Source organism: Neisseria montereyensis (assembly GCF_024834045.1).
GTDB classification, from domain to species: domain Bacteria; phylum Pseudomonadota; class Gammaproteobacteria; order Burkholderiales; family Neisseriaceae; genus Neisseria; species Neisseria montereyensis.
In genome coordinates this window covers 1-57,671 of the sequence record NZ_JANUXW010000007.1, presented here as the reverse complement: position 1 = coordinate 57,671, position 57,671 = coordinate 1, and the positions used below count along the sequence as shown (strand labels likewise).

At 44.4% G+C, this 57,671-nt stretch carries 47 protein-coding genes and 1 pseudogene (1 of these 48 running past the window's edge); 40 read left to right on the top strand and 8 right to left on the bottom strand.

From position 1 onward, the window contains the following. The 17 genes and pseudogenes from NXS09_RS08015 to NXS09_RS07935 all read left to right on the top strand — a co-directional run. Positions 1 to 93, top strand: the final stretch of a protein-coding gene (locus NXS09_RS08015; protein ID WP_259292028.1) for a phage tail terminator protein. It extends 387 nt beyond the left edge of the window; 93 of the gene's 480 nt are visible here — the last part of the coding sequence; the start codon falls outside the window, past its left edge; the stop codon is at positions 91 to 93. Between the two features lies 1 nt (position 94). After that, positions 95 to 859, top strand: coding sequence for a phage tail tube protein (locus tag NXS09_RS08010; protein ID WP_259292027.1), 765 nt, complete (start codon positions 95 to 97; stop codon positions 857 to 859). Positions 860 to 1,091: 232 nt separating this feature from the next. After that, positions 1,092 to 5,339 carry a phage tail tape measure protein gene (locus tag NXS09_RS08005; protein ID WP_259292026.1) on the top strand — a complete coding sequence of 1,416 codons (4,248 nt, stop codon included), beginning with the start codon at positions 1,092 to 1,094 and terminating at the stop codon, positions 5,337 to 5,339. A gap of 94 nt (positions 5,340 to 5,433) precedes the next feature. Continuing rightward, positions 5,434 to 5,844, top strand: coding sequence for a hypothetical protein (locus tag NXS09_RS08000; RefSeq protein WP_259292025.1), 411 nt, complete (start codon positions 5,434 to 5,436; stop codon positions 5,842 to 5,844). Between the two features lie 14 nt (positions 5,845 to 5,858). After that, entirely contained in the window at positions 5,859 to 9,413 is a 3,555-nt protein-coding gene (locus NXS09_RS07995) for a hypothetical protein (RefSeq protein ID WP_259292024.1), read from the top strand. 201 nt (positions 9,414 to 9,614) lie between these two features. Beyond that, positions 9,615 to 10,565: a hypothetical protein gene (locus NXS09_RS07990; RefSeq protein ID WP_259292023.1), complete on the top strand. Its 951-nt coding sequence runs from the start codon at positions 9,615 to 9,617 to the stop codon at positions 10,563 to 10,565. 3 nt (positions 10,566 to 10,568) lie between these two features. Continuing rightward, positions 10,569 to 10,988, top strand: a complete 420-nt coding sequence (locus tag NXS09_RS07985) for a hypothetical protein (protein WP_259292022.1) — start codon at positions 10,569 to 10,571, stop codon at positions 10,986 to 10,988. An 18-nt stretch (positions 10,989 to 11,006) separates the two neighbouring features. Beyond that, a complete protein-coding gene (locus NXS09_RS07980) occupies positions 11,007 to 12,878 on the top strand; it encodes a hypothetical protein (RefSeq protein ID WP_259292021.1) in 1,872 nt (623 codons plus the stop codon). 11 nt (positions 12,879 to 12,889) lie between these two features. Then, positions 12,890 to 13,117 carry a hypothetical protein gene (locus NXS09_RS07975; protein ID WP_259292020.1) on the top strand — a complete coding sequence of 76 codons (228 nt, stop codon included), beginning with the start codon at positions 12,890 to 12,892 and terminating at the stop codon, positions 13,115 to 13,117. A gap of 49 nt (positions 13,118 to 13,166) precedes the next feature. Beyond that, positions 13,167 to 13,502: a hypothetical protein gene (locus NXS09_RS07970; RefSeq protein ID WP_259292019.1), complete on the top strand. Its 336-nt coding sequence runs from the start codon at positions 13,167 to 13,169 to the stop codon at positions 13,500 to 13,502. Then, complete coding sequence (locus NXS09_RS07965; RefSeq protein WP_259292018.1) at positions 13,492 to 13,695, top strand: hypothetical protein; 204 nt, start codon at positions 13,492 to 13,494, stop codon at positions 13,693 to 13,695. The genes NXS09_RS07970 and NXS09_RS07965 overlap by 11 nt, the downstream gene beginning before the upstream one ends. A gap of 12 nt (positions 13,696 to 13,707) precedes the next feature. Next, positions 13,708 to 14,223 carry a hypothetical protein gene (locus NXS09_RS07960; RefSeq protein WP_259292017.1) on the top strand — a complete coding sequence of 172 codons (516 nt, stop codon included), beginning with the start codon at positions 13,708 to 13,710 and terminating at the stop codon, positions 14,221 to 14,223. Beyond that, a complete protein-coding gene (locus NXS09_RS07955; protein WP_259292016.1) occupies positions 14,220 to 14,609 on the top strand; it encodes a hypothetical protein in 390 nt (129 codons plus the stop codon). The genes NXS09_RS07960 and NXS09_RS07955 overlap by 4 nt, the downstream gene beginning before the upstream one ends. A 138-nt stretch (positions 14,610 to 14,747) precedes the next feature. Beyond that, positions 14,748 to 14,861 carry a zinc finger domain-containing protein gene (locus NXS09_RS07950; protein ID WP_259292015.1) on the top strand — a complete coding sequence of 38 codons (114 nt, stop codon included), beginning with the start codon at positions 14,748 to 14,750 and terminating at the stop codon, positions 14,859 to 14,861. Between the two features lie 84 nt (positions 14,862 to 14,945). Continuing rightward, positions 14,946 to 15,782, top strand: coding sequence for a hypothetical protein (locus NXS09_RS07945; protein WP_259292014.1), 837 nt, complete (start codon positions 14,946 to 14,948; stop codon positions 15,780 to 15,782). A 163-nt stretch (positions 15,783 to 15,945) separates the two neighbouring features. Further along, positions 15,946 to 16,179 (top strand): annotated as a pseudogene (locus tag NXS09_RS07940) (DNA ligase); the annotation flags it as partial. 274 nt (positions 16,180 to 16,453) lie between these two features. Continuing rightward, entirely contained in the window at positions 16,454 to 17,686 is a 1,233-nt protein-coding gene (locus NXS09_RS07935) for a multidrug effflux MFS transporter (protein ID WP_259292013.1), read from the top strand. Between the two features lie 159 nt (positions 17,687 to 17,845). Here NXS09_RS07935 and aceK read toward each other — a convergent pair whose 3' ends face one another. The 3 genes from aceK to NXS09_RS07920 form a co-directional block, all read right to left on the bottom strand. Further along, complete coding sequence (gene aceK, locus NXS09_RS07930) at positions 17,846 to 19,621, bottom strand: bifunctional isocitrate dehydrogenase kinase/phosphatase (RefSeq protein ID WP_259292012.1); 1,776 nt, start codon at positions 19,619 to 19,621, stop codon at positions 17,846 to 17,848. Positions 19,622 to 19,997: 376 nt separating this feature from the next. Beyond that, the gene (coaD, locus tag NXS09_RS07925) at positions 19,998 to 20,510 is read right to left on the bottom strand and encodes a pantetheine-phosphate adenylyltransferase (RefSeq protein ID WP_259292011.1); all 513 of its coding nucleotides are present in this window, start codon (positions 20,508 to 20,510) and stop codon (positions 19,998 to 20,000) included. Positions 20,511 to 20,625: 115 nt separating this feature from the next. Beyond that, a complete protein-coding gene (locus tag NXS09_RS07920; RefSeq protein ID WP_259292010.1) occupies positions 20,626 to 21,321 on the bottom strand; it encodes a Bax inhibitor-1/YccA family protein in 696 nt (231 codons plus the stop codon). A gap of 354 nt (positions 21,322 to 21,675) precedes the next feature. On the opposite strand from NXS09_RS07920, the gene NXS09_RS07915 reads away from it, so the two are divergent. Next, positions 21,676 to 22,533, top strand: coding sequence for a factor H binding protein domain-containing protein (locus tag NXS09_RS07915; RefSeq protein ID WP_259292009.1), 858 nt, complete (start codon positions 21,676 to 21,678; stop codon positions 22,531 to 22,533). A 230-nt stretch (positions 22,534 to 22,763) separates the two neighbouring features. Here the strand turns inward: NXS09_RS07915 and NXS09_RS07910 are convergent, their stop codons facing one another. Next, complete coding sequence (locus tag NXS09_RS07910) at positions 22,764 to 23,741, bottom strand: L,D-transpeptidase (protein WP_259292008.1); 978 nt, start codon at positions 23,739 to 23,741, stop codon at positions 22,764 to 22,766. A gap of 929 nt (positions 23,742 to 24,670) precedes the next feature. Here NXS09_RS07910 and NXS09_RS07905 point away from each other — a divergent pair. The 5 genes from NXS09_RS07905 (at position 24,671) to NXS09_RS07885 (ending at position 28,907) form a co-directional block, all read left to right on the top strand. After that, positions 24,671 to 26,128 carry a 23S rRNA methyltransferase gene (locus NXS09_RS07905; RefSeq protein WP_259292007.1) on the top strand — a complete coding sequence of 486 codons (1,458 nt, stop codon included), beginning with the start codon at positions 24,671 to 24,673 and terminating at the stop codon, positions 26,126 to 26,128. A gap of 32 nt (positions 26,129 to 26,160) precedes the next feature. Next, positions 26,161 to 27,255: a response regulator gene (locus NXS09_RS07900; RefSeq protein ID WP_259292006.1), complete on the top strand. Its 1,095-nt coding sequence runs from the start codon at positions 26,161 to 26,163 to the stop codon at positions 27,253 to 27,255. A 23-nt stretch (positions 27,256 to 27,278) separates the two neighbouring features. Next, positions 27,279 to 27,815 carry a GTP-binding protein gene (locus tag NXS09_RS07895; RefSeq protein WP_151049912.1) on the top strand — a complete coding sequence of 179 codons (537 nt, stop codon included), beginning with the start codon at positions 27,279 to 27,281 and terminating at the stop codon, positions 27,813 to 27,815. Between the two features lies 1 nt (position 27,816). Then, complete coding sequence (locus NXS09_RS07890) at positions 27,817 to 28,458, top strand: peptidase M23 (RefSeq protein ID WP_259292005.1); 642 nt, start codon at positions 27,817 to 27,819, stop codon at positions 28,456 to 28,458. Between the two features lie 86 nt (positions 28,459 to 28,544). Continuing rightward, positions 28,545 to 28,907, top strand: coding sequence for a roadblock/LC7 domain-containing protein (locus NXS09_RS07885; RefSeq protein ID WP_151049916.1), 363 nt, complete (start codon positions 28,545 to 28,547; stop codon positions 28,905 to 28,907). An 804-nt stretch (positions 28,908 to 29,711) separates the two neighbouring features. Here NXS09_RS07885 and NXS09_RS07880 read toward each other — a convergent pair. Together NXS09_RS07880 and NXS09_RS07875 are read right to left on the bottom strand one after the other, a co-directional pair. Beyond that, on the bottom strand, positions 29,712 to 30,749 hold the full coding sequence (locus NXS09_RS07880; RefSeq protein WP_259292004.1) for an ABC transporter ATP-binding protein: 1,038 nt from the start codon (positions 30,747 to 30,749) through the stop codon (positions 29,712 to 29,714). Beyond that, positions 30,746 to 32,359 carry an ABC transporter permease gene (locus NXS09_RS07875; RefSeq protein ID WP_259292003.1) on the bottom strand — a complete coding sequence of 538 codons (1,614 nt, stop codon included), beginning with the start codon at positions 32,357 to 32,359 and terminating at the stop codon, positions 30,746 to 30,748. The genes NXS09_RS07880 and NXS09_RS07875 overlap by 4 nt, the downstream gene beginning before the upstream one ends. Before the next feature lie 227 nt (positions 32,360 to 32,586). On the opposite strand from NXS09_RS07875, the gene NXS09_RS07870 reads away from it, so the two are divergent. Then, a complete protein-coding gene (locus NXS09_RS07870; RefSeq protein ID WP_259292002.1) occupies positions 32,587 to 33,579 on the top strand; it encodes a Fe(3+) ABC transporter substrate-binding protein in 993 nt (330 codons plus the stop codon). Positions 33,580 to 33,773: 194 nt separating this feature from the next. On the opposite strand, the gene NXS09_RS07865 is transcribed toward NXS09_RS07870, so the two are convergent. Further along, positions 33,774 to 36,194 carry a penicillin-binding protein 1A gene (locus tag NXS09_RS07865; protein WP_434803016.1) on the bottom strand — a complete coding sequence of 807 codons (2,421 nt, stop codon included), beginning with the start codon at positions 36,192 to 36,194 and terminating at the stop codon, positions 33,774 to 33,776. Positions 36,195 to 36,343: 149 nt separating this feature from the next. Between NXS09_RS07865 and pilM the strand changes: the two genes are divergently transcribed. The 8 genes from pilM to NXS09_RS07825 all read left to right on the top strand — a co-directional run bounded on the left by pilM (position 36,344) and on the right by NXS09_RS07825 (position 44,218). Then, complete coding sequence (pilM, locus tag NXS09_RS07860; RefSeq protein WP_259292001.1) at positions 36,344 to 37,441, top strand: type IV pilus assembly protein PilM; 1,098 nt, start codon at positions 36,344 to 36,346, stop codon at positions 37,439 to 37,441. A gap of 2 nt (positions 37,442 to 37,443) precedes the next feature. Further along, entirely contained in the window at positions 37,444 to 38,061 is a 618-nt protein-coding gene (locus NXS09_RS07855; protein WP_259292000.1) for a PilN domain-containing protein, read from the top strand. Positions 38,062 to 38,064: 3 nt separating this feature from the next. Beyond that, a complete protein-coding gene (locus NXS09_RS07850) occupies positions 38,065 to 38,700 on the top strand; it encodes a type IV pilus inner membrane component PilO (protein ID WP_259291999.1) in 636 nt (211 codons plus the stop codon). A gap of 18 nt (positions 38,701 to 38,718) precedes the next feature. Then, entirely contained in the window at positions 38,719 to 39,252 is a 534-nt protein-coding gene (locus tag NXS09_RS07845; RefSeq protein WP_259291998.1) for a pilus assembly protein PilP, read from the top strand. 27 nt (positions 39,253 to 39,279) lie between these two features. Then, on the top strand, positions 39,280 to 41,436 hold the full coding sequence (locus NXS09_RS07840) for a type IV pilus secretin PilQ (protein WP_259291997.1): 2,157 nt from the start codon (positions 39,280 to 39,282) through the stop codon (positions 41,434 to 41,436). A 46-nt stretch (positions 41,437 to 41,482) separates the two neighbouring features. Next, positions 41,483 to 42,031, top strand: coding sequence for a shikimate kinase (locus tag NXS09_RS07835; protein ID WP_259291996.1), 549 nt, complete (start codon positions 41,483 to 41,485; stop codon positions 42,029 to 42,031). Positions 42,032 to 42,163: 132 nt separating this feature from the next. Further along, positions 42,164 to 43,246, top strand: a complete 1,083-nt coding sequence (gene aroB, locus NXS09_RS07830) for a 3-dehydroquinate synthase (RefSeq protein ID WP_259291995.1) — start codon at positions 42,164 to 42,166, stop codon at positions 43,244 to 43,246. Positions 43,247 to 43,351: 105 nt separating this feature from the next. Next, on the top strand, positions 43,352 to 44,218 hold the full coding sequence (locus NXS09_RS07825) for an ATP-binding protein (RefSeq protein ID WP_259291994.1): 867 nt from the start codon (positions 43,352 to 43,354) through the stop codon (positions 44,216 to 44,218). A 109-nt stretch (positions 44,219 to 44,327) separates the two neighbouring features. Here NXS09_RS07825 and NXS09_RS07820 read toward each other — a convergent pair whose 3' ends face one another. Further along, positions 44,328 to 46,121, bottom strand: coding sequence for a bifunctional chorismate-binding protein/class IV aminotransferase (locus NXS09_RS07820; RefSeq protein ID WP_259291993.1), 1,794 nt, complete (start codon positions 46,119 to 46,121; stop codon positions 44,328 to 44,330). Between the two features lie 161 nt (positions 46,122 to 46,282). On the opposite strand from NXS09_RS07820, the gene ppk2 reads away from it, so the two are divergent. The 8 genes from ppk2 to NXS09_RS07780 all read left to right on the top strand — a co-directional run. Beyond that, on the top strand, positions 46,283 to 47,224 hold the full coding sequence (ppk2, locus tag NXS09_RS07815) for a polyphosphate kinase 2 (protein ID WP_259291992.1): 942 nt from the start codon (positions 46,283 to 46,285) through the stop codon (positions 47,222 to 47,224). 252 nt (positions 47,225 to 47,476) lie between these two features. Then, positions 47,477 to 50,704: an exodeoxyribonuclease V subunit gamma gene (recC, locus tag NXS09_RS07810; protein ID WP_259291991.1), complete on the top strand. Its 3,228-nt coding sequence runs from the start codon at positions 47,477 to 47,479 to the stop codon at positions 50,702 to 50,704. Positions 50,705 to 51,083: 379 nt separating this feature from the next. After that, positions 51,084 to 52,469 carry a DEAD/DEAH box helicase gene (locus NXS09_RS07805; RefSeq protein ID WP_259291990.1) on the top strand — a complete coding sequence of 462 codons (1,386 nt, stop codon included), beginning with the start codon at positions 51,084 to 51,086 and terminating at the stop codon, positions 52,467 to 52,469. Between the two features lie 621 nt (positions 52,470 to 53,090). After that, positions 53,091 to 54,164 carry a trimeric porin PorB gene (gene porB, locus NXS09_RS07800; protein WP_259291989.1) on the top strand — a complete coding sequence of 358 codons (1,074 nt, stop codon included), beginning with the start codon at positions 53,091 to 53,093 and terminating at the stop codon, positions 54,162 to 54,164. Between the two features lie 214 nt (positions 54,165 to 54,378). After that, positions 54,379 to 54,750, top strand: a complete 372-nt coding sequence (rpsL, locus tag NXS09_RS07795; RefSeq protein ID WP_002242163.1) for a 30S ribosomal protein S12 — start codon at positions 54,379 to 54,381, stop codon at positions 54,748 to 54,750. Between the two features lie 119 nt (positions 54,751 to 54,869). Further along, complete coding sequence (gene rpsG / locus NXS09_RS07790) at positions 54,870 to 55,340, top strand: 30S ribosomal protein S7 (RefSeq protein WP_151049955.1); 471 nt, start codon at positions 54,870 to 54,872, stop codon at positions 55,338 to 55,340. An 18-nt stretch (positions 55,341 to 55,358) separates the two neighbouring features. Beyond that, a complete protein-coding gene (gene fusA / locus NXS09_RS07785) occupies positions 55,359 to 57,464 on the top strand; it encodes an elongation factor G (RefSeq protein ID WP_259291988.1) in 2,106 nt (701 codons plus the stop codon). A gap of 81 nt (positions 57,465 to 57,545) precedes the next feature. Then, positions 57,546 to 57,671, top strand: a 126-nt coding sequence (locus tag NXS09_RS07780; protein ID WP_259292089.1) for a GTP-binding protein, incomplete at its 3' end; no start/stop codon positions are given.

Below are 57,671 nucleotides of genomic sequence, written 5' to 3'. Positions count from 1 at the left end.
CGGGCAGCCTTGCCGATTGCCTACCATGAGGGCTTTGCTTTTTTTCCGATGCGGTTTGAAACCGCAGTAGCTATTAAATTAAGAGAGGACTGATATGTCTATTAACCGCACTGTCGACCACGGCCTGATTTTTGAAGGCGACGTGAAAGTACGCAACCGCAGTATCCCGGATGGCGGCATTTATGATGTGGGTAATACCACATCGCTAACTACCGCATCATCTACCGAAAGCACGGAGCGTTTGAGTAAACGCAAAGGCACATACGGCCAAGCATTGGACAGCTTGGTTACCCCTAATCCGACAGAGGTGGGTTTGACACTGGATACATTTGATAAAAATAACTTGGCAATGGCTTTGATGGGCGCGGCCGCTGTAATTTCCGCCAGTGCGGAAACGGTAACTGACACTGTTATCCATATCGGTAAAAAAGGCCAAGGCTATAAGCTGCCGCACGAAAATATTGACCCGGCCACAATTAAAGTTAAAAACAAGAGTGGCGCCGCCGTCGATGATGGCAAAGTTAAATTTAATTCAAACGTGGGTTTGATTGAGATTGACTCAACCGCAGAAAACGTCAACGACGACGAAGACATCAAGGTCAGCTATAAAACCCGTGCCGGCGGTGGTTTCAAGATTAATGCGGGCACATTGAGCCGCTTGGATTTGGAAATTTGGGTTGACGGCAAAAACCGTGTTACCGGCGAGGCAGGCGTGTTACACATCCCGCATGCTGTATTGGCTGCCGACGGCGATATTGACTGGTTCGGCGATGAGTTTGCCACAGCATCATTTACGGGTAAAGCTGTATTGGCTGAAGGTCAGAAATCAGCGTATTCTTTCTCAAGTTTTAGTAATTAGACATTCCTGTGCCTCTGCCGAAAGGTACGCGCGGGATTTTAAAAGTAAAGGCCGTCTGAAATTTCAGGCGGCCTTAATTTTTGCAGTGTTTTTGTCATGTGTTTAATAGGGTGTTTACAGCGGAAAAATATTTACGCATCCACCCCTTGTAATGAATGATTTCTAAATGACAAATTAGATTTATTACCAATAATTATGGATTGGCATAACGTAAATATAGAGGTTTATCAATATGGCATCGGCAGAGATTCAGGCGGGTATCCGTATTACGGCGGATGTAGACGGCGCGGAACAGATTAAAACGCTGGCAGGTGAAATACAGGCGGCGGGGCTGGATACGGCTAAGTTATCCACAGAGGCGGCGAAGCTGAATGAAACATTTGCCAAAACATCGCACCAACAGGCACTCATTGAGCAATATAAAGCTTTAGATAAAGAGCTTGAGGAGACGGGTTTATCCATTAAAGCCGCCGATACCCTGCTTAACGGCCTGTACGAAAATATGAAAAACGGCGGCACTACCGAACAAAAAGAAGCGGTGGCGAAGCTGCGCTTGGAAATGGATAAGCTTGCCAAGCAAGAAACCGAGCTTACCGAGAAAGTGCGTGATTCACGCAACGCCATGACTGCGGCCGGTGTGTCGGTTAAAAATCTGGCCGCAGACGAACAACGACTTGCGGCCAAAGCGTCGGCAGCAGCCGTTAAGATGGATAAACTTGCCACCGAAGCACATGAGCTTAAGGCTATTGCCGATGCCCGTATCCAACTGGGGCTTGATGCGGACGACAAAGCAAGACAGGAAATCGAAAAAACCAAGCAGGCCTATGAAACGCTTAAAAACAGCGGCACATTGAGCCATGCGGAACTGGCACGCGCTGCCGAACTGCAACGGGATAAAGTAAATAAAATTGAACGCAGTTTGAAAGATTTGCGCCCGACTTTGGCGGATGTTGCTAATGAGCTGCAAGGTGTTGTTACCAAGGCGGGCGGCTTGGCCTATGTTGCCCGCGAAGCAATAAAATTTGAAAGTGCAATGGCGGGTGTAAAAAAGGTGGTGGATGGTACGCCCGAAGAATACGGGGCGCTGGCCGATAGTCTGCGTGATATGGGGGCGGAATTAGGTATTTCCGCTTCGGCTATGGCTGATTTGGCTGCACAGGGTGGTCAGTTGGGTATTTCGTTGGACAATCTGCCGCAATTTACTGAGATCGCGTCAAAAATGGCGGTGGCGTTCGGCTTGACGGCGCAGGAAGCAGGCGAAGCAGCGGCAACCATTGCCAACGTGTTTCAGCTGCCGATAGCGGAAGTGGAAAAGCTCGGTGATGCCATCAATGTGTTGGGCAATAATACCGCTGCAAAAGAAAAAGATATCGTGGCTGCAATGGCTCGTATCGGCGGTAATGCCAATCAGTTTGGATTGGCCGCAGAGCAGGCGGCGGCGTTGGCTGATGCTTTTATCGCTTTGGGCAAACCGCCCGAGGTGGCGGCAACGGCCATTAATGCCCTGCTGCAAAAATTGCAGACGGCGCAGTCGCAGGGCAAGGATTTTCAGACGGCCTTAAACCAAATCGGTTTGTCGGCAGATGATATGGCGGCAAATATCGCAGCAAACCCACAAAACGCTTTAAGTGATTTTCTTGGCAAGCTCCAACAGCTGGACAAACAGAGCCGTGCCTTGGCGCTGGCTGATTTATTTGGTGCGGAGTACAGCGATGATATTGCTTTACTGGTTGGCTCTCTAGGCGAATATGAAAAGGCGTTGGGATTGGTGGCTGATAAGTCACAAACCTTGGGGGCGATGCAGGCCGAAGTGGGTAATGCACTCGGGACTACCCAAAAGCAGATAGACAAAGCGAAAGTAACTATTGAAAACGCTGCCTCATCCATTGGAGATGCCTTATTGCCTGTGATTGCAGGAGTGGCGAGTGGTGTATCCGGTGTGGTGGGTTCGATTTCCGACCTTGCAACAGAGTTTCCAGCGTTGACCCAAATGGCTGCGCTATTTGCAGCGGGCAAGGTGGCAATCAATGCCTACGAGACAGCAGTAAGGCTTACAGGTAGCAATGTTCAGGCTTCTTTTTTTAAACAGGAGCGTAGTGTTACCTCTCTCAAGGTTGCCATACAGCAGACTGCAGCTGCCGCCCGTGAGCTTGGCGTTAATATGAAGGCCGCCGCTATTTCGGGGACGGGGAATATGACAAAGGCTGCGGCGGCAGTTAAAACGCTGGCCGGTTCGCTGAAAACCGCCGCCATAGATGCGGCAGCGTTATTTTCGTCTTTTGAGCTTGGCAAAGGGGTTGGTGAGGCACTGTATAACAATGTGGAGATTGTTCGCAACCTAGGCGACGGCTTGGCTGCTGTAATTGCAATGGCTGATTCTTTGTGGGATACAGGTAGCCTTGACAAATACACCCAACACTTCCGTTACCAGTCGCAAATTGAGCGAGAGGATGCGGAAAGGAAAGCAAAGCAGGCCAAATTAGAGGCCGAACGTGCCGAAGCGAATGCGAAAGCCGCAGCGGAAGAATCCGCCCGTATTGCAGCTATGCAGCAGCAATACCGTTATTTAAAGGCCGAATATGATGCTGTTGCTGCATCTATGCGGACATTGCAATCTGAAGGCTTGGAAAATAGCGGTATTTACGCCCAACTTGCTTTGCAGGCGGATGGTTACCGGGCGGAAATGGAAAAGTTAAACACCGAATTAAACAAAGCGGGTGCAGACTTTAAATTTGATACCGGTGCCGTTTTTGAGGCCAAAAACGCGCTTAAAGATTTGGGGTTGACCGCCGAACAGGTATCCAGCGGCATTAGCGAGGAAGCCGCAAAAGGTTTGGCTGCTTTTGATAAGGCAGCGGTGCAGTTTGGGTATAACAGCGAGCAGATGGCGCGTATTTTTCAGGCGGCCTTGTCAAAAATGGATAGTCCGGAAGCAGTCGACGCCCTGCGAAAACGCTTGGAAGACGTGGGTAAACAGGCCGGATTAACTGCCGATGAGATTGCCCAAATCGGTGAGAAAGCCCCCGATGCGGCCGCAAAAGTTGCCGAAGCGTTTGCCAAAATCGGTGTGGATATGGATGAGGCTACCACCGGAATTAGCAGTAAGGCCAAAGAAGCGTTTGCTGATTGGGCGGAGGCATCGACAGCGGCCAAAGACGCCGGAATAGAAAATGCCCGGTTAATCCGTAATGGCTTTGAGCAAATGATGGGGAAACTGCAAAGCCGTGCCGAATTTGACGCGTTCCGCGCGCAGCTGCAAAAAAGCGGCGATGCGGCGGCGTTAACTAAGGAGCAAATCCAACGCCTTAATGATGCGGCCAAAGATGGGGCGGCCGGTGCTAAAACGGCTTACGATGCAATGGCGCAATCTATTAAGGCCGCCGCCGATACTGCCGACTTAAGCCGTATGGCAGCAGAGGCCAAAGCCGCGTTTGAAATTGGCACGATTACTGCCGCGCAATATGATCAGGTATTGGCGCAAGTTAAACAGCGCACGGCAGAGCTGGAGGCACAATCGGCTAAAACAGGCAACACGGCGGCAAATGCGCATAACAAAGCAGCGGCGGCAGCCAATAATCATGCACGAGCCGCCCAAAGTGCCGGGCAAACCAGCAAAGAGTTGGCCGACGGCATGGATAAGGTGGGCAGCGCGTCGGAATCGGCAGCCCGAAAAGTCAATGTTTTGCATCAAGGTATCAGCAGCACCCACGGTGTGGTCAAGCTGACCAATGAAGAGTTTGAGCGATATAGCACCCTGCTAAACGACCTAACCGAGCAAGGTTCATTTTTTCTGCGCAGCGGCTGGCGGGCATATTCCGACCAGTTTTTGGATGCCATCAAAGGTGCTAATAGCGCACAAGAGGAGCTTAACGCAGCTATTTCGAGCGGCACGGTCAATGTTAATCATCTTACCCGTGCGACTACGGCAGCAGCGGCAGCAACGGGCAAGCTGGATAGCACCAGCTTGGCCAACCTCAGAAACTCAATTGAGGCGGCCCGGCAAAAACTGGTACAGCTTAAAGACGACGCTAAAGATGCCCGTTTGTCGATTGAGGCCGAACTTGCGGCTATTAACGGCGATGAAGAGGCCGGCTATGCCCTGCAACAGCAGCGAAAATTGGCGGATTTGAGAGCCAAGCAACAGGCGGCGGCCAAAAACGGCCAAGGAGACGTTGCAAACGAGTGGGAACGGGCGTTACGGGCACAAGAGACCTTATATGCTCGTCAAAAAGAGCAGCGGCAACGCCAAAAAGCCGAAGATGAGCAACGGCAACGTGAACTGGCGGCAAATAACAGAAATGGTGGTGGCTTAAATCTTGGGGATTTGAGCAACCTGAAGCTGGAGGGGCTGAGTGTTGCGGCGGACGGTTTGGCTAGGCAGTTTCAGGCGGCCTTGAATGCCAGAGATGAAAAAGTCGTAGAAGCGGCAGGTAATGTTTTGATGCAAAATCTATCAGACGGCCTTAAGCGCATGACTTAAACCCAAAAATAATTTAAATCACCCCGACTAAGTGAAACACTTATCCCCCGCATTATGCGGGGTTTTTTTTATGATGGGGAAAAGGAGTATCAGCATGGACAACGATTATTGGCAGCTTAAGCGCAAAGATACGGGCAACATCGTACAGTTGCCGCAAGATATGCGCTGGCTTGACGAGTTTGATTGGTCGAGAGTGGCGCAAGCGGCACCGCAGCGTACTTTGTCGGGTGGCTTGGTTATCCAGCAAGGGGTAAAACTCAATGGCCGGCCGGTAACTTTGGGCGGTGATTGGGTGTGGATTAACCGCAGTGATCTACTTGCATTGAGAGACTGGAGCGACACCCCGGAGCTTGAGATGGAGCTAACCCACTATGACGGGCGCAAATTTGATGTGACATTCCGCTTGCATGATGCCGCCCTCGCCCGAATCGAACCCGTGCAATATGCCACCCCTGAAATAGGTAGCGACAAATACACCGTCACCATCAATTTAATGACGATTTAAACAGAGTTTAAAACATGACAAAAACCACGCGATTAACCCAGCAGGATTTACAGATTTATCCAAGCCAACGCCTGACGGATACACCTGACGGCGGTGGTTTGATGGTCGGTAAGCCGCTAACGGGTGAGGATAATGAAATTTTTCCGCCTATTTCCGATGTTGACCGGACAATGGGCAGTTTTGATGCACGCCTGCTGTATCCGGGCGTGTTGCGACCGGATGCGGAGCCGCTTTACGGGTCGCACTTTATTATTTCAGAGCCGCCCAAGGCAGATAATGTGTCATTTTTAGCATTTAAAGCCCGTAATTACGGCGAGAGCCGTGCCGAAATTATGCCGAGAATTGAAGCATATAGCGTGCCGACAGTGGAAAGCCGCATGACCCTACTCGGGCGGCACATGGCCGGTATCCGCATGATACAGGCTTATCAGCGCGTAGAAGCCCCTTTGCCAACGGTCGGCGAACGGTATTGTTTGGAAATGCGTGAAACATCGGGAAGTAAAAATATTATCCGCTATCAATATTTCCGGATTTCGGATTTAGAACACGAAATACGCACCTTTGAAATTCCGTTGCCGGGTGGTGGGATTAAAGAAATCCAGCGTCGGGTTTTAAAAATGGAAATTTACAATCCTTTGTCGGATGACTACAACGGCACCGCTTATCCTGTTGAGGGTTATGCAGGAAATGGTGTGGCTATTTTAGAGACGCAGGTGGCTGATTCGGCCACTTATTACGGTGTGCGGCCGCTCGCTCAAGCCCTGAATAAAGGGGCGCTGGAATTGAGAGTGGATACTATATATGAAAAGCTGGTACCAACATCCACCGTAGAGACTCCGTATGTCGACCAATACCCTGTATCTGCCGAGGCATGGGTTCCGGCCGGTTCCGAGCGCGTGATTTTTAAATCCGAAGGCTCGGTGTCGGGCAATATTTGGCTGGAACATCCCGTTATACCCGGTACGGTAAAAATACAGGGCTGGGAAGATGATGCGCAAGGCCGATTGATTAAAGACGGCGCTATTGTGAATATCGACTATAAGCGCGGCCTGATTGTAGATATGCCGCCGAGTTATGCTTTGACTGTTACTGCCGTACCGGGCGCAGCACAAAAGGCCATCCGAAACACGACTTATATCGAGATTAAAGATACCAATCAAGGTACACAATGGGCACCGCTGTTACAGCCTGCGCCTTTGCGTGGCAGTCTTGTCGTGTCGTTTATGAGTTTGGGGGTGTGGTACACCCTGCGCGATATGGGCGACGGCATTTTGCGTGACAATGAAAACAATCCTTGCGGCACGGTAGAGCCAACCGGCTCGGCAGTCGTATCGTTGCCAAGTTTGCCCGATGTAGGTACTAACCTTGTGTTTGCGTGGTCGCCTGTGTCGGACTATACGACTTTTCAGGCCGATAAAGCGGGCACGGATTCCGTGGCGCAGAGTGTATCCGGTTGGGCAACGTATCCAAGGCAACAGGCCGGGCGGATTAAGCCCGGCACGCTGACAATGAACTGGAATGATGGCGAAGCCAAAACTGCTACCGATAACGGTACCGGTAAGTTAACCGGGCATGCGGAAGGCGATGTGTTATACGATGCCGGGCGCGTAAAGGTGTCGTCTGGTATTAATGCGTCAACAGTGCGTATTAACTGGCAAGAGTACACTGATTCGCCCGTTACAACAGCGCTAGAGAGTAGTACCCAAGGCACTTTGCGCTTGTCTGCCGGCAAAACCGCCCCGGGGTCGCTGAACATGAAAACGGTGGTGCGGGTTTCGGTTTCCGGTGTGCGCCGCACCCGGATAAAAATCGGTGCAGGGCCAGTGTTTGGCGGATATGAATATGAGGATACAACCCGACAATCCGACAGCCAATCGTTTGTGGCCGAAATTGGCGATAACGGCCAAGGCGGTTTGGTGATGGGCGGTAAAGTGCTGGATGGGGCAAGCATTAATTATGCTGACGGTGCCATTGTGTTGCCTGCGTCCGCCTTTAAAATTGCCGCTTATGGTTATCAAGACGCGCTGGCTGAAATCGGTGCGGGTGCAAAAAAAATAAATATCCGTGGCCAAGAATATGAGTTAGATGATTTTACGGCGACGTTTGTATCGGCCACTGCTACTGTAATACCGTCTGAAACAGTGCGGGCGGTAGAAAAAACCGAAACCGTGCCGACTATGAGTTTTAATGTGTTGCGCGGCGGATATGCCGGAAGCCGGGTTGTGCCGGATACATGGGCGTTTAGCGCCGGTGATACAAAAATCATTGAGCGTGGCGGGCAGTTGTACAAAAACTGGGACTACCAAACCGGCACGGGCGACTTAATCGGCAATCTTAATACGGCCACCGGTGAGATTGTGATGTCGGATATATCCATTAATCTTGTTACGGTTAAAATCATTGCAGGTATTATCGGACAGCCGGAAACAAAAATCGGCAATTTTGTCGGACGTACACCTGCAGCACCAATCAAGCCCGAAAGCTTTACCGTGTATGCAACCGAAACAGGTTCAGACGGCCAAGTGCGCACGCTGACCGGGCGGTCGAATGCTTTGGGCGAAATTGACGGAGAGCTAAAAGGCAAAATCCACTATGAAACAGGGTTTTTCAGCGTTGAGGGTGGTGAGTTGTTTTACCCGGATACCTTGCGTTTTAACTGTGTGAGTCAAGACAATATCCCGTTAGATTCCAGCATTATCGGCATCGATTCTGTGCGCCTGCCGTCTGACGGGCGTGTCCCGGTATACCGCAAGGGCGATATGATTGTGATCGGCAACCGTATCAAGCAAGATTTAGGCAGCGTGTTTACTGGCGGCCAAACCGTACAGCTTGACCGTCAAAATAGTGACCGCATTGGTTTGGTGGATGCCAAGGGTAAGCATGTGCTGGCCGACAAATACAGCTATGATTTAACAGCCGGTACGATTACATTTGCCGACCCGTTGGACTTATCGGACTACACCTACCCACTGACCGCAGTGCAGGCGTGGGAAGAGGAAAACCGCGTTATGGGGGTAGATATTTCCGGCACGCTTAAATTGCAGTTCCCGGTTGGCCGTGATTATCCCAAGGAGTCTACCTATATATCCAGTGCCTTAATCGGTGGTGATTTGTTGGTGCGTGCAACAGAGCCGTTTTCGCAGCAGACTTGGGATAATGTTTGGGCGGATGATATACGCGGCAATCCTATTTTGTCGCGCTTGGATGTCAAAAACTACCCGATTAAGCTTACCAGCAATGGTGCGATTACCGAGCGTTGGCTGTTGCGATTCATCGGCACCGACCAGTATGAACTATACGGGGAGCGACTGGGTTTGATTGCCAAGGGCGATACTTTGGGCGATTTAGCGCCGACCAATCCGGCAACCGGCAAGCCGTATTTCACCATTAATCATTTGTCTTTCGGCGGTGGTTGGGCGAGTGGTAACTGTGTGCGCTTTAATACTTACGGCACGCCCACCCCTGTGTGGATTTTGCGTGCAGTCCAACCGACTACCGTTAAGCAGACGGAGCGCGATGGTTTTTCCGCCTGTTTGCGTGGCAATACGGTTATTGATGAGCAGCCATAGCATCATGTTATAATTATCCCAACAACTCCCCCTGTCTTGCCGGTGCGCGTACCGGAGTCGCAAGGCTGGGGGCTTTCTAAACAAGGCCGCCTGAAAATATTTCAGACGGCCTTTGTCATGAATGAAACGCCTCATCGGGGATATTCCGCCAATCGGCGCGAAAATCAGCTATCTAAATTTATTTTAAAGGCGGATTAAATCATGTTTAAAACCGAACGTGTCCCGGTTACTTTGTTTCAGTCGACCGATGAGGGGGCGCCGCAACTTACTGCTACTGCTGGCAGTTTGAAAACCATTTTGAAAGCCTGTTTGGTAACGGGATATGGCGATAAACAGGCGTTGGGTTGGGAGTCGGCCTATGAAGACGGCAGCTATATCGCATTTAGAAGCAAACATGAAAAAGCCAGTAAATGTTGGCTGTCCGTTGATAACCAGTATCCCCGTGCTGTAGATGTAGTTGGATATCATGAGATGTCGGCAAAAAATACGGGGCAAAAAAAATTCGGCGTCGGTTCTTCCTCATACTATTTTTCGGTTTTGCCGGATAACAGAAATAGCGCGCAGTGGCTATTGGTCGGGCATGGGCGTGGCTTTTGCTTGGTTGTGAGAAGTAGTTACTTCAACGTCAACGGCTCAGTCTTCTTGTATTTTGGTGATTTTCCCAGTGTTGCTCCGAGTGATAGCCGCAACTGTATTATTATCCAGTCTACGGGTACTAATAAATCTATATCAAGTAACGAAGTTGGCATTGGCGATATGATTCTTGGTCAATTATCGGGTAGTCAAATCAATACTGGACAAATGGCCTTGGCTGCTTCATACGATCAATTAGGGTTCAATGTACCATGTATCGGTGGCGGAGCAATGAACAAAGGGCGGGGCGAACCTTACCCCAATCCCATTTCGGGCGGTTTTACGGCATTTGAAATATTTGTTTTAGAATATTATTCGTTGGGCAGTGACAATAATTACAGTATGCGCGGCAAACTGCCGGGGTTGCTTGGTATCCGCGAAAGGCTGCCGTCAATAGAAGAATTGTCATTTTTTGATAATCTTGATGATAGCGGTGATCGATTTGTTAAATTCAATACCAACCACAGTCAAGTTGGTCGGGATTGTTTTTTACTTAATTGCACCGCGTGGGAAATTTAAACTATGCTGTTTAAGTCCCGTGTGGCTATTTTCAGCCGACCCCAACATGAACAGCCATTGCTTTTAGCGGTTAAAAGCCATGTTGGGGTATTCAGTCGACCCCGTCACCCGAAGCCGTTGTTTGGCACAGTCAAATCTCATACTGCCAATTACTATGGCCGTACTCATGGCAATGGTTTTATTGCCGGACGTGGTGACGGTATTTTAACGGTAGGTGGGCAGCCGGCAGAGCGGCGAATTATCCTCTTTGAGCGCGGTGCCTTTCAGGTGGTGCGCGATACTTGGAGTCGCCCCGACGGTACATATTTGCTCGACCGTCTCAATCCCGACCGCGAATATTTGGTATTGGCCGTAGACCACAAAAAGCAATACGAGCCGGTAGCCTATGATTTTGTGCGCCCTGCCGTCCCCGAAAGCGGCTAGGCCGTCTGAAAACACCTTATGAGCGATACCCCCACAACTTCCCCCGATTCTTTGCCGCTGCCGTTTGGCGTGCCGATTGCTGCCGACCGTGACAGCGCAATATTGCCTTTGCCGTTTAAGCGGCGGTTGGGTGATGTGCAAGACGGCGGTGAGGTTGTGCCTGATACCGACACCGATTATGGCTATAACCCTTGGCGCGACCCTGTACGTCCGATGGTTTCCGCCTCATTTGGGTTTGTTTTGCATGCCACAGCTACCCGTGCAGTCGTTCGGAGCGGATTTTCAAACAGCCGCCCCGTTGCATTGGATTATCGCGGTGTATATCTGGATGCGGTGGATATGGCGGCCTGTATGCAGGCGGCTGTGCAGGGTATGGTGAGTTTAAGGCGTGGTCAAAACAGCAGCTATTCCCCTGCCGTTTTATATGCCGGCGATGCGGTGGCCAATATCAGCGGTATGGCGGATTTGAGGCGTGAGACCCGGCCTAATATGTCGGGTAGTGCGTCTTTGGCAAGATGTGGCCACCAACAATCAGGCGTTGCGGTGGCCGTAAGAAAATGTGGATTACATCAATTCAGGCCGTCTGAAAGCAAGGCATACTCGTTAGAGGTTTATGTTGCTGCCAGGGCAGCAATCGGTGCCTGCTCAAAATCGGTAAGCCTGCCGGCATTGGCCGTGCCGTGCGAATGGTATGAAATCCCCGTCGAGCCTGATTTGCCGACGCAGCCCGACAACACTTATGTGTGCGGATTACGTCCGCCGTCGGATGCAATGCCGTTGCGTTTCCGCCGCCGTGTTGTCGGACACAGTGCCGACAGTATCCCAATCCCGTTTACGTGTTACCCAGAGTTAAAAACCCCGTTAACAAGGGCTTATATGATAGTTAATACTGTGTCGTCATCATTTGATAATAATACGCCGCTTGAGTTGTTATCGGCGTCGTTTACCACTGATATGGGCGGATATTGCTGGCAGGGCACGGTAACGGTACCGCCCGATGATTTTGCAAAACTGAATATGGATGGCCGGGCGAAAGGCAATGAGGCCGTGATCACGGTTAATATCAATGGCGGATTGTTTGTGATACTCGCCGAGGAGTACCGCGATAACCGTGCATTTGGCCAAAAAAGCTACACGGTATCAGGCCGTAGTGTTACTGCCCGTTTAGGTGAGAGCTACGCCGTACAGGTGGGCGGTGTGTTTGATGCGCCTATCTATGCGCGGCAAATTGCCGATACACAACTTAAAAACACGGGTGTCAGATTAACCGATTGGCAAGCTGCGGATTGGCTAATTCCTGCGGATGTGTATGCGTCAACCGACAAAACGCCGATGATGGTTTTGCAGGAATTGGCACAAGCGGCGGGGGCATTTGTTGAGAGCCGTCCGGGGACGCCGGAAATCAACATCAAGCCCCGATGGAAAAAATCGGCGTGGGAAGTTGCCGAAGCCTCGCCCGATGTTGCCGTGCCTGCGTCCGTTATCCTTAATATTAGCGGTAACCGTAATGTCAAGCCACTTGCAGGCGGTGTCTTTGTGTATGCCGACCATGCAAAAGGCAAAGGTGCCGATGTGTATCGCAGGACGGGCAACCGAGAGCCGAGAGCGGCCGCCGTTACCGGGCCGCTTTATACCGATATGCCGGTGCTTCAGGCGGCGGGGGTGGCCGCATTGAGCGATACAGGCACGCACAAAACCGAGACCGTAACCTTACCCGTATCCGATAAATACGCCTTGCCGTTGGCGCAATTGGGGCAGATTTGGCAGATACAGGAGCCGACAGGGGCATGGCAAGGCGTGGTAACGGGTGTAACGATGGCTGTCGATATTGAAAATGATGCCCCGCGTGTATTGCAAACAGTGGTGATTAACCGCTATTTAGATGATTAGGTGATTTGAAAATGAACCTTTTACAGCAGTTTAACGCGATTTTTAACCGCGAAGAACGTGGCATTGCCAAAATTACGGGCGACTTGGGCGGCGGCAGTTTTGCTGCCCGTGCTAACGGCGGCGGAAACATTGTTTTAAACGGGCAAGCCAGCAACGGACAGAGCGTATTTTATGATAAGCGCACTAATAAAATTCTTGGGCCGGCTCCCGATTTGGACGTTACGGATATTCCGGTGTAGTGAACCTCTTGTATGCCTGTTTCGGCATTTTAAAATCTAAAATCACGAAATGAACAAACCTTTAATCTTTAAGCGCGGCGAAACCGTAGAAATTACGCTGTTGTTCGATATTTTGGACGACTACGGCATTTCTGCCCTATCCGGAGTAGATGCTCTTGCCCGGATACGGCCAAAATTTGGCACCGACGTTGTGGCGGATTTTGCCGTAGACGTATACCCCGAACAAAACCGCCTGCTGCTTACGTTGTCGCCTGACCAGTCGGCAATGTTGAAAGAAGGTGCCTATATTGCCGACGTTGCTTTTACTCGCCTGTCAGATGGATTGGTGCAGATGAGTGGGGATATCGCGGTCGAGATAATCAAGGGGACAAGCCATGTTGGTTAATTTTCGTGTTTACCGTGGCAATATCGCTCATTCCGCTCGGCGGTTTGATGACGATTTGTATAAAGTTTGGTTGGAGCAACCCGAAAACCAAGGTAAATCTTTTACCGACTTTACAGCGTGGCTACAAAGTTTCAGGCCGTCTGAAGATGATGCGCCCGATTTTGTTGCCCGTCTAATTTTAGCCATGTCATAAGTGATAAAAAATATGAAATTAATCGAACGTATCAATCTATTTATTGATAAAACAGGTGTTGTCCTGAAAGGCATTAAGGGTGATATCGGACGTAAATCTGCGCTAGAAACCGACCATAAAGACAGCTTGGTCGGTGCGGTTAATGAGCTTAAAACCCGTATTGATGGCAGTGCAACAGGCGGTAATGCCGGAATTGACGATGAATCGGCTGCATCGGCATCTACCGTGTACTCCAGCCAAAAAACGAAGCAATTAATAGATGAGGCAAAAGCCGAGGTAACGCAAACGGTTAAAAGCGAAATCTTAGATGGAGCAGAAGAAGCCTATGACACCCTAAAAGAAGTTGGGGCTTATATCACCCAAGATAAAAGTGGTGCGGCTGCAATGGCAGAGCAAATCGGTAAGCGGTTGCGCATTGACGAATCCCAAGTGCTAACGCCCGAACAAAAAGCCGCCGTGGAAGCGACCTTGAATTTAGGCGATACCGATACCGATTTTGTAGCACGATTTGAAGAGGCGTTGAAATGACGCTTAAAGGCCAAATCGAAGCATTATGCGACAGGCTCGCGGCAGAAATAAAAAAACTTCGGAAAGAGTCGTCAAGCGGTTCTTCCGGCATGCAGGCAGGGCGAATTGTTTTTGATCTAGATTTTATTCTTTATAACAGAGTTGATGAGGATTGGATAGGGCTGGTAAATGGCAAGGTGAGTAATAGCTCAACTTATATATTGAGGTTCCCAGTGCCTTTTGATGCACCGCCAGTCATGAGTTTGACCTCGCAAAGAGATGGGTATCGTTTTTTAGTTGTTAGGGAGGTGACCAAAGAATATGCTGTTATAGGTTGTAATTACTGGGGTTCTGATTTAACCCTGCATTGGATGGCGGTACCGGATACGTCAGGAGCCGCTGGCTAAAAAAGATAAGGAGAGACGGCGACGTGCCGGTGCTGGAACACCGACACGCCAGCCAAGCAGCACAACCTGCATTGACTTCTAGGGCCGCCTTGCTTGTACAAGCGGCGGTGATTTTAACCTAAACGGAGTAAATGCAACATGGTTAATTACCGTGAGTTGCGTTGCCGTCATTGCCGTAGATTGTTGGCAATTGGTAGCGGTAGCGTGCAAATCAAATGTAACCGCTGCAAAACTATTAATCATTTCAATTGATTAATAAGTTTCGCGCCGAATGCCTAAGAGCATCATGTTTAACTATTTTCTAGAGCGCCAAAAGAGTGCCGGGAGCCAGTAAATATGATGCAAAAATACTACTCTAAGGCACCGTTGCCCTTTGTTGGCCAAAAGCGCAACTTCATTAAACATTTTGTTTCTGTTTTAGACAATATCCCCGGCGATGGTGAGGGCTGGACGATTGTTGATGTATTTGGTGGCAGCGGCTTATTAGCTCATGTTGCCAAGCGCGTTAAGCCAGCCGCCCGTGTGATCTATAACGATTATGATGATTACGCATCGCGCGTCCGGGCTATCCCCGACATTAATCGCTTGCGCCATATTATTCAGGGGCATCTTGCAGGGTACAGCAAAAATCAACGTATATCAGACAGCACCAAGCAGGCCATTATTGCCGATATTGAGCGGTTTGACGGATATAAATGCCATGTTGTGTTGTCGTCTTGGTTGTTATTCAGCGGCCGTCAAGTTGAGGACTGGCAAAAGTTATATAAGGCCGAGTGGTATGCCAAGCTGCCTATTAATGATTATCTGGTTGCAGATGATTATTTGGATGGTTTAGAGATTACTCGGCAGTCTTATACTGATTTAATCCCGCTGTTTGATTCCAACCCCAAGGCACTTCTGTTGCTTGACCCGCCCTATCTATCTACTGCGCAAGCTGCATACGCTCAAGTTAATAGATTCGGATTGGTTGATTTCCTTAAGTTGGTTAGTTTAACGCGGCCGCCGTATTTGTTTTTTAGTTCAACCCGGTCGGAGTTTGTCGATTATGTAGACACTATGTTATCAATGAGGCTGGATAACTGGCAGTCATTTGACAACACCAAGAGAGTATCAATCAGGGCTTACGTTAATAAGGATGCGTCATACGAGGATAACTTGATTTATAAGTTCTAAGCGTGTTGCTAATTTTCAACAATCATATTCCCACGCCAGCAAAAAAGCGACGATGTCGTCGCTTTTCTTTATTCTTACTATTTGCACTATTTTTGTCACTGCCTGAATTTACTGTTGTGTCAAAAAAAATGCAAAATTGTGACAAAACGCGCGCCGCCTTACATGTACGGTTACGCGGCATTATGAGGGTAAAGGTAAATATAAGGATAAATTAGGGGCGTTGGGCTGTCGCAACCGATATGGTGAATTTCGTATCGGTAGCGGGTTTAAAGACAAGGATAGGGCGGATCCGCCGCCTGTCGGCAGTATTATAACCTACCGTTATCAAGGGTTTACCCGAAAAGGGATACCGAGATTTGCAACTTTTTTAAGGGTTCGGCATAAAGTATCTGATTGAACGATATTTTCGTGATAAATTCTATTTTACCGTTTGAAATTTTTCAGACGGCCTCCATATTCGGAAAGTAAATTTTCAATAAAGTATCCCGTAAGGCGGTGGGTGGTATGGTTTATACTTTTCCGTGCGGGTGCTTTTTCCGTTAAAAACGTTATTTTGTTAACGTTTTTTTATCCGTATATCCTTTGCTCAATCCCTTCTCATACGAAAATGGTTATGGGTATGGTGATATGTTTGGATACGAAGCTAAAAAAATTAATGAAAGATTTTAATAATGTCCAGTACACAGACACAAACTAGAGTGCTCAGTGACAAACAAATAGCTACCTTACTGGCTTTAATGGTTGCCCTGATGCCGTTTTCTATTGATGCCTATTTACCCGCTATTCCGGCAATGGCCGAAAGCCTGTCGGCCGATATTCACCACATCGAGCAGAGTTTGAGTGGTTTTTTATTCGGCGTAGCCATGGGGCAGATAGTAGGCGGTTCATTATCGGATATTAAAGGCCGCCGTATTGTCGGTCTTATAGGTCTATTTATTTATATTGTCAGTGCGGCCGGTTTGATTTTTATTCAGACGGCTGATCAACTATTGTTATTGCGCGTCATACAGGCTTTTGGTGCCGGTATGACGGTGGTAACTGTCGGTGCAACGGTGCGTGATAATTATACGGGTCGTAAGGCTGCACAAATGTTTGCTTTAATCGCTATTATCATGATGGCTGCGCCTTTAATATCGCCATTGTTGGGTGCCGGTTTGCAGAGTTTGGGCGGCTGGCGTGCAATTTTTGTGTTTTTAACAATTTACTCAAGTGTTGTATGGTGCTTGTTATATTGGTTTTTACATTGCCATGAGTCGGTGCATGAGGTGAAGGGTAGTATTATCAGTGTGGTATTGGGTCGCTACCGGAGGGTGTTTGCAACTAAACCGGCTTTGGGTTATTTGTTTTTTCAGGCATTCAGCTTTGCGTCGATGTTTTCTTTTCTTACCGAATCTTCATTTGTTTATATGAAGCTATATGGTATTTCTTCCCATCAGTATGCTTGGGTGTTCGGTATGAATATTATTACGATGGCGACATTTAACCGTATAACGGCATGGCGCTTAAAGCGTGGTACACATGCTCAAGATATTCTCAAATGGGGCATTATCGTTCAGTTTTCAGCCAATTTGCTGATGGTTGCTTTGGTTTTGATGCTGGGAATGCCGCCTATGTGGATGTTGGTCGGTTGTGTGATGGTTTCGGTTGGCACGCAAGGTCTGATAACGGCGAATACGCAAGCCTGTTTTATGTCTTATTTTAAAGAAGAGGGCGGTAGTGCCAATGCGGCTTTAGGTGTATTTCAGACGATAATTGGCGCACTGGCCGGCATGCTGACTGCCTGGTTGCATAATGGTACACCTATGGTTATGTCGGGAATGATGTTGGCATCGACTTGCGTCGGTATTATATTGTTATGGCACCATTCTCATTCTACTTGGTATGAAATACCGGATATGGATTAATTTTCAGTTGGATTGACTATAACCTATTATTTTAGGGCTTAGAGCGCAAATTGATAATGTATTTGCGCTCTAAGCCCTAAGTTTATTTTGAATAATGAAACCGAACTGCTTTATGGGAGGTTATCAACGGTTTTTAGGTTGCCGATTAATGTATTTCGATTAAGCATCTGCATCATCTGCTACTCCCGCTGCTACTTTATCGGGATTGAAACGAACCGATTGCGGATAGGGGTAAAAATCATCATACAGCCCGGCTTCCAACCGCTCTTTTTTACCCTGCCAGAATTCAGGCGATAGTAGGTCTTTATGGTGTTCTAAGAACACTTTCCGAACATCGGGTTCACCCAATAAAAAGGGGCCGAACTCTTCGGGGAATACATCGCCTTTATTCACGGGGTACCATACTTCGCCCGACATTTCATATTCGGGATTGGGGGCAGGGGGAATCTTGCGGAAATTACAGTCGGTCATGTATTCGATTTCATCATAATCGTAAAAAATCACCCGACCGAACCGGGTCATACCAAAGTTTTTATACAGCATATCACCCGGGAAAATATTGGCGGAAGCCAGCTCTTTTAATGCGTAACCATAGTCGATGACCGCTGCGGCTTTGTCTGTCGGCTTGGCTTTCTGCATAAAGAGATTGAGCGGTTTGAGACGGTATTCGACATAAACGTGTTTAATCACCACCCTATCTTCGGTTTCTTCAAACTGACTGGGGGCAAGTGTGCGCATTTCATTTAAAAACTCTTCATCGCAACGATCTTTAGGTAGAGCTACGTTGGTAAATTCCAGCGTATCTGCCATGCGGCCGACACGGTCGTGTTTTTTTACCAACAAATATTTTTCCCGTACATAAGCCTGATCAAAATCCTTATTGGGGCCGAAAGTATCTTTGATCACTTTGAATACATAAGGGAAAGACGGCAGGGTGAAAACGCTCATTACCAAACCTTTAATACCCGGTGCGAGAATAAATTTATCGTGGGAATATTCGAGGTGTTGGGCAAATTCGCGCCACCAGATGTTTTTACCTTGTTTGTGCAGGCCGACCATGGTGTATAAGTCGCCCGGTGCGCGCATTGGCAGCATTTCATGTAGGAAATGGATATATGCGCTGGGTACCGGCATATCCACTAAGAAATACGCACGCGCGAACGAAAACAATACGGCGATTTGTTGGGCATCGAAAAGGGCGGCATCTATTTTCAGACGGCCTTCGTCATCATGCAATATGGCCAAAGCAAACGGATGGCGTGCCCCGCCGTTGACAATTTGCCCGAAAACATAAGCGCCTTTGTTGCGGTAAAACGGGGCGTGTAATACCTGCACATGCAGATTCATTTCTTGGGGCGGCCATTCGGCTTTGAAATAATCCCGTGCCGCCCGTAAGATATCTGCAATATCTTTGCTCATATGGGCAAATGGAACTTGCCAGTCGAAATGATGCAAGATATTGCGCAAACAACCGCGCAGCCCTTGTTTGTCGGGATAGAAAGAACAGAAAGTGGGCGGGTCGGAATCGATGTATTCGGTACTGGTTGAGGGTTTAACGAAGATAAACTGATTATTGTAATATTCTTTAGCCAAAAGTTTGGTAGAAACCGAATTAAAGAATGTTTCGGCCAATTCGGGTTGTTTGTGGTTTACCAATAAGGCGATATATTCTGTTTTTGCTGTTGCCCAAACTTCATCGCTGAGTGCGGCGGCGGCATGCTCGTTGCGTAATGCTTCTACGGCTTCCATCACACGTTGATCGTACATCTGAATCCGTTCGGCGACTAAGTCTTGAATACCGCGCCAGTTGCGTTGTTCAAACATTTCTTTGGCACGGGCGGTAACTTCTCGATAAAGACGGTAATGTTTATTGAATCCGGCGAGCATGGTTTCGGCAACCGCCCGCCCCAATTGTTGGGTTAGCTGTCGCGGCATTTATTTTTCCTTTGTTACGGTTTATGCGGGTCTGAATGCCCGTTATTTTTTAGGATCCCTGATGTTTATCCTAGAATAAAGTCGGATTTGTTTACAGGGTGTTTTTACATCATTCGGCGTAACCTTATGAGATTTTATTGGATTCCGCAAGCCTGTTAAATAGTTAATTGGCACAATATCCGTTTGCTATTTTTAGGCCGTCTGAAAAGTTTTTTGGAAGAATAATGAAAGTGTATAACGGAGCGTGTCGAAACTATTGGGATAGTCGGCATCAGTATTTTGATAGGTGAATAGGCCGTCTGAAAAGGCTTTTATGTTTGTCCAAGATTTGGGGGTCAGTTCATTTTTAGACGGCCTATTAATGATGGGAATAGGGTTAATCTATATTTTCATGGTCTTTTAAGATTTTATTGTAGATGGGGGCAGGCAAATAGCGGCGTATCATTTCGCGCCAACCTTCCGGGCCGACCATTCCTTTAACCATAGTCGATGATACTTCGGCAAACTCACGCGGCGGCATGAGGATAACGGTGGTAATGTCCGGATGTAAGTCGCTATTGATATAGCGCATGGATCGTTCGTACTCATAATCGGAAGCTGAACGGATACCGCGAACAACGAAACGGGCGCCGATACTGTCTGCATAGTCGACTAAAAAACGGTTGCTTAATACGGTTACTTGTACATTGGAAAAATCTTTGGTAATGGCTTCAAGCATCTCACGGCGTTCTTCTACCGTATAGGTGTGCTGTTTTTCAGGATTGGCACCGATAGCAATGACCAGTTCGTCAAACATGGCCTGTGCTTTGCTGATCATCCATAAGTGGCCGTTGGTCGGGGGGTCAAAACTGCCGGCATAAACCGCACGGCGGATTGGGCGGGTTGTCATGATGATTTATTAATAAAAATGAGATTTAGGAAGAAAGGATAAAGCTTGATAATGTGAATGTCAAAGTAAAAAGGCCGTCTGAAAATGTTTTCAGACGGCCTTTGGGTAAGCAGAGTTAGTCTTCACCTGCTAAGGCTAATAAAATGTTTAGCAGACTGCTGAAAATATTGTAGATGGATATAAAAATGGTTAATGCAGCACTAATATGACTGGTTTCACCACCGTCAATAATGGTACGGATTTGCCACATAATCAATAAAGAACTGAAAAGCACAAAACCTGCCGAGATTGTAAGCGCCAATGCCGGAATCTGAAAAAACATATTGGCAACGACGGCAATCATTAAGACAACCGCACCTGCCATTAAAAAACGGCCGAGTGAGTTCATATTGGCTTTAGTACGCCGAGCCATTGCGGCCATGGTAAAGAATATAGCGGCAGTCATCACAGCGGCAATGCCGACGATTTGCGGGCCGTTGCTAACGCTTAAACTGTATTGTAACAATGGGCTGATTAATATACCCATTCCAAATGTAAAAACCATTAATAATGTGGCACCGACATTACTATAGCGGTTTTTTTCAATCAGAAAACACATGCCGTAGAAAAAAGCCAATACGATAGCGAAAGATGCCCAACGGTTGTTAAACATACTGTATAGGTTGAAGCCCGTTTGGCTACTGATAAAAGCACCTGCGGCGCAAGGGATAAAAGATAAACCGAGTAAACCGTATGTTTTGCGTAATACGGTATTTTTCTGTACTGCACCGGTACCTGGTGCCTGGGTATAGTCATAAACGTCGTTTTGCATGGCGTTTTTGCTCCTGTGAATTAGAGTACATATAAAGTGTGGACATGGATTCTATCAGTAAATTCTGATTTTTGTTGGAAATTTTGCTTTTTATACTTAGAAAGCCCTTAGTTTATTTATTTTATAGGCATAATTTTATTATTTTATGAAAAAGCGTTAATAAAGGTTGATGCAAGATAAATAGATTGGTTAATTATTTTTGTTTATTTAAAAATGATTTTTATTTATTGTTAAATTGAGAAAAAAATCAATTAATCGGCTATTTTTGTTAATAAATAGCTATGTATTGTTGTATTTTTTAGATATTATGCACCCTCTTTTTTTTATTTAGAGTTTTATATCTATATGAATGTCATGAATAAATTTTATTTCAATTGGGGTGGTTTAGCCGTTATGTGTATATGCGTTCTTTCCGCATGCGGAGGAGGTGGGAGTGATGGTCCCAGTGTGGCTTCAACGTCAACACCAATAACAACAGTTTCAGCTAAATCAGATCAAAATATTTCCTCGGCGTTAGAACAAGATTTGGGACAAGATTCAAAAACAGATTCGGAGCAAAATTCACTTGATAGCGAGAAACCCGCAGCTTCAATTGGGATGGAGGCACCTTATCAGGTAATAATCAATGGCCATACACATAGGGATAAAAGTCAAATTGTATTAAATGATTTTAAAGAAAATGCTTTTAGTGAAATTCCAACTCAAAGTGGTAGTATCCGTGCTTATCGTCAACAGTATTCTATTATTGCAGGCTATTTGGCTCCGCAGTCTATAGTAGGGCAAGATGATGAAGGTAAAAATATAACCATTCGAGAAGAACCTATGGGTATAGGATTGGTTAAAGGTGATATTACGGCTACACTACCCGATGTGGGGCAGTATCAATATACAGGGCAAGCTTTTAGTGAAGATGAAACGGGGCGTTTCAATTATAAAGTAGATTTTAATCAGCGTAAGGGTAGTGGGGAGGTGACCGGTATTGAAAAAACCGGAACAATTACTTTACAGGAAGCAGATATTAAAAATGTCGTTTATAACAATACGTTAGATGGCAGTCATATGATTGCCAAAGGTATTGAGGGTAAAACACTATCTGAAGCACAAGTGAATGGGGATTATAGTCTTACTTTCTTTGGTCCCGAAGCGAAAGAAATCGGTGGTATTGTTTATCAGCCGTCAATGCAAATTGGTGTGGGCGGAACTGCTCAATAGGTTTTGCTATATATTGATATTGTACTAAGTAATAATGATTACACAGTACTTTGGGGTGCCGCTAATAAAGAAATGAATAAAATTTCCAATTGGTGGCACTTTTTATATTCAATTAATTGAGACTGTTGTTTCAGTAGATAAGGGTTCAGACGACCTGGTTCTTTTCATAAAAGGATCACGCCGTCTGAAATATTTTAGTGATATATAAATTATATGCAGCAATAGAAAATTTAAAACAGTGTATCAGTAGGTTCCTGTAATAATTGATACTGAGAAGTTGATGGTGAGATGGCTGTTGGCTTATCAACGTTGGTCGGTACAACGGTTTTACCTGTGTTCGGAGTGATTGCAGGCGCTTCAGCATCAACTTCTATTTCGGCACCGGACGGTAGTATTTCATCTTGTGTCGGTTCGGGAGGGGGAGCGGCTTTAGGTTGGGTAAGTAAGTCCGATCCCGTTGTCCAGGCTATCGACTTTAAAGGGCCTTTGATTTTCACGCCTTTGGCACAGGTCAGACAGTTTATATGACCTGAACGGTTTTTCAGAATAGCATCAACACGTTTGGAATTAATATCTTTTCCATGTGCTTTTGCCCATGCATCAATACTTTTACGCAATGCTTCCGTATCTAAGTTTTTTTGATTGTATGGGTCTCGGTAGGCAGCCAGCCAAAGGTTATCATTTGCATCCACATTTAATGCTGCCATGTGGTAAATGACCGAAGCAGGTGAGCCGCTATTGATGGTTTTGGCAAATTCCAAAGCATCCGGTGATTTCATCCGCACACAACCATGGCTGCGGATGCCCGGAACACTACTTGGTGCATTCGTACCATGAATACCTAAACCTAGTTTAGGGTCTCCCATTCGTACAAATACAGGGCCAAGCGGATTATTCGGACCGGGCGGAATGGTTTTAAGGCCGTCTTTCCGTTCTTTTTGAATACTTTTGGGAATATGCCAAGTCGGATTAAATGCTTTGGGGCCAATTTTATGTTCGCCCAAATTGGTTTGTGTGCTTGGCTTTCCTACCGTTACCGGGTAAACCTTAGTCAGTTTCCCATCTGTATAAAGAAACAAGCGTTGTTGAGGAATATTAATGACAACATGTTGTCCTGAAGATACAGGCGGAAAGTCCGGAATAGGGGTGTTTGCGAAAACAGTAGTTGAAAGCCAAAAAGCAAATACACCAAAACTAAATTTTTTCATCGTGATATCTATACTTCAATTTATGTATAAGACTGTATAAATCATACCGTAATATTCAGGCTTTTGTGACTGAAAGCATAAAATTACTATTTTTGAGACTAATATTGCCTCGTTTTATATTAGGAAGAATAGTATGTTTTTTAGATTTTATTCTAAGATATTAGTTCGAGTAAGAACCATTAGTATGGCTACTTTGATCCATTGTTATGTGACATGACTAGTAGAAAATACAACTATAATTAGTATAGCTAACAAAAGTGTGGTTATTTTGTAACATGTAATGATGGTTGCAAACATATTAAATTTTAACTTAAGTTATTATATGGTAAATTATATTTACTTAATTTGTAGGTAGGTAATTCGAGCCTATGGTTGGAAAGACACCCTCTCTTATCTTAAATGTAAATGTAAATTAAATATTTTATATTTCAAGATAAAGTTGCCATTAAAGTAATATACCTATTCCGCAGAATAGATTTTTTAATGATTATAAATTGAGAATGTAATGGTAATTATCTGTATATCATGGTTTAATTTTGAAAAACGTATATTGTTTGTTAAGGTGTAAACTTTGATTATGCAGTTTGGTCATATATCGTTATGCATCAAATGCATGACTTTATTTTTCTTCTATAAGCTTTATTTGGGAATATAGGAAGATGAGAAGATGATTATTGTGAAAACTTTTTCAAATAAATGGATTATCAAGTATATGGGGTGTGATATCTAAATATTTTAGAGAGTAACCATAGTTGCATAAACACCCTTATGCATAACATTAAACTACGTTACTGATGTAATAAATGGTTAAATCATGTTATTATTATGCACTTGGGGAATAATGTTGCTTTAAAAATATGCTCTACAATCTATCCCAACAAGTTTCAAATCTGATTTGTTAGAGCTATTACACTTATCGGGAGATATCCTTGGATTATTCACTTCTAATTATAGGATTGCTGGTGGCTTTGTGCGCATTGTTGTTCGTGCGTTACAAACAAAGTACAAATAAAGCATCCAAAAAGCAAAAAACATCCAAACTTTCTCAAAAAGGTCACCAACAGAGTAAAGATACGGCTGCTGGCGGCAGTGACTGGATGGACCAAGTATCCCAATCTGTTTCTGATACAGAAAATCAAGACTGGGGCTGGGAGGGTGGTGCCGCAGATTCTACTACCACTGCGGTTTCTGCTCAGGAGGTTGACCCTCTTACGGAATATCAGGTTTACAAGCAATTCGGCTATGAAAGTAAAGCTGCAGCTTCTTTAGCAGGATATCTGGCAACTTTAGGAAATGATGCGCCTGAAAAATTAGTACATGAGCTCGTTGGATTGAGCTTGCGTATTAATGATATCGATTTGTTGGCTGAAACATTAAATCAGCATGGTGGTTCTTTGCAGGAAGAAAGTTTAGCCGAGTATGTGAAAGCAGGATTAGTTGCGAATCCAACACATTTAATATTACGCGTGATTGCTGAAAACCGTTTGGGCTGGAGTATGCAGCAAGTTTCACGGATTATTGGCGAAAGCAATAGTTTAGATGATATTCAATCAGCATCTTCTGCGCCGACTTTGACCATTCGTACAACGGATTCATCTGAAAAGAGTACAGACCACGCTACTACAAAAAGCAATGAGATCGTTAAAGGAAACCTTGATTTAGGTAATGTTAGCGAAGAAGAAATGGGTGCGGTAATTAGTTTTGTGAAGCCTGAAAAGAGTGCCAAAATTCTTAGAGGTAAGGTGGATTATGAAACTGCGTTACGTCAATACAATAAGGCAATTCAAAAGTCAACTAAGCCTGCCAGCTTAATCATTGACGCACTTAAATTAGATTATCAATACGAGGAAGTTAACCAGTTTGCCAAACATTTGTGGAAGCTCTACTACTCTTTGGGCCAATATGGCCGACAAGTTAAAGAGCGTATGCTGGGTTGGGGGTACAGCTTGGGATATCATGAAGTGTTTGATGATTTGGAAAAGGGGCCGTCTGAACAAAAAGTTCGCGAAATTGGATTAAAAAGAGGTTATTTACAGCCAACTTCTCTTCAATTGAAGTCTAAGTATCGTGATTTGGTTCAAAAAGATTCTTCTCTTATTAGTGAAAATGCATCTCCGGCAGAAGAAGCTATTAAAGAAGTCGAATCATTGCTGATGTATGGGCAGCTGGATCAAGCCATTGGTACCTTAGAGCAGGCAGTGCTACAGTATCCGCAAGAGTCGCAACTCTATGTCATGTTGTTCGATCTTTATGAACGTGCGGAAGACTGGTCTCGTTTGGAGCAGTTCCTAAGATTGCTGCGTGAGCATGTGGCAAGTCTGCCTGAGGAAGTGGTATTGGCAATGAGCCGGTTGTTACGCCGAATGAATCAATATTCTAATAAATAGTAAATACCTTTTTAATTTAAAGAGTACCGAAAATGGACAACATGTTACCTAAAGTAAAAACAATACGGATTATGCTGCAAGACATGGGTGAGCAGCAGGAGGCTATTTTCCGTATGGCATTTAAGATGCATAATACAACTAATTATGAAATCATTCAGCCTGATTCCGAAATACAACCTGATTTGATTTTAGTAGATACAGATACAGAACAAGGTCTGGCCAATTGGAATAAGCTAAAAGATTCTTATAAAGATGTACCTGTTGCTATTTTTTCGATTAAAGAACCTACTGTAACTGCACCTTATTTAGCTAAACCAATTAAGTTCGATACTTTATTTCCTATTTTAAGAAGCCTTTCTCAAGGAGGGAATATTTATGAAGTATCAGACCGGCAAACGGAGGCAGCAGATGCAAATCCTTCAGGAGGGGTGCGTAAGGCTACTATCCACCGGTTTAATCCGCAAAGAGGCTTACTAGGGGCCTTAAAGTTTGCTAGTCAAGGACATCAAGATATTGCTATATTGCATGAAGGAAAGCCTGTATTAATTGTATTCCCAAGTATTCAACGCGTATTACTCACTATTGGTGCTGCCGAGCTTGAAAAATTAAGTAAAGATGATAATTTATCCGTAGTATGTAAAGCAGTTCCTGATAATCCGCAATGGAAAGAAAAGGCAAAAGTAACCATTATGTCATGTTTATGGCAGATGGCGATTTGGACTGCACAAGGACGTCTGATTTATCCCATGACGCCACAAACAATCTTTACTTTAAAACGGTGGCCAAATTTAACCCGTTTGGCATCGGTGCCGGAGTCTATGCGGTTATCGGCGTTTCTTACGAAAACATCGGTAAACCTAAATATCCTCTATAAAGTCATGCCTTTGGATATGCCTGATATATTAAATTATTTATCTGCTACTTATGTTACGGGTTTTCTTGCTATAGATACCGATCTTGATGGGCAAAACGTAAAAGAACATATGGTGGGTGAAAGTGTTAATGTTGGCGGCGAGTTGCCCGATAATCAGATGTCTAGGGATGCTCAAAAAGCGGTGAGTCCTTCCGCGGAGCAGCCGCGTAGTTTGCTACAACGGTTAATGCGTAAATTGATTGGTAAGAAATAATAAAGATTAAAGAGGTTATCATAATGAAAGAGAATAAAATTATTTTTACCGGTCCTGTCGGTGTAGGTAAAACAACGGCAATTTCTGCATTATCCGATGAACCGCCGGTGCAAACTGATGCCGATGCATCGGATATGACACTCGTTAGAAAAGGATACACAACAGTTGCAATGGACTATGGTGTTATCCGTTTAGACGAAGAAACCAAAGTGCATCTTTATGGTACACCGGGTCAGGAGCGGTTTAACTTTATGTGGGAGATCCTTAGTCAGGGCAGTATGGGATTGATCTTATTATTGGATAACACGAGAACCAATCCTTTAAAAGACTTACAATTTTTCTTAGATGCATTTAAAGAGTTGTTGAAGACAGCCCCTTTAGTTGTAGGGGTGACAAAAATGGACATTCGTTCTTTGCCCGGCGTAGATGTGTATCAGAAATATCTGGCACAAAATAATTTTAATGTTCCCGTATTTGAAATTGATGCCCGTCGTGAAGATGATGTTAAACAATTAGTGAGCGCGATGCTCTTCTCAATTGATCCGGGATTAGAGGTATAAGATGGAATCTACACTTTCTTTACAATCAAATTTGTACCCTAAGATTACTCCGGCTGGTGCCTATTATGCCGTTTCGGGTGATACGCCCAGTGCTAGCCGAACACTTCTTTATGGTTTGTTGAGAGCTAATCCAAATGAAACCATAAGCCAAGAAAAGCTATTAAACTGGGCTGAAACCAATGATTTTGATAGCGCACTTAATTTACTTTATCGGTTACAACGCCTTGAATTTTTATATGGCGATGAAAATGTTAGTAACGAAGATATATTTTTATCAGATGAGCAACTTCCTGATTTGTTGGCAACGCTTTCTAATTCAGGAAAAGCATTATTAGCCGATGAAAATGGGTTATATTTTGCGAATGCCGGATTTCATCATGAAGCTGCTGAAGAATTAGGAATTTTAGCAGGTGAAATTGCAGAAGTAGCAGACAAGCATCAGCTGTTGATTAAAAACAACTTACATATACATCATAGTGCTTGGGGGATATGTGATCCTTCAGGGCAAAGTGAACTGACTTTTTTCCCTCTATACATTGGTATGAGTAAGTTAATTCTGGTTGTCGGTGGGTTGCCGGATTTGAACAAAGATGAGTTTGTAACCTTGGTGAAAGTTTTATACCATCGCTATGGTAAGTTATAAGTGAGTTTATACGATTAAGATAAGAGCTCATCAGTTTTAATCAATCGGGCAAATTGATCAGATTTTTAGAATAAATGGAATAGAAAATGCGCGAACAATTATTAGTTTCAGTGTTAAGTGATTTAAATAATACTTCTACAGATATAACAGCTTCAGCTGTGATATCAACAGATGGGTTACCTATTGCAACATTATTACCCGCTAATCTTAATGCGGATCGGGTCGGTGCGATGTCGGCTACTTTACTTGCTTTAGGGAATCGTGCTGTACATGAGTTAGCTTGTGGAGAGCTAGATCAGGTGATGGTTAAAGGTTCTCATGGTTATGTATTATTGAGTCAGGCTGGCAGCGGGGCCGTATTGGCATTAATGGCAAAAGAAAGTGGAAAGTTAGGCTTAATTCTTCTTGATGCCAAGCGTGCAGCTAAACATATAGCAGATATTTTATAAGCTTTTTGTTGTGTCTATCTGCAATTATTTAGTAGGTTGTTTTTGATAAAATTAAAAATTTGAGTATTTTGTATTAAAACTCAAGTAGTATGTTGCAAATTATATGTAATATTCGGGTGCTGATGTAGCTTAATCGTTTTATTAAGTTATTTCAGCCTCTTTCTTGTTCAGCTTACTTTTAATCGGGTATAAAGAGCTTTTCTGTTGTTGTATAGAATTATTCAGAAGTCGATTTGTGTGTAGCTTACATTTATTATTGCATCTTTTCATAGAATCTTGTTTGATATTATCAAAACTTAGTTAATTTATATTTAAATGGGTTGTTATAGCTATTTAATAACTTGAGAAGAAGATGAGATTGGAAAGCCTCTATGATATTTTAGTTTTCTAAAATTGAATATCCATTTAGCATGGATATTCAATTTTTTTGAAGTATTGGTTTTTCAGTTGTGTTAATAAGAACTGTTCTAGATAAAGTCATTCAAAAACATTTAAAACAACTCTTTCTTATAAAAGCCGTTTTTTTGTATAAATAAAATGATCCTGTTGTTTGTAGTATGCATCAGCCCACGGCTCGAATAACTGGTAGGTTAAACAAAAAATACTGCTGCTTATTACTCTCATTGGTTTTTACAAAGTATCCTATATTTAGAAATACTTTAGGCTAAGAAAAGGATGATGAGTACTATTTGTGAGTAAATTAGTTATTTTTGTATCAATTACCGTGTAAATTTATTGAGTTGTATATTTATATTGAATGTTTTCTACCTTTTGATTTGAGTAGATATTTATATAAAAATAGAATTATTTTGAAAAAGCAATTAAATGCTCTAAATTCATGCATATACCAATGTGGCTTCCGATGGTGTGGTTATAGTGGGCCGGTATTTGCATAGATATGGTTTCACCACTATTTATTTTGAGTGTGTAAACAAAATAGTTGCCTTTAAAATCTTTATCTAATATTTCAGCAGTAATTAGGCTATTTTCATCGTAGACAATATCATCTGGCCTTATTAAGACATGTAACTCATCCCCGTTTTTATATAAAGAAGGTAATGGGCCGTGAAATGTACCTACGGGAAGTTGTATACACTGATTATCAGTGACCGTTCCTTGTAGTAATACACCTGCCCCAATAAAGTGGGCAGTGTAGATGTCAGCTGGTTCATGGTATAACTTGTAAGGGGTATCCCACTGGTTCAGGCGGCCTGCTGACATTAGGCCGATTTTATCTGCTATGGCAAAAGCTTCGTGTTGGTCATGTGTGACTAAGATAGCGCTGGTATTTTCTTTTTTCAGTAGTTGGCGTATCTCTTTAGATAGTTGGGTGCGTAGGTCGGCATCCAGATTGGAAAAAGGCTCATCAAGTAGAATCAATTCAGGTTTAGGTGCAAGTGCACGGGCTAGGGCGATACGTTGCTGTTGTCCGCCTGAGAGTTGGTGAGGATAACGTTCTCCATAATCGGCAAGTTCGATTAAATCAAGTAATTCTTTAACGCGTTGCTGGCGCTTATCTACCGACTGTTTATGAATACCGAAAGCGATATTTTGTGCGGCTGTTAAATGTGGGAATAGGGCATAATCCTGAAAGACCATGCCGACATGGCGTAGGTGAGGCGGTATAAAAGTGAGGCCGTCTGAAAGTGTTTTACCATTCAATATAATTTTGCCGCTATCAGGTTGTTCAAAGCCTGCTATTGTACGCAGAGCGGTGGTTTTCCCGCATCCGGAAGGGCCGAGTAAACAGGCAATTTCTCCTTTATTCAGAGCAAAACTAAAATCTTTTAAAACAGGTTTCTGATCAAATGATAAGTTGAGTTGAGATACTTCTAGAATCATTGGTTTTGCTCCGTACGGGAAAAAAGTATTACAGGCAGTAGGCCGGTGAACACAATAAATAGGGCGGGAAGTGAGGCGTTGGCAAATTGCCCTTCTGTGGTGAAAGCGTAAATTCTGACCGCAAGCGTATCCCAATCATAAGGCCGTGTCATAAGGGTAATTGGCATTTCTTTCATCGTATCAACAAATACCATCAATAATGCGGTACCGAGTGAGCCTTTTAAAAGTGGTAGATAAATACGCCATAATACACCGAAACCTGTACAACCCAGTGAGCGTGCTGCTTCGGTTTGTGAAGGGCTGATTCTTTCTAAGCCGGATTCTGCTGAAGCGTAAGCAATAGCAAGAAAACGTATCAAATAAGCTATAAGCATGACAATGAGTGTGCCTTTGAAAATAGCAGTTGTATCCTCAGGAAGATTTAAAAAATGAATCAAAATATTATCTAGCCATGCTACCGGTACAAAAATACCAACAGCTAATACAGTACCGGGAATGCCATAGCCTAAAGTTGCAATGCGTGCGGCAACAGCGGCAAACCGACTTTTATCTGCGCGTTTGGCGAGCGCCAGAAAGAGGGCGGTTATAGCAACCAACACTGCGGCGGCCAAGCTGGCAGAGAATGAGTGCCATGCGTGTAACCATAATGAAGTATTGAATCCGTCATCCCATGTTTCATAAGCCCAGAATCCGAGCTGTATTAATGGAATAACAAAGGCAAATAGTAAAATTAAACTGCAATAAGCTGTTGCCAGCCATTTGAGGCCATCTGAAAGCGGTTTACGGCGGTGTTGTTGTGCTTTGCCTGATGGGTTGAAGCGTCGATTGCCTCGGCTGAGTTGTTCTAAGGCCAATAAAATAAATACCAGTGTAATCAGTAATGCAGCAAGCTGTTTGGCTGTTTCTAATGAATAAAAATCAAACCAGGCCTGATAAATAGCCGTTGTGAAGGTATCGTAACCAAATATGGACACCGTACCGAAGTCAGCCAGTACTTCCATGAGTGCAAGAATACTTCCCCCGGCAATCCAAGGCCGTGCCATAGGTAAGGCCAGTTTAAAAAAAGCGCGTGTGGGGGAAAGTCCCAATGACGCTCCGGCTTCCAGTGCCCGTTGCCCCATACTGACAAATGCATTACGGGCAAGTAGGTAGACGTAGGGATAAAACGTTAAACTCATCACGATCATTAAACCAAAGCCATTACGAATTTCTGGCAGCAACTGCTCGATATGGTAACGCTCTCGAATAATGGTATTAATAGGGCCGGTATAGTCAAATATGCCTAATTGGGTGAATGCTAAAACATAGGCGGGAATAGCCATTGGTAGCATTAATGCCCAAAAGAAAAAACGGCGTAGTGGAAAGTCGTACATAGCCGTTAACCAAGCCCCTGATGTCCCAAGAACAACCACACCAGTGCCAACACTTACTATGAGAAAAAACGTGTTTTTTAATAACTCGGGTAGTTGATAGTCAAGCAAGAAAGCCCAGATTTCCGTATCGAACTCTCCTAAAGCAGCCACTATGACGGATAGTGGAATAACGATGAGTATGATGCAGAATATCAACCAAATGCGTGGTAATAGAATTTTGGTGGTGTGTCGTTTCATAAGGTTTTCAGACGGCCTTTTTGATCACCGTACCGACTATTTGTTAAATTTATTAGAAAAGAGTATTAAACTGATTATAATGGTTTTTATTAAGAATGATAATTTTTATTGTTCTTAATGTTATTATTCATTAAAATAATGAACGCTAGAGAACCCTCATTATCCTTTTATTACAAAATATGAGGCTTGTTGGTATCCCATTGTTTCCTTAGAAAGGATCATAAAGTATGATGAAAAAAGCCCTGGCCGTTTCAGTTGCATTGTTGGTAGCGGCTCCAGTATTTGCCGAAGAATTAGTTGTTTACTCTTCTCGTTCCGATAATCTGTTACGTCCAGTTGTGGAGGCTTACCAGAAAAAAACGGGGGTGTCCGTTAAATTGGTGAATGATAAAGCCGGCCCTTTGATGGAAAAGCTTAGAGCCGAAGGCAGTAATAGTCCTGCAGACGTATTAATTACAGTTGATGGCGGTAATTTATGGCAAGCGACTCAAATGGATTTATTGCGTCCGATAAATTCAGCAACATTAAATAAAAATATTCCTGCTAATTTGCGAGATCCTAAAAACCAATGGTTTGGTCTTTCTGTAAGAGCGCGTACGATTTTTTATAATACCAATAAGGTAAAACCATCAGAACTTTCGACATATGCTGATTTGGCAGATCCAAAATGGAAAGGACGTTTGTGTTTACGGACATCTAATAGCGTTTATAACCAATCTTTGGTTGGCACAATGATTGCTAATCAAGGGCAGGTGGCAACCGCTCGAATTGTAAAAGGTTGGGTAAATAATCTGGCAGTTGCTCCTTTCCCAAATGATACCGCTATGATGGAAGCGATTGCGGCAGGGCGTTGTGATGTTGGTATTGGTAATACATATTACTATGGCCGTTTGATGGATAAGAAACCTAACCTGCCGGTTGGTATTTTCTTTGCTGATCAGCAAGGTAGAGGTACACATGTTAATGTGTCTGGTGCTGGTGTTGCAAAATATTCAAAAAAAGCCGCTCAGGCTCAGAAATTTATTGAATGGTTAAGCGGTAGTGAAGCTCAGAACTTATTCGCGGATTTAAATCATGAGTATCCGGCGAACCCTACCATTACGCCTGATCCTAAAGTTGCTAAATGGGGTAAGTTTAAACAGGATTTAGTAAATGTATCTGTTGCCGGTAGTAATCAGCAAAAAGCGGTGATGTTGATGAAACGGGCTGGATATAAATAATATACTTTTGTGTATATCCTTGTTAGAAAATATGTGAGGTTTGAAAAAGACTCTCTAGGATTGGATCGTATCGGGTAAATTCTAGAGGGTTTATTATTAATTTAAAGGTTAGCTATTTCTTATGGGTTAAGTTGGCAAAAAAATAGCCCTTATATCTTAATGATACAAGGGCTATTTTTTTGCCAACTTAAAATTTAGAATAGAGAATCTAATTGAGAGTTACCTGGGGCTAGTGGCTCGGGGCTATTATTACTGCCTGTATTACCTCTGCCGTTCAGGGGCTCCAATGGTTTTTCTATGGGTTTATATTCTTCCGGAGAAGCTGTATTTGTTTTTACTTTAGATTCTGTGTTCGTATCCTGTTCTTCATTTCTAACCGGTCTGCTAGATCGGTTATCAAGAGGTAAATCAGGGTTAGTTGTTTGTTGCTCTTTTAGGAAGTAGTGACCGTTGCGACTAACCATACCTTCGGGGGCTTTCATACCTTTTACCGGAATACCTTTCAGGGCAAATCTCATATATTCAACCCATACCGGTAACGCTATTGTACCGCCATAACCTGCTCGGCCCATGCTACGAGGTTTATCGTAGCCGATATAGACGGCAGTAACAATATCCGGATTAAAGCCGACAAACCAAGCATCTTTATTATCGTTTGTCGTTCCTGTTTTACCGGCAATGTCCGAACGTCCTAAAGCACGAGCACGGGTAGCCGTACCCATACGAACAACGTCTTGCATCATTTTATACATAATATAAGCATTACGGGGGTCGATGGCCTGCGGTGCATTATCACCGGCTACCAAGGGGCGCATTTGTGCTCTTAAACGCCCCCTGCCATCATAGATACGGTCAATGACATAGGATGACACTTTATAGCCGCCATTGGCAAATACTGTATAACCTTCTGCCATTTTCATTGGCGTCGTTTCGCCGGTACCTAGTGCCATAGACAGCCCTGCCGGCATTTCAGACGGTTTAAAACCGAAATGTTGTATATATTCTCGTGCGTAGTCCGTTCCGATTGCCATTAAAATACGGATAGAAACCATATTTTTTGATGCTGTTAATGCCTGTCGTAATGTAATAAATCCTGAATAGCGGCCGTCTGAATTTTTGGGATTCCATGTCCTACCATTTTTGCCTTGTCCTGGTAACGAAAGAGGCGCATCATTAATAACTGTAGCCATTGTCATACCTTTTGCTAATCCGGCAGAATAGACAAAAGGCTTAAATGAAGAGCCTGGTTGGCGCTGTGCTTGAGTGGCGCGATTAAATGTTTTACTGTGAAAGTCATAGCCACCTACTAAGGCACGGACAGCACCGGTCTTAGCATCTAAAGAAACTAGCGCACCTTGCAGTAAAGGTTCTTGAACAACTCGCCATTTTTTCCCGTTTTGTTTTACTCGGATGACTGCGCCTTTTCGGATTTGCTGATCCCCCATTTTTTGATTATTAACAGCTCTTGCAGCAAAGCCTAACTCAGAGGTTCCCAATGTTGTTTGGGTGCCATTTGGCAATTGAATTTCTACTCCTTTTTTGGAAGCATTTAAAACAACGGCCGGAACCATACCGTCAACCGTATAAAGTGTTGAAAGGTATTGGCCAACAGTTTCTTCCACATTATCACTTTTGCTTAAGTCAAGATAATTTTCAGCACCTCGATAACTGCTGCCTCTGTCGAAGCCTCGCAATGTTTTTCTTAAAGCCTCAGTTGCAACGCGTTGGTTTGCCGTACTTACTGTTGTATATACTTTAAAGCCTTGGGTATAAGCTTCTTCACCATATTTTTCATATAGCTCCTGTCGCACCATTTCGGCCACATAAAGTGCACTTTGATCAATTTTTTGCACATAACGCTTATAAACCAGCTTTTCTGCAAGTGCTTGATCACGCTCTTGCGGAGTAATCATTTTTTCTTCAACCATATTGTTCAGAATATATTTCTGGCGCAATTTGGCACGTTCTGGGTTCACAATCGGATTGAATGTCGATGGTGCTTTAGGCAGGCCGGCTAAAATTGTAGCTTCAGCCAAAGTTAAATCCCGAACATCTTTATTGAAATAAATGCGAGCTGCAGAAGCAAAGCCGTAAGCGCGTTGCCCCAAATAAATCTGATTGAAATACAGTTCTAATATTTGATCTTTAGTTAAAGATTTTTCTATTTTATAGGCCAATAGGGCTTCATTGAATTTACGCGTGAACGTACGCTCGTTACTTAGATAAAAGTTACGAGCAACTTGCTGGGTTATTGTGCTGGCACCCGATTGAACACCGCCGGTCATATTGCCGATGGCCGCGCGTATTACACCGATAGTATCCACCCCCCAATGCTCATAGAAGCGTTTATCCTCTGCCGCAATAACAGCATTTTTCAACACTTTGGGGAAGTCGGTAATTTTGGTAAACGATCTTCTCTCTTCACCATAAACGCCGATAACCTCTCCGTCAGATGAATAAACAGTAAGTGGCATTTTGGGTTGGTAGTGTTGGACTGCTTCCAAAGAAGGTAGTTTGGGGTAGGTAATCAGAATAGCTATTGCAACCAAACCTACAACAAAAAGTATTAAACCTAAAATCAAACCAATACAGGTCGTTATAATTTTTTTAATCATGACTAATTAATAAAGTTGCCATATGAATCATTAAATAAAGTAAAATAGGTAAATGTTTTATCAAAATAAAGTTATGTTTTTGTAAACGTAAAAAAATATTACGGATTCAAAACTGTTACTCACCTATTCAAACACAGGGGCGTTACATTATGCGAATGGAAAAAAATCAAAAAAATACAAATAGTAAAACGTCATCCAGTCTTAGCCAACGTACAGCTATCGGCGTCGATATCGGACAGCATGCCATTAAACTGGTGCAGTTGTCAGGCCGTAGTTTAAACCAAATCCAGTTGGAAAAGTACGTTATTACCAAACTGCCTAAAAATATTATCAAAGGCAGTAAGATACAAGACTATGACCAACTTGTTACATATTTGCAACATTCTTATACTCAATTGCATACAGGGGTTAGAAATTGTGTTGCTGCATTACCTCAAAATTTAGTAACCATTGAAACGGTTGTTTATAGTGATAAAGACACTGATTTGGATCTTGAGAGCTTTGCAGAGTCTGAAGTTTCACAAATCGGTCCAATTGAGGAAATGAATTTCGATTATCAGGCTGTTGGTACTTCGACAATGCCTGCAGGCATAAAAGTCCTTTTGACAGCAGCCAAAAAGGATGATGTCGAGCCACGTATTGAAGCCTTTGATAATGCCGATCTTTCCCTTTCGGCAATGGATATTGATTTATTTGCCCAAAATAATGCGTTTTCGTTTTGGATAAATAATCATGCTCCGGAGTTGGAGCATGAAAAAATTGCAATTTTTGGTATCCATGCCACACAAATGTATGCCATCGTAACTCAAAACGGGCAAATTTTATATAAACAAGAAGCTAATGTAAGTACAGAACAGTTAAATCAGTTAATTCAACGTACTTATCAGGTAACTGAAGAAAAAGCAGCTCAAATGATGGTTGCCGCTACCAAACCTTCGGATTATCAAACTGCTGTTGCAGACCGATTCAATATACAAGTAGCACAAGAAATACAGCGTGTACTTCAGTTTTATTACACTACACAAACCAGTGAACAGTATTCCAATGTTAAAAATATTTTGTTGACTGGTACGGCATCTCAACAGCCGGGTCTGGCAGAAACTATTTTCTCGCATACAAATACGGCAACAGAATGTATACATCCCATTTTATATGCAACAAATAGTAGTAAAGTCGATCTTTCACAATTACAAATAGATGCACCAACATTAACACTAGCCTTTGGCTTGGCTTTAAGGGGACTTTAAAGATGATTGAATTAACCAAAATCAACCTTCTTCCCTATCGTGAAGAAATACAGCAGAAGAAGAAGAAACAGTTTAAAACCTTAGTTTTACTGGCTTTGGTTGTAGGCATAGGTTTATCCACAATAACATATTTAGGTATTAACCGTGCCATAAGCAGTCAGGAGGCGCGTAATGAGTTTCTCAATCAAGAGATTAGTAAGCTTGATGAAAATCTTTTGGAAATTAACAAGTTAGAAAAAGAGAAGGCAGATTTTCTAGCTAGAAAACAAAAGGTTGAAGAGCTTCAAGAAAAGCGTTTTCAGGCGGCTTATATTATTGATACGCTCAATGTTCTGATTCCAGAAGGAACATACCTTACAGCAATTACTGCTGAAAATCCAACTACCTATACTATCAGTGGGAAAGCAACCAGCGATAATAAAATTGCTATGTTTATGCGTTCTATCCCTAGCACCGGTGTTTTTATGCAACCTGAATTAATGAGTATTAAAAAAGTTGATAATACACAAGAATTCTCGCTGAAAGTTTTATTAAACCAAGCCTATTATTCGTTGCCAGTTGCTCCTGATGTAGGAACAACTGACTCAGGCAGTACCGATAATACGACACGGGGGAAATAATGTATGGCAGCAAAATCATTTAAAAGTATTGATATTAATACTTTGCATTTATTGGGGATGCCGGCGAAGTTGGCTTTAGCAGGATTAACTGTTGCAGGTGTATTGGCACTCAGTTATGTAGCTTTGTTTAGAACACAACTTGAGACATTAGATTCAGTTAGTGCGAAAGAAGTAGAGCTTAAAGAAACATTTACTAAAAAGAGTATTGAATCAGCCAATTTGGATAATTTGAAAGCAGAGTTAGATGCGATACGTTTATCTTTTAATGTATTGTTAAAACAATTACCCACTGATGCAGAAATTCCCAATTTGGTTCAAGAATTACATCAGGCTGGTGCGACAAACGGTTTGAGAATGGATAGTGTTACTCCGCAGGCGCCTGTAAATGACGGTCCGATTCAAGCTCTACCATATGAGATTGCAATAACCGGCAAATATAATCAAATCAGCCAATTTGCCCGTGATGTAGGTGCACTATCCAGAATCATTACTTTGGAATCACTTAAGATCAGTAGGAAAGATGAAGGAAGTAATCAACTGACATTAAGTGCTACGGCAAACACTTATAAAGCACGGCCTGTTGAAGAAGTTGCTGCCGAATTAGAAGCCGCAAAAGCAGCCAGTGAAGCATCCAAATAAAATTGGGAGGAAACCGTCATGACAAATAAAATATTACTTGCAGGCATATTGGTTTTATCTGCTTGCACACCGGCTCACGAAGATCTTACCGAATGGATGGATAACACCCGTAAACAGGCAAAGGCAAAAGTTATCCCATTCGAGGCACCTGCTGTAAGCCAGCCGAAATCTTATAATCCGCCTCAATTTGATGGATTAAACGCTTTTGAAAGCAAACGTCTGAATAGCGTCCAGCAAGGTGCCAATGCACCTGATACAAACAGGCCGAAAGAGATATTGGAAGGTTTCAGTTTGGAAAATTTGAAATATGTCGGCAGCTTAACCAAAGGGGGCTTGACGACCGGTTATGTAGAGGCTGACGGCCATGTGTATACCGTAAGGCCGGGAAATTATATCGGACAAAACTACGGTAAAATTCAATCAATTACTGCAGATCAGATTACGCTAACGGAACTTGTGGAAGATACTTATGGTAATTGGGCTTACCGCAAAGCAGAACTACCTTTGACAGGTGCGGATGCTAATAATGATACTGCTCAGAACAACAAATAAAGGGGTATGACTAAAATGAACTCACATATGACAAAAATTCTTTCAGCCATTGCTATGGGCTTTGCCGTTCATTCGGCATATGCAGGTAACATTACAGATATCAACGTATCTTCGTTACCTGATAATCAGAAAATCATCAAAATCAAATTTGATAAAGAGGTTGTGACACCGCGCGGCTTTATCACAACAACGCCTGCCCGTATTGCATTGGATTTCACGGGGACGAATATTCAATTGCCTCAACCGGTATTGGAATATGCCGATCCATTATTGAGTCAGATTACTGCGGCACAAAATGAAAACCGTGCACGTATTTTGTTGGGGCTGAATAAGGCGGGTCAATATAATACTGAAATCAAAGGCAACGAAGTTTGGGTGTATGTAAACGAAGCTTCAAATACAACCGATACATCACCATCTCAAAACAAGACCCGAGTATCTAATTCTCCGGTAGTTCATACTTCTGCTCCGGCACAAAAAGAACAAGTTGTGGCATCTGCCAATATTGATTTCAGAAAAGGAATACGTGATTCCGGTATTGTGGAGTTGAGTGCACCCTCATTTACAGGTGAGCCCGCGATTAAGAAGCAAAATGACCGCATCACCATCACTCTGAAAAACCATCCTCTGCCAACCCAAGCGCAACGTAGTTTGGATGTGTCTGATTTTAATACGCCGGTGCGTAATGTCACGATGAAACGTATTGGTAACGACACACAAATTGTGATTAGAAATAAAGGAAGTTGGGATTCCAAAGTACAATCGGCTAATGGTCGCTTCAATATTGAAATTATGCCCAAAACCAATATTGCTTCAAAAGGCTTGGATAAAAAGCCGAAGCAGAATTTTAACGGACGTAAGATTTCTTTAGACTTTCAAGATATTGAAGTGCGTACCATACTGCAAATTTTGGCTAAAGAATCCGGTATGAATATTGTTGCCAGCGATACGGTTAATGGCAAAATGACGCTTTCCCTGAAAGATGTGCCTTGGGATCAGGCGCTTGATTTGGTGATGCAGGCGCGTAATCTAGATATGCGACGTCAGGGCAATATTATTAATGTAGCGCCGCGTGATGAGCTGTTGGCTAAAGATAAAGCGGCACTGCAGGCAGAAAAAGAAATTGAAGATCTCGGTCCGTTATTATCACAAACATTCCAGTTGAAATACAAAAATGTGGAAGAGTTCCGTGATATTTTACGATTGGATGAAAATGGCGGTAGTGGGGCCGATAGAAACAGTTTGTTGAGTAATCGCGGTAGCGCATTAATCGACCCTGCGACCAATACGTTAATTATTACTGATAATCGTGTGGTGATGCGTAAATTCCAACGATTGATTGAAGAGTTGGATGTACCGACCCGCCAAGTAATGGTTGAAGCGCGTATTGTGGAAGCCAATGATGGCTTTTCTCGTGATATCGGTGTGAAATTCGGTTATACAGGCGTTCGGAATAATAGTAGCTGGGGTTCAAACTGGACCAATGCGGTGAATAACTTCGGTACGAATGTTGATAACCAACGCACAAGGGCTAATGCTATTTTGAGTGGCTCGAACACCATTCCGACCACAACACCTTTAGAAATGAATCCGAACATCAGCCTGCCCGTTACTTCGGCAACAGCAAGTATTGCCTTAGTTCGCGCTATTTCTTCCGGTGCTTTGGGTTTGGAATTGACTGCAATGCAAGAACAAAGCAAAGGTAAAATTATTTCCAACCCGCGCGTTTTGACGCAAGACCGTAAAGCGGCAACTATTGAATCCGGTTCCGAGATTCCGTATGAAGAAGCGACTTCGAGCGGTGCCACTTCAGTGACTTTCAAAAAGGCAGTGCTTGGCTTAACGGTTACGCCCAATATCACACCCGACGGGCAAGTGATTATGAATGTGAGAATCAATAAAGATACGCCTGTTGATTGTGTTACCGGCGGTATTGCAACAAAATGTATCAGTACCAAACAGTTGCAGACACAGGCTATGGTTGAAGACGGCGGCACATTGATTGTCGGTGGTATTTATGAAGAAGAAAACGGTGATACAGTGAACAAAGTACCTCTATTGGGTGATATCCCTGTTTTGGGTAACTTGTTTAAGTCACGCGCCCATCAAGAAACTCGACGCGAGCTGTTAATTTTTATTACACCGCGCATCATGGATAACCTTGGCAGCAACTTACGTTATTAATGCTTCTGCAACGTAAATAAACATTTACTGTATATTTTCGTTTACAATGCCTGCTATGGAAAACATAGCAGGCAATTTATTTTTAATCGGTTTGATGGGGGCGGGTAAAACGACGTTGGGCAAGTATCTTGCGCACTCGTTGAATCGGCCCTTCTATGACAGCGATCACGAAATCTGTAAGCGTACGGGGGTCTCGATCCCAACCATTTTTGAGGTGGAGGGTGAACAAGGCTTCCGGGAACGTGAAGCGGCTGTTATTGACGAGTTGACTTCGTTGCCAAACATTGTATTGGCAACGGGGGGCGGTGCAGTTTTGCGTGATGAAAATTACCGAAAACTAAAAGAGCGTGGAACCGTGATTTATTTACACGTTTATCCGGAAATATTGCTTGAGCGCACGCGTTTTGATAACAACCGGCCTTTGCTTCAGGTTGAAGACCCATTAGCCAAGCTTAAAGAGTTATATGATGCCCGTGATGGTATTTATCGATCTGCAGCGGATATTATTATCGAGGCAAACCGGACAAACGGCCATAAGACGGCAGAGCAATTGTTACATATATTGCAACAAAACACATTAGCAGGGCAGCCCTAAAATACTAGATAGGCCGTCTGAAAAGAATATTTCAGACGGCCTGATTGATATATCGATAGCCGTATGTAAGCCCATCCAAAAGGCAGCCTTGTTTATTCTTATTTTCATTTTTTCTTTATATCTCTATAAATTATGCACACTTTGAATGTAGCCACACCTTCTCACCAATATCCGATTTTCATTGGCAATCATCTGATTAATGATGCCGATACATTGTTAAAGCCGTTTATCAATAAAAAAGCAGCCGTTATTACCAATGAAACCATCGCCCCGTTATATTTGGCAGCACTTCAGACGGCCTTAGATAAAGCAGGCATTCCCCATTTTAATATTGTTTTACCAGATGGCGAACAATATAAAAACTGGGAAACGCTAAACTTGATTTTTGACGGACTGATGCAAAACCGGGCCGAACGTAAAACCACTTTAATCGCTCTTGGCGGCGGTGTAATTGGTGATATGGTCGGCTTCGCTGCGGCAACTTATCAGCGTGGTGCACCGTTTATTCAGGTGCCGACCACGCTTCTGAGTCAGGTGGATTCGTCGGTGGGCGGGAAAACGGCTATTAACCATCCGCTTGGTAAAAATATGATTGGTGCTTTTTATCAGCCGCAGGCTGTTTTGGCCGATTTAAATACCTTATCCACTTTGCCGGATCGCGAATTGTCTGCCGGTATGGCTGAAGTGATTAAATATGCCTTGCTCGGCGATATCGAATTTCTTGATTGGCTGGAACAAAATATCGGCGGCCTAATGCGCCAGGATAAAGCATTATTGGCTGATGCAGTACATCATTGTTGCCGGATGAAAGCCGATATTGTGGCCAAAGACGAAACCGAGCAGGGCATTCGGGCTTGGTTGAATTTGGGGCACACTTTCGCCCATGCCATCGAAGCGGAAATGGGTTATGGTACATGGTTGCATGGTGAAGCCGTTGCCGCAGGTATGGTGTTAGCCTGCCGTTTATCCGAACAATTGGGCAAGCTGCATCAAAGCGATACGCAGCGTGTGATTCATTTACTCAAACAAGCCGCTTTGCCGGTTGAGCCGCCCCGTTTTTCATTTGATAAATGGATTGAGCATATGCAGCATGATAAAAAAGTCAGTAGCGGCATTATGCGGTTTGTTGGGCTGAATAAATTGGGTGAAGCCAATATTACCGAAATCACCGATATGGATATCTTATATCAGACATTGAAACCTTATGTGTCGTAAAAACAGTTAGGTTCGGTATAGGCTGTATGGATGGATACGGCCTATATTTTTGTTAAAATTATCTGGTTGAAATCATGTAAAAAGCCGTCTGAAAAGGAATAAACCATGAAGCTTGCCAAATTTCTCAAACTTTCAGCCTCCGTACTCCGTCGCTTGGATAAATTATTGCCGCCTGAAGCAGAAGAACCGGATTGGCAGGCATGGGCTTACCGATGGCAGGCCGTCGGTAGGAAAGGCATTTTAGAAAGTTTACCAAGGCCGCACACCTTTCCGCTGAGTCGCTTGGCTGCGGTTGATACGCAAGTCAAACGCTTGGTTCGCAATACGGAACAATTCTTAAACGGCAAGCCCGCCAATAATGCGCTACTTACCGGCGCTCGTGGTACGGGAAAATCATCATTGGTGAAGGCCTTGCTGCATGAATACGGCAATCAGGGCTTGCGTTTGATTGAGGTGGATAAAACAGATTTGGTTAATTTGCCTGCCTTGTTGCAAATGATTGAAAAAAGAAAAGAGAAGTACATTATTTTTTGCGACGATTTATCTTTTGATGAAGGTGATTCTTCTTATAAAGCCTTAAAAACCGCTTTAGACGGCGGTTTGTCGCAACGTTGCGATAATGCCTTAGTATATGCCACATCAAACCGCCGCCATTTAATGCCCGAATATATGGATGAAAATACCGCCACGACCGGCATACGCGGCGAAGTGAACCCCAAAGAAGCGATAGAAGAAAAAGTATCTTTGTCCGACCGTTTTGGTTTGTGGCTAAGCTTTTATCCTTTTGATCAAAACGATTATCTTCAAGCCGTAGAAAATTGGTTAGACAGCTATGGCTTGAGTTTGGACGAGACTGCGCGTAAAGCCGCTTTAAGTTGGTCGTTGGCGCGCGGCAGCCGATCAGGTCGCATTGCATGGCAGTTTGTTTGTGATTGGGCGGGTCGCGCTCCGGAAGAACGTGTTTTGGATTAGATTGGTATCTGCGATTTTTCGGGTAGATGATTTTAAGAAGTTGATGAGGGGCGGATGTGATTATCCGCCCCTCATCATATCTCAACAATATGAATTTCTACTTCATTAATCAGTCAATCAGCGTTACTCCAAACATCCCGCGCAAAGCATTGCTCAAACGTATTTCATCTGCCTGTTTCAGCATGTCATCACTGATATGGCTTTCGATAACGGTATCCGCGTTTAAATAAGCTTGCGGGTTATCAATCACCGTTTGGCGCATCACGCCGTTGAGAATATCTAAATCCAGCGACGGCGTGTGCCATTGTTGGCCGATACGGATAAAAACATTACTGCGGCCGCCCTCAAGTAAGAGGCCGTCTGAATTGAAAAACAAACTATCAAACGCGCCGTGTTGTTCGGCTTGTTGCCAGCCGCTGTCGTAGGTTGTACGCCATGTGGTTTTAAAACGGCGCAGGTAATCATGAGCGGGTAGTCGGGTATCGGCCATCACAACATGGGCAAGCGGCGGTTGATTATTTAACGGCGCATGGCTTAGGGTGAGGCCGTCTGAAGGATGTAAAACGGCTTTCATTCGATAGGCGTTGTTATCGGGTAGGTTGCCGATATGGTTTTGAATCGCTTGCTCAAAATCTGATGCAAGATTCAGGTTCAGGGCTTGGGCGGATTGTTTCAGACGGCCTATATGTAAGGATAGCAGCCGGCATTGTTTATTTTGAATGTACATGGTTTCAAAGATACCAAACTCAGGATAAAGGCTATTGAGGAAACGGGCTTTCCATGCGCATTCGGTGTATTCGTCTATGGCAATGCTGTCGGCCACAATGCCGGAGCCGACCCCGTACACGCCTTGATAGAGGCCGTCTGAAATCGGGTTTAACTGCAAGGTGCGGATAACCACATTTAAAGTGCCGTGAAAGCCCAAGCCGCTGTCGCATGGTTCGAGAAAGCCGATGCTGCCGGTATAGAGTCCGCGCGGTGTGGTTTCCAATTCGTTGATGATGTGCATGCTCATGCGTTTGGGTGCGCCGGTAATGGAGCCGCATGGAAAGGCGGCGCGGAAAATATCGGCGGCATGGATATTCGGCTTGGCTTGTGCTTCGATGGCGGTAGTCATTTGCAGCACGCTGCCGAAACGGCGCACTTTAAACGGTTCGGGAACATGCACGCGGCCTGTTTCGGCAATTTTGCCGAGGTCGTTACGCAATAAATCGACAATCATCACGTTTTCGGCACGGTTTTTTGGGTCGTTGTGTAAATCGCGTGCGCGTTGGTCGTCTAAACCATCATTCAATATCGGCGCGGTGCCTTTCATTGGTTCGGTGGTAATCAGGCCGTCTGAATCGATATGCAGAAAGAGTTCGGGTGAAAAACACAATGTCCAAATAGGGTTGCCCTGATGGTCGGGTAAGTAGGCCAGCATGGCGTAGGGAACGGGCTGGCGCAAACGGCGGTAGAGCCGGATAGGGTCGCCGTAAGCCGTTAGATGCAGGCGGGTGGTGTAGTTGATTTGATAGGTGTCGCCGCGTGCAATAGCCGTCTGAATATCATTGATGGCTTGTAGGTAGGTTTCTTTATCAATAATGTTTTCAGGTGTGCTGATGCCGGAAGGGGTGTGCGCATTTTCGTGTTGCGTCAACCATGTTTCCGGATCGGCTTCGATACGGTTTTTAAACCAGTGGATAGCCAAACGGGCAGAATGAGAGGGCGGCAGCTTCACAAGCGGTAAGCCGAATTCATAGTCGGCAACCAAAACAGCATGTAATCCTTCTTGCCAACCTTGCCGGAGTTCATTGTCAAGTTGGTTTAATTTCCCAGCTGTTAAAAAACGGCTGCGGACATAATCTGTATAGTGTTCGGCACGGTTGGAAACGGCATCGTCGGCAAAGGCGAAATAAGACATGGTGGGAGGATAGGTAAAAGGACGTTATTATAACGGACTACCGGATTGAAAACAGGCATTTGGCTGGTGATTGCTTTTGTTTATTTGTGTAAAAAAGAGTAGAATAATAACTAAAATACCGAATGAATTTTGAACCACTTAACTGTAAAAAGGAGCAATATATGACCGACCAATCCAACGAACAACAATTACAACCTTTCGAGCCGGTATCGTTGGGTGATAAAAAAGAAGAGTTGAAAGTTTTTGAAAAAGCGGTTTTAGAGCATAAAGGTCGCGCCAGTGGTGAAGATTCAGGCTCTGCACCATTGCCGGAAAACTATCCATACCGTACTCGTATGAGCCGAAAAATCTATGAAAAAGAAAAGAAAAAGCTGCAAATCGAGCTGTTAAAAGTGCAAAGCTGGGTAAAAGATTCAGGTCAGCGTATTGTCGGCCTTTTTGAAGGGCGTGATGCAGCCGGTAAGGGCGGCACCATCAAGCGTTATATGGAACACCTCAATCCTCGTGGCGCCCGTGTGGTGGCTTTGGAAAAACCGACCGAAACCGAACGCGGCCAATGGTATTTCCAACGTTATATTCAAAATCTGCCGACTGCCGGCGAAATGGTATTTTTCGACCGTTCTTGGTATAACCGCGCCGGTGTAGAACGTGTGATGGGTTTCTGCGAACCGCATGAATATTTGTTGTTTATGCGTCAAACACCCGAATTTGAACGTATGTTGGTAGCCAGCGGTATCCATCTGTTTAAATTCTGGTTCTCCGTTAGCCGTGAAGAGCAATTGCGCCGCTTTATTTCCCGCCGTGATGATCCGTTGAAACATTGGAAACTGTCTCCGGTGGATATCGAATCGCTCGACCGTTGGGATGATTATACCGATGCGAAAAACGCGATGTTCTTCCATACCCATACCGGTGATGCGCCATGGACAATTGTTAAATCGGACGATAAAAAACGCGCCCGTTTGAACTGTATCCGCGCATTCCTGCACCATCTTGATTATCCGAATAAAGATTTGAAAGCCATTGGTGAAGTGGATCCATTGATTGTGAAAGTACCTGATACTAAGTTTGCCGATAATAATTTCGAAATGATTGCCGATTAATCGGGCAGCAGCTATATTGGCATCACAACAAGGCCGTCTGAAAGATATTTCAGACGGCCTTGTTTTATTTTACCTAATTAAATGTATATCTAAGGGCTATCAAGGTGGATAGAGTCGTCTTGTGAGGCCGTCTGAAAAAATAAAAGCGGGCGGTAAGACAATATAAGGAAAGGGTAAACATTGATAATCCCGCCGCTTTTGTTCGGCCGTGCTATATAATCCCGTTATTCATTATTTCTATTGTCTGCCGATATGCTTTACCTTTATCAGTCGAACCGACTTGAAGATCTGGCCGCATTATTCGCCCGTCTTCATCAGCTTCAACCGCCTGCCAATCCGTTTGCGGCGGAAGAAATTATTGTGCAGAGCCAAGGTATGCGGCGTTATTTGAACAGCTATCTGGCCAAAGAAACCGGTATTGCCGCCAATCTGAATTTCAGCTTACCCGGTCGGCTGACATGGCAATTGATGCGCGACATGATTGCCGATGTGCCTATGCTTAGTCCGTTCGATCCCGAAGTGATGCGCTGGCGTTTATTGTCGCTGTTTCAAAGTGAGGATTTTCAGACGGCCTCGGAATATGCCCCGGTGCGCGAAGCCTTGCAAAGCTATTTACGCAGTGGCGCAACGGCAGATTATCAGATGGCCGGCCAGTTGGCGGATATTTTCGACCAATATTTGGTTTACCGCCCGCAATGGATAGATGCTTGGCAGCAGGAAAAAATGGTTGGCTTGGGTGAGGATGAACACTGGCAGGCAGCTTTGTGGCGGTATTTGGACGACGGCAAACAATCCACCCCGCACCGTGTCGCTTTATGGCGGCAACTCTTGGGCGCGTTAGATAAAAACAAACTGCCCGAGCGTTATTGTGTGTTCGGTATTGCTACGATGGCACCGGTTTATCTGCAATTGTTACAGGCTTTGGCGGAACATTGCGACGTACATATTTTCGCCCTGAACCCAAGCAGCGAATATTGGGGTAATGTGATTGAAGCCGCCCAAGTTTTACAGCAGGAAGACGATATCGATTTGAGCCAGACAGGGCATCCGCTTTTGGCCTCGTTGGGCAAACAAGGGCGGGATTTTTTCGATGCCTTAGTCGATGTACCCAAACACGAGATTCAGGTTTTTGAAGAAGAGCCTTTTCAGACGGCCTCTCAAACCTTATTGCACCGCTTGCAATACGATATTCAAACCTTAAACATGCCGTCTGAAAACCCACATAACCTGCCGCAGCCGGATTTGAATGACGGTTCGATAACGGCCGTTTCCGCGCACAGCCCCTTGCGCGAATTGCAAATTTTAAAAGACCGCCTGCTCACCGTATTGGCCGAACATCCCGATTGGCAGCCGCACGATATTGCCGTGCTCACACCGCATATCGAACCGTATAGCCCGTTTATCGAAGCCGTATTCGGGCAGGCGCAGGCAGGATCGCAAGCGTTGCCGTATTCGGTATCCGATGTCAAAATCAGCCGCCGTCAGCCCCTGTTTCAGGCCTTGTCGCAAGTGTTGATATTGCTGGAAAGCCGTTTTGAAGTGGATTTATTGTTGTCATTGTTGGAAAACGAATTGGTGCGCCGCCGCTTTGGCTTAAACCGCGATGATTTGCCGTTATTGCACGAAACCATTGCCAAACTCAGCATCCATTGGGGTTTGGATGAAAATATGCGCGGCGGTAATAATCTGTTTACTTGGCAGCAGGGTTTGGAACGCCTCGCACTCGGTTGGATGCTGCCCGAAAGCAGGCATGCTTTATGGCGCACAATCAGCGCATGGCACGGCAATCCGGGGCAAACGGAAGTTTATAGCCGCTTTGCCGCCTTGATTCGCACCCTTGCGGAAACTGCCCGCACATGGTGCAAGGCTGTTAGCATTCCCGAATGGGTAGAGCGCATACGCACTTTAATGACCGCATTAACCGAACCGGATAATGAAGACCAACACGCATGGCAACAGTTGAGTCAGGCCTTGGCGCGTTGGCAGGAAGAAGCGGAGTTGGCCGGATTTAAAGCAGATTTATCGCAGCCGTCCGTTATCCGTCACATTAGCCGTTTTCTCGACAGTGAAAGTCAGGCCGGTTTTTTACGCGGCGGCATCACCTTTTGCAGCATGGTGCCGATGCGCAGCTTGCCGTTCAAAATGATTTGCCTGCTGGGGCTGAATGATGGTGACTTCCCCCGCAACACCAAAGCCGCCGCTTTCGACTTAATCGCCCAACACCCGCAAAAAGGTGACCGCGCCCGCCGCGACGACGACCGTTATCTATTTTTAGAAGCTGTAATGAGTGCGCGTGAAATCCTTTATTTGTCGTATGTCGGCCGCGATATCCGCAATGATCAGGAATTAGCACCTTCGGCATTACTCAATGAATTAATGGATACCCTCGCAGCGATGACTGGAAAAACCACAGCCGAATTGCATCAAAACTGGGTTGTTCAGCATCCCTTGCAAGCTTTTTCGCCCCGTTATTTCACGCCTCAATCGCTTTCAGACGGCCTATCCGGTACCCGGCAGGATTATGCAGGTGCTTTAAATACACCTGCCGCAGAGCCGTCTGAATTTTTTAGTGAGCCGCTTTCCGATAGTGTGGCGGAGGAAAATACGGTTCGCCATTATGACTTTATCCGCTTCTGGCAAAACCCCGTGCGCTACTGGCTGCAAAATACCTTAAGCTGGCAGGAACCATACCGCGATCAGGCATGGGATGCCGCCGAACCGTTTGAGCCGCAGCAAGCCGAACGTATTGTTGCAGAATATACCGCCGCCCGCCGTCATAACGAAAGTTTCGAGCAAACCGCCGAGCGTTTGCAGGCACAAAGCTTAATGCCTACAGGCGTACTCGGTTCGCTATGGCAAACGTATTTTCAGACGGCCGCAAAAACACTCGACAGTACCCTAGTATCCAGCCCTAAACTGCCGACCATAGCCTATACGCTTTTCGATACGCCTTACATACTGGAAGGCAGTCTCAACCACCTTTATCAACACGGGCAGATTTATTTTCTCGAACAACCGCCCAATTCGCCCCGTCGGCTGGCCATATTATTGGAACACTTAATATTTTGTGCCGTGAGGCCGTCTGAAACCGAAACCTATCAAACCCATCTGCTATTGCCTAACGAACCGGAAACTTTGGCTGAAATCCCACAGTCTGAAGCGCAGGCCTTATTGCAAAAATGGCTGGCGTTTTATGCCATCGGGCAAAGCCGACCGTTGCCGTTTTTCGCCCGCACATCATTGGCAGTTGCTGAAAAAATGCATAATGGTGAGGATGAAACCCAAGCAATGAGTACGGCGTCCAGCGCTTATCACGGCAATAAAGTCAGCAAAGGGCAGAAAGACTATACTGAAGTGGCGCTGGTGTTCGGCAATAGTGAAACGCCGCCGATTGAGTCGCCTTTGTTCTGGAATATGATTCAAGAGCTGCTTGTTCCTTTATTGAATGCCGCGGTACAAAAGCCTGAAGGGGAAGAATAGGGCGTTTATATTTGGCAAAATGTATTGGTACAGAATAGGCCGTCTGAAAGCGTGGTTGATTTTGTGGCATAATAAACAGGCTGAAACCGGTATATTTATGTAATAAAGCGTTTCACACATTTTTATACGGCAGAATCCGTTCAAGCCAAAATCAAGTGGTTGTTGCAATAGGCACAACAGTAACGTAACAACCATGTAAGTAGCGTGATTTTGCAATATCGGTCGGAAGTGATCCGTCCGCCTTAATTTATTGACCCAACCCTATAACTATTCAGACGGCCTTATTAAAAAATCCTTATCCGATAAACAGGCCGGAACATCGTAAGCCGATCTTATTCCGGCCGATGAATCATAGGCCGTCTGAAACGGAAATCGTACCATGACCCAAACTTTTACATCTCTCGGTTTAGGCAGCGAAATCATAGCCGCGCTAACCGAGCAAGGCTATGAAACGCCGACACCTATTCAGGCTGCCGCCATTCCCAAAGCGTTGGCAGGCCATGACCTTTTGGCCGCCGCCCAAACGGGCACAGGCAAAACCGCTGCCTTTATGCTCCCAAGCCTCGAACGGTTAAAACGCTATGCAACACCCAGCACATCGCCGGCTATGCACCCCGTGCGCATGTTGGTATTAACGCCGACTCGCGAGTTAGCCGACCAAATTGATCAAAACGTAAAAAACTATATTAAAAACCTACCGCTGCGCCACACCGTATTGTTCGGCGGAGTGAATATGGATAAGCAAACGGCCGATCTTCGTGCCGGCAGTGAAATTGTGGTTGCCACCGTCGGCCGCCTGCTCGATCACGTCAAACAAAAAAACCTGAATTTCAGCAAAGTTGAAATCGTTGTACTCGACGAAGCAGACCGTATGTTGGATATGGGTTTTATCGACGATATCCGCAAAATCATGCAGATGTTGCCCAAGCAGCGTCAAACCCTGCTGTTTTCTGCTACGTTCTCTTCGCCGATTCGTAAGCTGGCTCAAGACTTTATGAGCAGCCCCGAATTGATAGAAGTTGCGGCACAAAATACGGCCAATGCGAATGTAGAACAACATGTGATTGCTGTAGATACCATGCGCAAGCGCAACTTACTCGAACGCTTAATTATTGATTTGGATATGAACCAAGTGATTGTATTCTGTAAAACCAAACAAAGCGTTGATCAGGTTACCCGAGATCTCAAACGCAGAGAAATTGCCGCCCAAGCCATTCACGGCGATAAATCTCAGCAAAACCGCTTAGAAACCCTTGGTGCATTTAAAGAGGGCAGATTGCGCGTATTGGTGGCCACCGATGTGGCCGCACGCGGCTTGGATATTGCCGAATTGCCTTTTGTAATTAACTACGAGCTGCCGACGCAGCCGGAAGACTATGTACACCGTATCGGCCGCACAGGGCGAGCCGGTGCCGATGGTGTGGCGATTTCTTTAATGGATCAATACGAGCAGAAAATGTTTGAAGCCATTAAAACGCTAACGGGCAGTACCATAGACATTGAGCGTATAGAAGGGTTCGAGCCGACTTGGTGGCAAAATGGCGGCAGTATTGCAGAGATTGATAAAGATGCCTCGGTCAAAAAACACAGTGTGCCACGAGAACCACGAAATAAAGATTATAAGAAAAATAGCCGTGCCGAAAAGCGTTTGTCCGAGAGAAACAATGATCCCGGCAGCGCTTGCGGAAAAATTGCAGGCCGTTCGCGCCGTAGCAGACGAGAGCGGCAGCAGTGTGCTTTGTTGCAACCTGATTACGGAGCCTAATATAGTCATACCGGCCGTCTGAAATAGCATAAGCTTCAAATAGGTTTGTATTTTAACTTTGAACAGGGTGGATTTATCCGTCCTGTTTGTCATTGTTTTTGAAAAATTTAAGGTTGTTTGGGATGAAAAAAATGATATAACAGTAAAAATTTTATTAATATCCATAAATAACAAATACAAAGATAAATTTTATCTTGATTGCATAGTGAATAAATGATATTACGATAGAGTTCATATTCGCTGTATATCTTAGTGGTTCTGGTTTGCCTGAGAATAAAACATTAGTCTTTTAATTCTTTGTCATTGTGCATTTACTTATGATTTCTACTTGGTTGAAGCACCAAAATCCAACAAATTGAATAATTTGTTGCAAATGTGCCAAATGTGCTACAAGTTGACATATCTCTTTGATTTTAATGAAACTAAATAAAAAAAATGGAATAAACTCCATATGTTTTTAAAAAAAACAACCAATCGTAGGGCGATAAAGTTTGTTTTTTTGCAACGAAGCAATTATATTAGCAGACATGAAATCGCTAATCCTGCGATGAATGCAAAAACTTAGGTGGTTTCATGTCCATTTAAGTTTGTTTTCTCAAACGATAGAAAAGGAATACAGCAATGAAAAAATCTCTGATTGCTTTGTCTTTGGCTGCTTTGCCTGTTGCAGCAATGGCTGACGTTACTTTGTACGGTCAAATCAAAGCAGGTGTTCAAGTTTCCCAATTAAAAGTGGGTGGTGAAAAATCTAAAACCGCAACTGAAATCGTTGATTTGGGTTCACGCATTGGTTTCAAAGGCCATGAGCATTTAGGTTCAAATTTGAATGCCATTTGGCAAGTTGAAAATACAGTGAGCGTTGGTGGTAATGGTCAAGGCACTAGCGGTGGTAAATGGGCTGATCGCGATTCATATATCGGCCTTGAAGGCGGCTTCGGTAAAATCCGCGCCGGTCGAATCAGCACTCCTGTAAAAGATATGGATGCACTTGATGCATGGGAATATGGCAGCAATGCTTTAGGTTTGGGTGTGTTTACTCGTAATGACTCTCGTGAAGTTTCTGTACGTTACGATACCCCTGTATTCAGCGGCTTCAGTGCAAGCGTACAATATACACCGCGTGACAACGCCAACCCTGGTGATAAATATACTCATGACGAGCCTTCTCGTGATGCCTACTTCGGTGGCTTGAACTATGAAAACTCAGGCTTCTTTGCACAATATGGCGTTGGCTTCAAGAAAAATGCATATAACAACAATAACGGCGATGGTGAGAATGGTCAAGTTCATCGTGTATTTGCTGGTTACGATGCCAATAACTTATTTGCCGGTTTAGGTTATCAATACACTAAAGGTTTGGACACTTTGGGAAGTTATGCAAGTGCCTTTGCAGATGCTGAATATACTCCAATTCCTAATGATCCTACTATTAAAACACAAGAGGTTGCAGCAACTGCGGCATACCGCTTTGGTAATGTAACCCCGCGTATTACATACGCTCATGGTTTTAAAGCAAAAACTACTGGCGGTGATAAAATAGGCGATAGTAAATATGACCAAGTGGTTGTAGGTGCGGATTATGATTTCTCTAAACGTACTTCTGCTATGATTTCTGCCGGCTGGTTGAAATTTGGTAAAGGCGAAAACAAAATCCAAAATACTGCCGGTATGGTTGGCCTGCGTCACCTGTTCTAATTTCTCTTAAAGAGAGTTAGTAATCAATATAAAGAGCCTGCGTTTAGCAGGCTCTTTTTTTATCTTTTATTTTATATAAAAAATTATGCAACATTTGAAATGATGTGTTCGTTGTAATCGTGTAGGTATTTGACTAAATGGTTGCATTAAAGCTATAATTCCGCTCTTGCGGACATGGTGTTCGCAAGTGTTTCACTCAACAGGACGAGAAAATATGCCAACTATTAACCAATTAGTACGCAAAGGCCGTCAAAAGCCTGTGTACATTAATAAAGTGCCGGCACTAGAAGCGTGCCCGCAAAAACGCGGTGTTTGTACCCGTGTTTATACAACTACACCGAAAAAACCGAACTCTGCGTTGCGTAAAGTGTGCAAAGTTCGTTTAACCAACGGTTTTGAAGTGATTTCATACATCGGTGGTGAAGGCCACAACCTGCAAGAGCACAGCGTTGTGCTGATTCGCGGCGGTCGTGTAAAAGACTTACCGGGTGTGCGTTATCATACTGTTCGCGGTTCGTTGGATACTGCGGGCGTGAAAGATCGTAAACAAGCCCGTTCTAAATACGGTGCGAAGCGCCCTAAATAATCTAGCTAACACTATATGGCACGTCGGTTGTGTCTCTTAGCAATACAGCCGAGTAAGTGAATATCTTGATGGGTATTCATGGGATTGCCCCAACTGAATAGACTAAGTAAGGAATTAAAATGCCAAGACGTAGAGAAGTCCCCAAACGCGACATATTGCCGGATCCTAAGTTCGGTAGCGTTGAATTGACTAAATTTATGAATGTATTGATGATTGACGGTAAAAAATCTGTTGCCGAACGTATTGTTTACGGTGCATTGGAACAGATTGAGAAAAAAACCGGTAAAGCAGCAATCGAAGTATTTAACGAAGCCATCGCCAATGCTAAACCCGTTGTCGAAGTGAAAAGCCGCCGTGTAGGTGGTGCTAACTATCAAGTTCCTGTTGAGGTTCGCCCTTCACGCCGTTTGGCTTTGGCTATGCGTTGGGTGCGTGATGCTGCACGCAAACGCGGTGAAAAATCTATGGATTTGCGTTTGGCCGGCGAATTGATTGATGCAGCTGAAGGTCGTGGCGGTGCTATGAAAAAACGTGAAGAAGTACACCGCATGGCTGAAGCCAACAAAGCCTTCTCTCACTTCCGTTTCTAATTTTGAAAGGCGAATAAAATGGCTCGCAAAACCCCGATTAATTTATATCGAAATATTGGTATTTCCGCACATATTGATGCGGGTAAAACCACTACTACAGAACGTATTTTGTTCTATACCGGCCTGACTCACAAATTGGGTGAGGTACATGATGGTGCTGCTACCACCGACTATATGGAACAAGAGCAAGAGCGTGGTATTACCATTACTTCTGCAGCTGTAACCTCTTATTGGAAAGGTATGGCCGGTCAATTTCCCGAACACCGTTTCAATATTATTGACACTCCGGGACACGTTGACTTTACGGTTGAAGTAGAACGCTCAATGCGTGTGTTGGACGGTGCCGTAATGGTTTATTGTGCTGTGGGTGGTGTGCAACCACAGTCTGAAACCGTATGGCGTCAGGCTAATAAATATAAAGTGCCCCGTTTGGCTTTTGTCAATAAGATGGACCGACAAGGTGCGAATTTCTTCCGTGTGTTGGAGCAAATGCGTACCCGTTTGCGCGCTAATCCCGTGCCGATTGTTATTCCTGTCGGAGCGGAAGATAAATTCGAAGGCGTTGTCGATTTGCTTAAAATGAAAGCCATCATTTGGAATGAGGCTGATAAAGGCGCCACTTTCGAATATGGCGATATTCCTGCCGATTTGGTTGAGACTGCCGAAGAATGGCGCAACAACATGGTTGAAGCTGCCGCAGAAGCCAGTGAAGAATTGATGGATAAGTATCTGGGCGGAGAAGAGTTGACTGAAGAAGAAATTATTTCCGCTATCCGTCAACGTACTCTGGCTGGTGAAATTCAACCGATGCTTTGTGGTTCTGCCTTTAAAAACAAAGGCGTTCAACGTATGTTGGATGCAGTAGTAGAGTTTTTACCGGCACCTACAGATATTCCGCCTGTACAAGGTGTTAACCCGGCTAATGAAGAAGCCGACAGTCGTGAAGCAAGTGATGATGCTAAATTCTCAGCATTAGCATTTAAAATGCTTAATGATAAATATGTCGGTCAGTTAACATTTATTCGCGTTTATTCCGGCGTAGTGAAATCAGGTGATACCGTTGTTAACTCGGTAAAAGGTAGTCGTGAGCGTATCGGTCGTTTGGTTCAAATGACTGCTGCCGATCGTACAGAAATCGAAGAAGTGCGTGCCGGTGATATTGCGGCTGCCATCGGTTTGAAAGATGTGACTACCGGTGAAACTTTATGTGCTGAAGAGGCGCCGATTGTTTTGGAACGTATGGAGTTCCCCGAGCCGGTAATCCATGTGGCTGTAGAACCCAAAACTAAAGCAGACCAAGAAAAAATGGGTATTGCTTTAAACCGTTTGGCAAAAGAAGACCCTTCTTTCCGTGTTCGTACCGATGAAGAATCAGGTCAAACTATTATTTCCGGTATGGGTGAATTACACTTGGAAATTATTGTTGACCGTATGAAGCGTGAGTTCGGCGTGGATGCAAACGTGGGTGCGCCTCAAGTGGCTTACCGTGAAACGATTCGCAAAGAAGTCGAATCTGAAGCCAAACACGTTAAACAATCCGGTGGTAAAGGTCAGTATGGTCACGTTGTGATCAAAATGGAACCGATGGAACCGGGTGGTGCAGGTTATGAGTTTATCGATGAAATCAAAGGTGGCGTGATTCCGCGTGAATTTATTCCTTCTGTTGATAAAGGTATCCGTGATACACTACCTAACGGTATTGTGGCCGGTTATCCGGTGGTAGATGTCCGCGTGCGCCTGATTTTCGGTTCTTACCATGATGTCGACTCTTCTCAAATTGCTTTTGAATTAGCTGCATCAATGGCATTTAAAGAAGGTATGAAAAAAGCGTCACCTGTTTTGCTTGAGCCGATTATGGCTGTTGAAGTTGAAACACCTGAAGACTATATGGGTGATGTAATGGGTGACTTGAACCGTCGCCGTGGTATCGTTTTAGGTATGGATGATGACGGTATCGGCGGTAAGAAAGTTCGTGCGGAAGTACCGTTGGCAGAAATGTTCGGTTATTCAACTGACCTGCGCTCAGCCACACAAGGCCGTGCCACTTACTCCATGGAGTTCAAGAAATACGCTGAAGCACCTGCACACGTTGCAGCACAAGTAACAGAAGCCCGTAAAGGTTAAACTGTTGTAGTAAAACCGTCTGAAAAAATTCAGACGGTTATATTCTGATCTTTAATCGTTCTTTAATAAGGAAATTAGCTCATGGCTAAAGAAAAATTCGAGCGGAGCAAACCGCACGTAAACGTTGGCACCATTGGTCACGTTGACCATGGTAAAACTACATTGACTGCTGCATTGACCACTATTTTGTCTGAAAAATTCGGCGGT

Bases quoted from the DNA above. Each gene is read 5' to 3' on its own strand.
- NXS09_RS08010 (WP_259292027.1), top strand. From the start codon at position 95: ATGTCTATTAACCGCACTGTCGACCACGGCCTGATTTTTGAAGGCGAC.
- NXS09_RS08005 (WP_259292026.1), top strand. From the start codon at position 1,092: ATGGCATCGGCAGAGATTCAGGCGGGTATCCGTATTACGGCGGATGTA.
- NXS09_RS08000 (WP_259292025.1), top strand. From the start codon at position 5,434: ATGGACAACGATTATTGGCAGCTTAAGCGCAAAGATACGGGCAACATC.
- NXS09_RS07995 (WP_259292024.1), top strand. From the start codon at position 5,859: ATGACAAAAACCACGCGATTAACCCAGCAGGATTTACAGATTTATCCA.
- NXS09_RS07990 (WP_259292023.1), top strand. From the start codon at position 9,615: ATGTTTAAAACCGAACGTGTCCCGGTTACTTTGTTTCAGTCGACCGAT.
- NXS09_RS07985 (WP_259292022.1), top strand. From the start codon at position 10,569: ATGCTGTTTAAGTCCCGTGTGGCTATTTTCAGCCGACCCCAACATGAA.
- NXS09_RS07980 (WP_259292021.1), top strand. From the start codon at position 11,007: ATGAGCGATACCCCCACAACTTCCCCCGATTCTTTGCCGCTGCCGTTT.
- NXS09_RS07975 (WP_259292020.1), top strand. From the start codon at position 12,890: ATGAACCTTTTACAGCAGTTTAACGCGATTTTTAACCGCGAAGAACGT.
- NXS09_RS07970 (WP_259292019.1), top strand. From the start codon at position 13,167: ATGAACAAACCTTTAATCTTTAAGCGCGGCGAAACCGTAGAAATTACG.
- NXS09_RS07965 (WP_259292018.1), top strand. From the start codon at position 13,492: ATGTTGGTTAATTTTCGTGTTTACCGTGGCAATATCGCTCATTCCGCT.
- NXS09_RS07960 (WP_259292017.1), top strand. From the start codon at position 13,708: ATGAAATTAATCGAACGTATCAATCTATTTATTGATAAAACAGGTGTT.
- NXS09_RS07955 (WP_259292016.1), top strand. From the start codon at position 14,220: ATGACGCTTAAAGGCCAAATCGAAGCATTATGCGACAGGCTCGCGGCA.
- NXS09_RS07950 (WP_259292015.1), top strand. From the start codon at position 14,748: ATGGTTAATTACCGTGAGTTGCGTTGCCGTCATTGCCGTAGATTGTTG.
- NXS09_RS07945 (WP_259292014.1), top strand. From the start codon at position 14,946: ATGATGCAAAAATACTACTCTAAGGCACCGTTGCCCTTTGTTGGCCAA.
- NXS09_RS07935 (WP_259292013.1), top strand. From the start codon at position 16,454: ATGTCCAGTACACAGACACAAACTAGAGTGCTCAGTGACAAACAAATA.
- aceK (WP_259292012.1), bottom strand. From the start codon at position 19,621: ATGCCGCGACAGCTAACCCAACAATTGGGGCGGGCGGTTGCCGAAACC.
- coaD (WP_259292011.1), bottom strand. From the start codon at position 20,510: ATGACAACCCGCCCAATCCGCCGTGCGGTTTATGCCGGCAGTTTTGAC.
- NXS09_RS07920 (WP_259292010.1), bottom strand. From the start codon at position 21,321: ATGCAAAACGACGTTTATGACTATACCCAGGCACCAGGTACCGGTGCA.
- NXS09_RS07915 (WP_259292009.1), top strand. From the start codon at position 21,676: ATGAATAAATTTTATTTCAATTGGGGTGGTTTAGCCGTTATGTGTATA.
- NXS09_RS07910 (WP_259292008.1), bottom strand. From the start codon at position 23,741: ATGAAAAAATTTAGTTTTGGTGTATTTGCTTTTTGGCTTTCAACTACT.
- NXS09_RS07900 (WP_259292006.1), top strand. From the start codon at position 26,161: ATGGACAACATGTTACCTAAAGTAAAAACAATACGGATTATGCTGCAA.
- NXS09_RS07895 (WP_151049912.1), top strand. From the start codon at position 27,279: ATGAAAGAGAATAAAATTATTTTTACCGGTCCTGTCGGTGTAGGTAAA.
- NXS09_RS07890 (WP_259292005.1), top strand. From the start codon at position 27,817: ATGGAATCTACACTTTCTTTACAATCAAATTTGTACCCTAAGATTACT.
- NXS09_RS07885 (WP_151049916.1), top strand. From the start codon at position 28,545: ATGCGCGAACAATTATTAGTTTCAGTGTTAAGTGATTTAAATAATACT.
- NXS09_RS07880 (WP_259292004.1), bottom strand. From the start codon at position 30,749: ATGATTCTAGAAGTATCTCAACTCAACTTATCATTTGATCAGAAACCT.
- NXS09_RS07875 (WP_259292003.1), bottom strand. From the start codon at position 32,359: ATGAAACGACACACCACCAAAATTCTATTACCACGCATTTGGTTGATA.
- NXS09_RS07870 (WP_259292002.1), top strand. From the start codon at position 32,587: ATGATGAAAAAAGCCCTGGCCGTTTCAGTTGCATTGTTGGTAGCGGCT.
- NXS09_RS07865 (WP_434803016.1), bottom strand. From the start codon at position 36,194: ATGATTAAAAAAATTATAACGACCTGTATTGGTTTGATTTTAGGTTTA.
- pilM (WP_259292001.1), top strand. From the start codon at position 36,344: ATGCGAATGGAAAAAAATCAAAAAAATACAAATAGTAAAACGTCATCC.
- NXS09_RS07855 (WP_259292000.1), top strand. From the start codon at position 37,444: ATGATTGAATTAACCAAAATCAACCTTCTTCCCTATCGTGAAGAAATA.
- NXS09_RS07850 (WP_259291999.1), top strand. From the start codon at position 38,065: ATGGCAGCAAAATCATTTAAAAGTATTGATATTAATACTTTGCATTTA.
- NXS09_RS07845 (WP_259291998.1), top strand. From the start codon at position 38,719: ATGACAAATAAAATATTACTTGCAGGCATATTGGTTTTATCTGCTTGC.
- NXS09_RS07840 (WP_259291997.1), top strand. From the start codon at position 39,280: ATGACAAAAATTCTTTCAGCCATTGCTATGGGCTTTGCCGTTCATTCG.
- NXS09_RS07835 (WP_259291996.1), top strand. From the start codon at position 41,483: ATGCCTGCTATGGAAAACATAGCAGGCAATTTATTTTTAATCGGTTTG.
- aroB (WP_259291995.1), top strand. From the start codon at position 42,164: ATGCACACTTTGAATGTAGCCACACCTTCTCACCAATATCCGATTTTC.
- NXS09_RS07825 (WP_259291994.1), top strand. From the start codon at position 43,352: ATGAAGCTTGCCAAATTTCTCAAACTTTCAGCCTCCGTACTCCGTCGC.
- NXS09_RS07820 (WP_259291993.1), bottom strand. From the start codon at position 46,121: ATGTCTTATTTCGCCTTTGCCGACGATGCCGTTTCCAACCGTGCCGAA.
- ppk2 (WP_259291992.1), top strand. From the start codon at position 46,283: ATGACCGACCAATCCAACGAACAACAATTACAACCTTTCGAGCCGGTA.
- recC (WP_259291991.1), top strand. From the start codon at position 47,477: ATGCTTTACCTTTATCAGTCGAACCGACTTGAAGATCTGGCCGCATTA.
- NXS09_RS07805 (WP_259291990.1), top strand. From the start codon at position 51,084: ATGACCCAAACTTTTACATCTCTCGGTTTAGGCAGCGAAATCATAGCC.
- porB (WP_259291989.1), top strand. From the start codon at position 53,091: ATGAAAAAATCTCTGATTGCTTTGTCTTTGGCTGCTTTGCCTGTTGCA.
- rpsL (WP_002242163.1), top strand. From the start codon at position 54,379: ATGCCAACTATTAACCAATTAGTACGCAAAGGCCGTCAAAAGCCTGTG.
- rpsG (WP_151049955.1), top strand. From the start codon at position 54,870: ATGCCAAGACGTAGAGAAGTCCCCAAACGCGACATATTGCCGGATCCT.
- fusA (WP_259291988.1), top strand. From the start codon at position 55,359: ATGGCTCGCAAAACCCCGATTAATTTATATCGAAATATTGGTATTTCC.